The sequence below is a fragment of the Mucilaginibacter sp. P4_C11 genome, assembly GCF_056402115.1.
Genome location: NZ_JBFUIA010000014.1, coordinates 1 through 57,671, shown reverse-complemented (window position 1 = coordinate 57,671; position 57,671 = coordinate 1). Strand labels below are relative to the sequence as shown.

General features: G+C 42.1%; 50 protein-coding genes and 3 tRNA genes (1 of these 53 running past the window's edge). 18 read left to right on the top strand and 35 right to left on the bottom strand.

The window, feature by feature from the left end; all coding sequences use genetic code 11:
• Together der and era are read right to left on the bottom strand one after the other, a co-directional pair.
• Nucleotides 1–769, bottom strand: the 5' portion of a protein-coding gene (der, locus tag AC1DU2_RS14470; protein WP_477354696.1) for a ribosome biogenesis GTPase Der. 533 nt of this gene lie to the left of the window's left edge; 769 of the gene's 1,302 nt are visible here — the first part of the coding sequence; the start codon lies at nt 767–769; the stop codon falls past the left edge of the window.
• A 146-nt stretch (nt 770–915) separates the two neighbouring features.
• On the bottom strand, nt 916–1,794 hold the full coding sequence (gene era / locus AC1DU2_RS14465) for a GTPase Era (protein WP_477385066.1): 879 nt from the start codon (nt 1,792–1,794) through the stop codon (nt 916–918).
• A 144-nt stretch (nt 1,795–1,938) separates the two neighbouring features.
• Here era and AC1DU2_RS14460 point away from each other — a divergent pair.
• Nucleotides 1,939–2,011, top strand: a tRNA-Met gene (locus AC1DU2_RS14460).
• A 214-nt stretch (nt 2,012–2,225) separates the two neighbouring features.
• Here the strand turns inward: AC1DU2_RS14460 and AC1DU2_RS14455 are convergent.
• A tRNA-Val gene (locus tag AC1DU2_RS14455) sits at nt 2,226–2,303 on the bottom strand.
• Nucleotides 2,304–2,389: 86 nt separating this feature from the next.
• Here AC1DU2_RS14455 and AC1DU2_RS14450 point away from each other — a divergent pair.
• The gene (locus tag AC1DU2_RS14450) at nt 2,390–3,670 is read left to right on the top strand and encodes a phage integrase SAM-like domain-containing protein (RefSeq protein ID WP_477385065.1); all 1,281 of its coding nucleotides are present in this window, start codon (nt 2,390–2,392) and stop codon (nt 3,668–3,670) included.
• A 104-nt stretch (nt 3,671–3,774) separates the two neighbouring features.
• On the opposite strand, the gene AC1DU2_RS14445 is transcribed toward AC1DU2_RS14450, so the two are convergent.
• The 10 genes from AC1DU2_RS14445 to AC1DU2_RS14400 form a co-directional block, all read right to left on the bottom strand.
• Nucleotides 3,775–4,488 carry an endonuclease/exonuclease/phosphatase family protein gene (locus AC1DU2_RS14445; protein WP_477385064.1) on the bottom strand — a complete coding sequence of 238 codons (714 nt, stop codon included), beginning with the start codon at nt 4,486–4,488 and terminating at the stop codon, nt 3,775–3,777.
• A complete protein-coding gene (locus AC1DU2_RS14440; protein ID WP_477385063.1) occupies nt 4,478–5,374 on the bottom strand; it encodes a GIY-YIG nuclease family protein in 897 nt (298 codons plus the stop codon). Before AC1DU2_RS14440 ends, AC1DU2_RS14445 begins: the two co-directional genes overlap by 11 nt.
• A gap of 11 nt (nt 5,375–5,385) precedes the next feature.
• Nucleotides 5,386–6,114, bottom strand: a complete 729-nt coding sequence (locus AC1DU2_RS14435; RefSeq protein ID WP_477385062.1) for a class I SAM-dependent methyltransferase — start codon at nt 6,112–6,114, stop codon at nt 5,386–5,388.
• The gene (locus AC1DU2_RS14430) at nt 6,098–6,682 is read right to left on the bottom strand and encodes a hypothetical protein (protein ID WP_477385061.1); all 585 of its coding nucleotides are present in this window, start codon (nt 6,680–6,682) and stop codon (nt 6,098–6,100) included. The genes AC1DU2_RS14435 and AC1DU2_RS14430 overlap by 17 nt, the downstream gene beginning before the upstream one ends.
• Complete coding sequence (locus AC1DU2_RS14425) at nt 6,669–7,013, bottom strand: nucleotide pyrophosphohydrolase (RefSeq protein WP_477385060.1); 345 nt, start codon at nt 7,011–7,013, stop codon at nt 6,669–6,671. Before AC1DU2_RS14425 ends, AC1DU2_RS14430 begins: the two co-directional genes overlap by 14 nt.
• Before the next feature lie 96 nt (nt 7,014–7,109).
• Complete coding sequence (locus tag AC1DU2_RS14420) at nt 7,110–8,006, bottom strand: STM4504/CBY_0614 family protein (RefSeq protein WP_477385059.1); 897 nt, start codon at nt 8,004–8,006, stop codon at nt 7,110–7,112.
• Nucleotides 8,007–8,183: 177 nt separating this feature from the next.
• Nucleotides 8,184–8,972, bottom strand: coding sequence for an HNH endonuclease (locus AC1DU2_RS14415; protein ID WP_477385058.1), 789 nt, complete (start codon nt 8,970–8,972; stop codon nt 8,184–8,186).
• Nucleotides 8,973–9,302: 330 nt separating this feature from the next.
• Entirely contained in the window at nt 9,303–10,058 is a 756-nt protein-coding gene (locus tag AC1DU2_RS14410) for an N-formylglutamate amidohydrolase (protein ID WP_477385057.1), read from the bottom strand.
• A gap of 271 nt (nt 10,059–10,329) precedes the next feature.
• A complete protein-coding gene (locus tag AC1DU2_RS14405) occupies nt 10,330–10,677 on the bottom strand; it encodes a hypothetical protein (protein WP_477385056.1) in 348 nt (115 codons plus the stop codon).
• Nucleotides 10,677–11,276, bottom strand: a complete 600-nt coding sequence (locus AC1DU2_RS14400) for a hypothetical protein (protein WP_477385055.1) — start codon at nt 11,274–11,276, stop codon at nt 10,677–10,679. Before AC1DU2_RS14400 ends, AC1DU2_RS14405 begins: the two co-directional genes overlap by 1 nt.
• Before the next feature lie 580 nt (nt 11,277–11,856).
• Between AC1DU2_RS14400 and AC1DU2_RS14395 the strand changes: the two genes are divergently transcribed.
• Complete coding sequence (locus AC1DU2_RS14395) at nt 11,857–12,084, top strand: helix-turn-helix domain-containing protein (protein ID WP_477385054.1); 228 nt, start codon at nt 11,857–11,859, stop codon at nt 12,082–12,084.
• On the opposite strand, the gene AC1DU2_RS14390 is transcribed toward AC1DU2_RS14395, so the two are convergent.
• From AC1DU2_RS14390 to AC1DU2_RS14365, 6 genes are all read right to left on the bottom strand, one after another.
• Nucleotides 12,071–12,607, bottom strand: coding sequence for a hypothetical protein (locus tag AC1DU2_RS14390; RefSeq protein ID WP_477385053.1), 537 nt, complete (start codon nt 12,605–12,607; stop codon nt 12,071–12,073). The two genes, AC1DU2_RS14395 and AC1DU2_RS14390, sit on opposite strands and share 14 nt — an antisense overlap.
• Nucleotides 12,604–13,266: a PDDEXK-like family protein gene (locus tag AC1DU2_RS14385; protein ID WP_477385052.1), complete on the bottom strand. Its 663-nt coding sequence runs from the start codon at nt 13,264–13,266 to the stop codon at nt 12,604–12,606. The genes AC1DU2_RS14390 and AC1DU2_RS14385 overlap by 4 nt, the downstream gene beginning before the upstream one ends.
• A 129-nt stretch (nt 13,267–13,395) precedes the next feature.
• Nucleotides 13,396–13,875: a hypothetical protein gene (locus AC1DU2_RS14380; RefSeq protein ID WP_477385051.1), complete on the bottom strand. Its 480-nt coding sequence runs from the start codon at nt 13,873–13,875 to the stop codon at nt 13,396–13,398.
• On the bottom strand, nt 13,875–16,889 hold the full coding sequence (locus tag AC1DU2_RS14375; RefSeq protein ID WP_477385050.1) for a type I restriction endonuclease subunit R: 3,015 nt from the start codon (nt 16,887–16,889) through the stop codon (nt 13,875–13,877). Before AC1DU2_RS14375 ends, AC1DU2_RS14380 begins: the two co-directional genes overlap by 1 nt.
• A 1-nt stretch (nt 16,890) precedes the next feature.
• A complete protein-coding gene (locus AC1DU2_RS14370; protein ID WP_477385049.1) occupies nt 16,891–18,162 on the bottom strand; it encodes a restriction endonuclease subunit S in 1,272 nt (423 codons plus the stop codon).
• On the bottom strand, nt 18,162–19,880 hold the full coding sequence (locus AC1DU2_RS14365) for a type I restriction-modification system subunit M (RefSeq protein ID WP_477385048.1): 1,719 nt from the start codon (nt 19,878–19,880) through the stop codon (nt 18,162–18,164). Before AC1DU2_RS14365 ends, AC1DU2_RS14370 begins: the two co-directional genes overlap by 1 nt.
• Nucleotides 19,881–20,249: 369 nt before the next feature.
• Between AC1DU2_RS14365 and AC1DU2_RS14360 the strand changes: the two genes are divergently transcribed.
• Nucleotides 20,250–21,500 (top strand): hypothetical protein, encoded by a 1,251-nt coding sequence (locus tag AC1DU2_RS14360; RefSeq protein ID WP_477385047.1) that lies wholly within the window; start codon nt 20,250–20,252, stop codon nt 21,498–21,500.
• A gap of 620 nt (nt 21,501–22,120) precedes the next feature.
• Here the strand turns inward: AC1DU2_RS14360 and AC1DU2_RS14355 are convergent.
• Nucleotides 22,121–22,198, bottom strand: a tRNA-Val gene (locus AC1DU2_RS14355).
• Between the two features lie 140 nt (nt 22,199–22,338).
• Entirely contained in the window at nt 22,339–22,662 is a 324-nt protein-coding gene (locus AC1DU2_RS14350; RefSeq protein ID WP_477354690.1) for a hypothetical protein, read from the bottom strand.
• 533 nt (nt 22,663–23,195) lie between these two features.
• On the opposite strand from AC1DU2_RS14350, the gene AC1DU2_RS14345 reads away from it, so the two are divergent.
• Together AC1DU2_RS14345 and AC1DU2_RS14340 are read left to right on the top strand one after the other, a co-directional pair.
• Entirely contained in the window at nt 23,196–23,894 is a 699-nt protein-coding gene (locus tag AC1DU2_RS14345) for a ferritin-like domain-containing protein (RefSeq protein WP_147053918.1), read from the top strand.
• 13 nt (nt 23,895–23,907) lie between these two features.
• Nucleotides 23,908–24,789, top strand: coding sequence for a ferritin-like domain-containing protein (locus tag AC1DU2_RS14340; protein WP_477385046.1), 882 nt, complete (start codon nt 23,908–23,910; stop codon nt 24,787–24,789).
• Nucleotides 24,790–24,854: 65 nt separating this feature from the next.
• Here the strand turns inward: AC1DU2_RS14340 and AC1DU2_RS14335 are convergent, their stop codons facing one another.
• Together AC1DU2_RS14335 and AC1DU2_RS14330 are read right to left on the bottom strand one after the other, a co-directional pair.
• On the bottom strand, nt 24,855–25,304 hold the full coding sequence (locus AC1DU2_RS14335; RefSeq protein ID WP_477385045.1) for a thioredoxin family protein: 450 nt from the start codon (nt 25,302–25,304) through the stop codon (nt 24,855–24,857).
• 95 nt (nt 25,305–25,399) lie between these two features.
• Nucleotides 25,400–27,274, bottom strand: coding sequence for a DUF6600 domain-containing protein (locus tag AC1DU2_RS14330; protein WP_477385044.1), 1,875 nt, complete (start codon nt 27,272–27,274; stop codon nt 25,400–25,402).
• A 485-nt stretch (nt 27,275–27,759) separates the two neighbouring features.
• Between AC1DU2_RS14330 and AC1DU2_RS14325 the strand changes: the two genes are divergently transcribed.
• Together AC1DU2_RS14325 and AC1DU2_RS14320 are read left to right on the top strand one after the other, a co-directional pair.
• Nucleotides 27,760–28,722, top strand: coding sequence for an isopenicillin N synthase family dioxygenase (locus AC1DU2_RS14325; protein WP_477385043.1), 963 nt, complete (start codon nt 27,760–27,762; stop codon nt 28,720–28,722).
• A 63-nt stretch (nt 28,723–28,785) separates the two neighbouring features.
• Nucleotides 28,786–29,163, top strand: coding sequence for a hypothetical protein (locus AC1DU2_RS14320; RefSeq protein ID WP_477385042.1), 378 nt, complete (start codon nt 28,786–28,788; stop codon nt 29,161–29,163).
• Here the strand turns inward: AC1DU2_RS14320 and AC1DU2_RS14315 are convergent, their stop codons facing one another.
• A complete protein-coding gene (locus tag AC1DU2_RS14315; RefSeq protein ID WP_477385041.1) occupies nt 29,164–30,402 on the bottom strand; it encodes an MFS transporter in 1,239 nt (412 codons plus the stop codon).
• A gap of 143 nt (nt 30,403–30,545) precedes the next feature.
• Here AC1DU2_RS14315 and AC1DU2_RS14310 point away from each other — a divergent pair, with 143 nt between their 5' ends.
• Both AC1DU2_RS14310 and AC1DU2_RS14305 read left to right on the top strand, forming a co-directional pair.
• The gene (locus AC1DU2_RS14310; RefSeq protein WP_477385040.1) at nt 30,546–31,430 is read left to right on the top strand and encodes a LysR substrate-binding domain-containing protein; all 885 of its coding nucleotides are present in this window, start codon (nt 30,546–30,548) and stop codon (nt 31,428–31,430) included.
• A gap of 107 nt (nt 31,431–31,537) precedes the next feature.
• On the top strand, nt 31,538–32,227 hold the full coding sequence (locus AC1DU2_RS14305; protein ID WP_477385039.1) for a CPBP family intramembrane glutamic endopeptidase: 690 nt from the start codon (nt 31,538–31,540) through the stop codon (nt 32,225–32,227).
• A 77-nt stretch (nt 32,228–32,304) separates the two neighbouring features.
• Here AC1DU2_RS14305 and AC1DU2_RS14300 read toward each other — a convergent pair whose 3' ends face one another.
• Both AC1DU2_RS14300 and tilS read right to left on the bottom strand, forming a co-directional pair.
• Nucleotides 32,305–32,787: a hypothetical protein gene (locus AC1DU2_RS14300; protein ID WP_477354663.1), complete on the bottom strand. Its 483-nt coding sequence runs from the start codon at nt 32,785–32,787 to the stop codon at nt 32,305–32,307.
• Nucleotides 32,784–34,121, bottom strand: a complete 1,338-nt coding sequence (gene tilS, locus AC1DU2_RS14295; protein WP_477385038.1) for a tRNA lysidine(34) synthetase TilS — start codon at nt 34,119–34,121, stop codon at nt 32,784–32,786. Before tilS ends, AC1DU2_RS14300 begins: the two co-directional genes overlap by 4 nt.
• A gap of 51 nt (nt 34,122–34,172) precedes the next feature.
• On the opposite strand from tilS, the gene AC1DU2_RS14290 reads away from it, so the two are divergent.
• The 4 genes from AC1DU2_RS14290 (at nt 34,173) to AC1DU2_RS14275 (ending at nt 43,923) form a co-directional block, all read left to right on the top strand.
• On the top strand, nt 34,173–36,755 hold the full coding sequence (locus AC1DU2_RS14290) for an OstA-like protein (RefSeq protein WP_477385037.1): 2,583 nt from the start codon (nt 34,173–34,175) through the stop codon (nt 36,753–36,755).
• A gap of 448 nt (nt 36,756–37,203) precedes the next feature.
• Nucleotides 37,204–39,588 carry a beta-glucosidase gene (locus tag AC1DU2_RS14285; RefSeq protein WP_477385036.1) on the top strand — a complete coding sequence of 795 codons (2,385 nt, stop codon included), beginning with the start codon at nt 37,204–37,206 and terminating at the stop codon, nt 39,586–39,588.
• Nucleotides 39,589–39,760: 172 nt separating this feature from the next.
• Nucleotides 39,761–42,097: a glycoside hydrolase family 3 protein gene (locus tag AC1DU2_RS14280; protein ID WP_477385035.1), complete on the top strand. Its 2,337-nt coding sequence runs from the start codon at nt 39,761–39,763 to the stop codon at nt 42,095–42,097.
• A 281-nt stretch (nt 42,098–42,378) separates the two neighbouring features.
• Nucleotides 42,379–43,923 (top strand): carboxylesterase/lipase family protein, encoded by a 1,545-nt coding sequence (locus AC1DU2_RS14275; protein WP_477385034.1) that lies wholly within the window; start codon nt 42,379–42,381, stop codon nt 43,921–43,923.
• Between the two features lie 42 nt (nt 43,924–43,965).
• Here AC1DU2_RS14275 and AC1DU2_RS14270 read toward each other — a convergent pair whose 3' ends face one another.
• The 6 genes from AC1DU2_RS14270 to pdxA form a co-directional block, all read right to left on the bottom strand.
• Nucleotides 43,966–45,243 (bottom strand): outer membrane beta-barrel protein, encoded by a 1,278-nt coding sequence (locus tag AC1DU2_RS14270; RefSeq protein WP_477385033.1) that lies wholly within the window; start codon nt 45,241–45,243, stop codon nt 43,966–43,968.
• Between the two features lie 80 nt (nt 45,244–45,323).
• Nucleotides 45,324–45,938 carry a peptide chain release factor H gene (gene prfH / locus AC1DU2_RS14265; protein WP_477385032.1) on the bottom strand — a complete coding sequence of 205 codons (615 nt, stop codon included), beginning with the start codon at nt 45,936–45,938 and terminating at the stop codon, nt 45,324–45,326.
• 4 nt (nt 45,939–45,942) lie between these two features.
• Nucleotides 45,943–47,343 carry an RtcB family protein gene (locus AC1DU2_RS14260; protein ID WP_477385031.1) on the bottom strand — a complete coding sequence of 467 codons (1,401 nt, stop codon included), beginning with the start codon at nt 47,341–47,343 and terminating at the stop codon, nt 45,943–45,945.
• Nucleotides 47,344–47,354: 11 nt separating this feature from the next.
• Entirely contained in the window at nt 47,355–48,083 is a 729-nt protein-coding gene (locus tag AC1DU2_RS14255) for a hypothetical protein (protein WP_477354632.1), read from the bottom strand.
• A gap of 561 nt (nt 48,084–48,644) precedes the next feature.
• Nucleotides 48,645–49,829 carry a DUF5009 domain-containing protein gene (locus AC1DU2_RS14250; protein WP_477354629.1) on the bottom strand — a complete coding sequence of 395 codons (1,185 nt, stop codon included), beginning with the start codon at nt 49,827–49,829 and terminating at the stop codon, nt 48,645–48,647.
• Between the two features lie 83 nt (nt 49,830–49,912).
• A complete protein-coding gene (gene pdxA / locus AC1DU2_RS14245; RefSeq protein WP_477385030.1) occupies nt 49,913–50,968 on the bottom strand; it encodes a 4-hydroxythreonine-4-phosphate dehydrogenase PdxA in 1,056 nt (351 codons plus the stop codon).
• 495 nt (nt 50,969–51,463) lie between these two features.
• Between pdxA and rsmA the strand changes: the two genes are divergently transcribed.
• The 3 genes from rsmA to AC1DU2_RS14230 are packed head-to-tail and all read left to right on the top strand — an operon-like array spanning nt 51,464 to nt 53,419.
• On the top strand, nt 51,464–52,243 hold the full coding sequence (gene rsmA, locus AC1DU2_RS14240; RefSeq protein ID WP_477385029.1) for a 16S rRNA (adenine(1518)-N(6)/adenine(1519)-N(6))-dimethyltransferase RsmA: 780 nt from the start codon (nt 51,464–51,466) through the stop codon (nt 52,241–52,243).
• On the top strand, nt 52,244–52,975 hold the full coding sequence (locus AC1DU2_RS14235; protein WP_477385028.1) for a hypothetical protein: 732 nt from the start codon (nt 52,244–52,246) through the stop codon (nt 52,973–52,975).
• A gap of 45 nt (nt 52,976–53,020) precedes the next feature.
• Nucleotides 53,021–53,419, top strand: coding sequence for a hypothetical protein (locus AC1DU2_RS14230; protein WP_477385027.1), 399 nt, complete (start codon nt 53,021–53,023; stop codon nt 53,417–53,419).
• A 14-nt stretch (nt 53,420–53,433) separates the two neighbouring features.
• Here the strand turns inward: AC1DU2_RS14230 and AC1DU2_RS14225 are convergent, their stop codons facing one another.
• Genes AC1DU2_RS14225 through AC1DU2_RS14215 form a run of 3 tightly spaced genes read right to left on the bottom strand, consistent with a single transcriptional unit; the run spans nt 53,434 to nt 56,252 of the window.
• A complete protein-coding gene (locus tag AC1DU2_RS14225; RefSeq protein ID WP_477385026.1) occupies nt 53,434–53,835 on the bottom strand; it encodes a hypothetical protein in 402 nt (133 codons plus the stop codon).
• A 23-nt stretch (nt 53,836–53,858) separates the two neighbouring features.
• Nucleotides 53,859–54,674: a capsular polysaccharide synthesis protein gene (locus AC1DU2_RS14220; protein WP_477385025.1), complete on the bottom strand. Its 816-nt coding sequence runs from the start codon at nt 54,672–54,674 to the stop codon at nt 53,859–53,861.
• A gap of 57 nt (nt 54,675–54,731) precedes the next feature.
• Nucleotides 54,732–56,252 (bottom strand): M20/M25/M40 family metallo-hydrolase, encoded by a 1,521-nt coding sequence (locus tag AC1DU2_RS14215; protein WP_477385024.1) that lies wholly within the window; start codon nt 56,250–56,252, stop codon nt 54,732–54,734.
• Between the two features lie 127 nt (nt 56,253–56,379).
• Here AC1DU2_RS14215 and AC1DU2_RS14210 point away from each other — a divergent pair, with 127 nt between their 5' ends.
• Nucleotides 56,380–57,426 (top strand): hypothetical protein, encoded by a 1,047-nt coding sequence (locus AC1DU2_RS14210; protein WP_477385023.1) that lies wholly within the window; start codon nt 56,380–56,382, stop codon nt 57,424–57,426.
• Nucleotides 57,427–57,671: the final 245 nt, after the last annotated feature.

The following is a 57,671-nucleotide window of genomic DNA, read 5'->3' as shown; positions in this document are numbered from 1 at the left end:
CGGCTTCTTCTAAAGCCTTTATAGTACGCATTACCGAGTAAAACTCGATGTTTTCTTTAACCTTGGTTTTTTTACGCATCCCGGCAGTATCAATCAGCATAAAATCATGCCCATACTGGTTGTAATGGATGTGGATAGAATCGCGGGTGGTACCGGCAATCGGGGTAACTATGTTGCGGTCTTTTCCTATTAATGAATTGATGATAGATGATTTACCAACATTCGGGCGGCCTACGATGGCGTATTTAGGGCGGGTGTTTTCTTCAAGTACTTCGTCGTCAAAATGCTTTACAACTTCGTCAAGCAGCTCACCTGTGCCAGAACCAGTCATGGATGAGATGCTGTAGATCTCGCCCAGGCCCAGGCTATAAAACTCGGTAGCATCAGATAATAGCGCGTTGTTATCCAGTTTGTTTACTACCACAAAAACCGGTTTTTTGCTTTTGCGCAGCATGGTGGCAATTTCATCGTCAAGGTCGGTAATGCCTGTGGTAACATCAACCATAAACAAAATAACCGATGCTTCTTCAATGGCAATTTCTACCTGCTCACGAATGGCAGCCTCAAAAATATCAGCAGAGTTGGCTACATAGCCGCCTGTATCAATTACGGTAAACTGGTGGTCGGTCCATTCAGATACACCGTAGTGCCTGTCGCGGGTTACGCCGCTAAAATCGTCAACAATGGCTTTGCGGGTTTCGGTTAAGCGATTATATAAAGTTGATTTGCCTACGTTAGGGCGGCCAACTATGGCTACTATGTTACTCATGCTTTTAAATTAGAGTCAAGAATCAAGAACCAAGAGTCAAGATTTATGCAAATCTATCTATCTTAAAATTCCTGTTCTATATATAAATGAAATTTTATTAAAGGGTCAAGACAAAATCTTGATTCTTGACTCTTGATTCTTTCGGTCTATGATTCGTATCCGAATTTTTTAAGGTAATTTTTTTTGCTGCGCCAGTCGGGAATCACTTTTACAAACATCTCCAGKAAAATTTTCTTCTGAAAAAACTCTTCCATATCGCGGCGGGCATAGGTGCCTACTATTTTTAGCATGCTGCCCCCCTGGCCTATAATGATATTTTTTTGCGAATCGCGCTCTACAATAATTTCAGCGCTGATGCGGTGCAGCTTTTCTCCTTCAACAAAAGCGGTTACAATTACTTCGGCGCTGTAAGGGATCTCTTTCTTGTATTGTTTAAGCAATTGTGCGCGGATCATCTCTGAAGCAAAGAAGCGGTCGTTCCTGTCCGTAAGCTGGTCCTTTTCATAATAGGCCGGGTGCTCGGGCAAATTGCCGATCACAAAATCCATAATGGCTTTAATATTATGACCCAGCAACGCCGATATAGCGAAAATGGCTTTAGGGTTTAACTTCTCCTGCCAAAACTCCACTTTCTTTTTTACGGTTTCCTCGTCGCTTTGGTCAATCTTGTTAATAAGCACAGCAATTGGCGCCAGCGAACCTTCCAGTTTTTTTAAAACGTCGGTTTCGTCAAACTCCTCGTAAATATCGGTAACCAGCAAAATCAGGTCGGCATCAACAATTGATCCGTCTACCTGGTGCATCATACTTTCGTGCAATGCGTAATGTGGCTTGATAACCCCGGGCGTATCCGAAAATACAATCTGGTAGTTATCATCGTTAACAATTCCCAAAATACGGTGCCTGGTGGTTTGCGCTTTTGGGGTGATAATTGACATTTTTTCGCCAACAAGGGCGTTCATAAGGGTTGATTTCCCGGCATTGGGCTTACCAATTATACTTACAAAACCTGCCTGGTGACTCATATAAAAATAATTAAAAATATATTTGGACTGCAAAGAAACGAATTATATCTTTGCAGTCCAATTAAAACGGAGTGCAAAATTGCATTTTGACAATTGGAAGCATCTTTCCGAGGTTATGACGGAATGCAATATATACCAATACAGTGCGGGATGGAGCAGTTGGTAGCTCGTCGGGCTCATAACCCGAAGGTCGTAGGTTCGAGTCCTGCTCCCGCTACATCGAAAATGAAAGCCTCAAGTTGAAAAATTTGAGGCTTTTTTCGTTTGTGGCGTGCTGTTGAAGTTGTCGAGGTGGTTTGGTTTCTATGGCAAAACAAATACTTTTTTTATTCCTCACAAAAGTTCTGCTTGATCCCTCATTTGCACGCACATTAACAGGATAGTTAGAGGCAACAAAAAACCCCTTAGATTATCTCTAAGAGGCTTTTAAATGGTGGGAGTTACTGGGTTCGAACCAGTGACCCTCTGCTTGTAAGGCAGATGCTCTGAACCAGCTGAGCTAAACTCCCTTTGGCTTAAAGGGACTGGTTTATAGGTAATTGCATAGACAATTAGACTAATCACCACTGACCCTCTCAATGTGTTATTGTAAAATTTGCAAGCATTTGCAAGCAATCGAACCATAAAACTCATTTTTATGGTTTTTCCACACTTAGTTTTAGACGACCGCAGAGCAAAATCAAACGGTACTTATCCTATTGTAATCCGAGTAACCCATAACCGCAGAACCGCTGCATTTCCAGTAGGCGTGTCTATTAGAAAAGAACATTGGGACGAGCATAACTCCACGCTGCTCAAATCACACCCTAATTTTAAAAGCCTTCATTCGGCCATTACCAACGCTTACCATAAAGTACAGAAATCTACAGAGGGATTATTAGACAATCAGCAGTTTACTTTAAAGGCCTTAAAAGAAAAAATAAGGGTACAGCCAGTAATTGAAGCTGAAGCTGCAAAGCCATTAACCTTCAATGAGTATTCTAACCGTCTGATAAACGACTTATACCAAAACAATAAGGTAGGGAACGCCATTGTGTACCAAACAGCAGTAAATCGCCTTATCTCATTTGCAAACTTCGCCGAGCTGACGTTTGAACAAATAAACTACCGCTTTCTTGAAAACTTTAAAAACAGGTTAATAAGTGATGGAGTGAAGCCAAATACAGTGAGCAACTACTTTCGTACCATCCGGGCAATCTTTAATAAGGCCATAAAAGAAAGATTAGTAAGCAAAGATGCCTATTACTTTACCGATATTTCATTTAAACCAGAGCGGACAGCTAAGCGTGCAATTACTAAGGATGAGATTACAAAACTAATCAGCTATCCCGCTGCGGAGGGCACACCGGAGCGTAGTGCAAAAAACTATTTTATTTTGAGTTTTTGCCTAATAGGCATATCCTTTACCGACCTTGCTTATTTAAAACCATCAAATATAAAAGCGGGTCGATTACAATATAAAAGGCGTAAAACGGGCAAATCTTATGATATTAAACTAACCAACGAAGCCGCCAATCTCTTAAAGCTCTATCAACATCCTAACAGTAAATACTTATTACCTATCCTGCCAAACACAATAAAAGAAGACGGTGTAGAAGCTAAGTGTTTAATATTGCAATGGATAAAAACCACTAATAAGTACTTAAAAAGAATATCTTCCAATCTTGAAATCTCTGAGATTACGACATACGTTGCCCGCCATACTTGGGCTACGTTGGCTAAACGTATGGGCTATTCCAATGAGTTGATTGCTGAGGCAATGGGGCATCAATACGGCAACAGGACTACTGCAATTTACTTGGATGATTTTGAGCAAGAAGTTATTGATAACTTGAATTGTGCGGTGCAGAGCTGCTTTATGGCTATTCAAGAGTAGAAACCAAGATTATTGCAAAAACCTTTAATAACATCGCTAAGGGGCTTGGTTACCTGTATAGATGCAGGAAATCAGGCTCTTTTACGTTTAGGCTATGTATGGAGTTAAAGGTTGAAGTTTACGATTAATGGGGCATGGTCACTATGTGTTTTCCACTTATCGTAAGCGCCAACTTCTACCGCTGAAAGCCGTTCCATGAAATAGCGGGATACAAAACAGTAGTCGATGTGATAAGGCTTGTTTTCATGACGATACAGGTGGAATGTTGGGTGAACTTCTTTGCCCTGAATCTGTGAAAAGTATTTATGGTACACACTATGAATTTGCTTTTTGGCTAAATTGGTAACAGTCATTGAATGGCTTGCGTGACGATGGTTCCTATCCCAAATTACGTTACTGTTGAAATCTCCCGCAATAATTACCTTAGCATCGGTCAATATATTGTCGTAATGGTACACAGCTTTCCAAACTTGTCCAATATGACGATAATCCCAATTATTAGTTTGCTGCGCCCATACCGCAAGTAAAGTGAAATTAATTTGTTTGCCCGTTACAGCTATAGGGCAAATAATTTCTATAGCTTCATTATGGACATCCATTAAACTTAAATGGTAATCACCAAATGAGAATACTGCAAGGCCTTTACTCTTATTTTTACCATACCACAAAGTGCTTGTTGCGTTTAGGTTCAGTTTAAGTAATTTGTCAGGATGTTCACACTCTGGTACAATTAGAATATCCGGCTTTTCAACTTTAATCAGGTGTGCTTTATTTCTAAAGGTCATCTGACAGTTCCATGTAATCAGCTTAAATATCATCCTGCGCTGCTGGCAATAACAGTAGAGCAGTAGGTTCGTCAGCGGATTCATAACCTTTAAGGGTTTGACCATTTGCCAGCTTCCATTCCGTTAACCCGTTTGCGTTTCTACCCATAACGATACATGCTGCCGTTGATGGACTTCCGAAAATATAATCTTCGCTAAGTTCTAAATCATTACCAGATACCTTTATCTTTCCTGTATCTATCAGATTTTGCCGTAGCTTTATCATCGAGGGCGTGTAGGATGCAACTGTTGATGTCGCAACTTTTGAACCTTTGAATACAACAAAGCCTTCCGATGTTGGCGCACCCTGCGCATTCGCTCCCCGTGGCGCAGAAATCAAAAAAACATCTTGTTGCTTAATCTTTGTTTTAAACTCTCGCCTTTCTTCAAAAATTTTGTGCCCTAATGCATTGACAAGGATTTTTATATTCTCTAAAAACTCCTCCATTTCAGCCTTATCAGACTCTGAGATTGATGATTTTGTGGGTATAGAACTATTCTGTAACTGATACCGATTCGTTATTACAGCTAAGTCATGAAGTCGATGCTCCAAGTATTTTATATGGGCTTTATTTAAATTTTCATCTTTACTAATGAAAACAATGACCTCGTTCCAAAAGTCTTTTTCGTTCAAGTGCTGGTTAATTCTTTTTAAGGTATTCTCTGCTTCACCAACATAAGCCTGCTCGGTACCATAATCATCTTTACCAAGAAGTAAATATACCCCTGTATTCGAAAGGTCAGCTCTGTCACTACAGTCTCTTACTTTAATTCTTGGTATTTTATATGCTTTCCCCGTCCAGTTGGATAACTCACATGACATTCTCCCATTTGGGTCGCCATCTATTAGGAACGTTTTTATCGTTTTGCCGAACTTCATAAAAGGCTTTACTATAAAATATTAGTGTTATCCATTACAAAGTCGAATAAAAGAAATCTCGGATACCATTTATCAGGCATATTTTCTTCCAACTCGGCGAACTCAGACAACGAATATCCTGCTTCTAAAAACTTATTTAAATAATAGTTTATAGGTCGATGATAATGGTGAGTGTCAAATCCCGGATAATTTTTGAATCGAGTTTTAAATTCTGTTTTAATCTCAGTTTCCTTTAAATATGAAAAGGCTGGTTGAGTATAATACTCCCAATAAATTGGCCAGTAAGCAGGATGAGTGATTGTTATTAAAATGTGACACTTGTTCTCTGCTATTTTTTTCAGGTTATTGATAGCCGTATCTATTTCTGGCATATCCATGAAAACCATATTCGCATATATGGTAGTAAATGGTTTGGATGCCTTTAAGTTACCGATAGCGCCAGTTAAATAATTTACGTTGCCTGCACCATTTGCTTGTTGTGCAATTTTTATTGATTCACCACTTATATCTATTCCCGTTACCGCCTTTGCATACTTTGCTATTTCTTTAGTTAACGTACCGACACCGCATCCAACATCTAAGACGTTTTCTAAATTGTATTTTAAAAGTCGCTTTATCAGATTCGGTTTTAAAATATTCTCATAAGACTGGTCTTGGGCATCGTTTAATTGTTTAAATCGCTCAACAGCAATGGCATCCCATTCTTTAGCTATTTCTTTCAACTTATTGTCTATTTTCATGGAGTTTCATTAAAATATTTACCATGTCCGCTGCTAAATGGTATTCAGGATGCGTACCTGACTCAAATTCTGATATATAATGTTTTCCTGTGCCGTATGTTTTCCCAATCGCTATCTTAGAGTCACCACGACCATATCGAATTATCGTAAAACGAGCGTTGGGTGTATAATTTAATTCATGGTAGGTAATTATTTTCGCTCCCCGAGCTTCTAACTCATTCATGAGTTCATTCCTCTGCGGTGCACAAATGATTAGTTCGTCATTCATCGCTTTATTGCACAATTTGTTCTTAATTGTTTGGTCGCCGCCCCAACTTAAATCCCTTGTAAAAATCACAATTCGGCCAATGTTAGAAATCCAGTCCAACATGAAAGAGTTAATTTCCTTCTCGTTTTTATAATTTTTTCGATGATTGACGATAAGGATAATGATTTGTACGACAGAAGCGACCCCAAAAACGGCAAGTAGTATATATTGCAGAGTCGTCGGTTTTGAATCTACTGATATATAAAAAATAAGGAAACTGATAATTGAGGCAAAAGAGGAAATGTTACTAACGGCTTTCATTTTTAAGATAAGGATATTTGGTTGTTTTATTTTTAGATGCTTTTTTAGGATAATGTGATTCGTGTATCTGTAATTTAGTTTCTGTCGCATTTTCCAAGTCAATGTCCAACTTATCACTTAGATAAATTAAAAATATATAGATATCGGCAAGTTCGCCTTGTACCGATAATCTCTCCGACTCAGTTAAGGCTTCATCATGTTTCCAGAGAAATAATTCCTGTAGCTCTCCAACTTCAATATTAAGTCCAAGTAATAAATCCTTCACATTGTGAAATTGCTTCCAATTTCTTTCATCCCTAAACTGTAAAATTTTCTTTACTATCTCTTTCATATACCCTGCTTTAACAAAGTTAATATATTAAACCAGTATAATATTACAGCTGAAAGCATCCAACAGTCAAATTTTTTGTGAGGTACTAATTATGTTTTACTGATTGTTGGCGGTTTGCATCTCTACTAGAAATTTAATCGCTGCCCCGGTGATATTAAGCATATAGCTGGCCAAGTTGTTATCAACTATAACCTTAACCACACCTTGGCCGTGTGCACCATTTTTGTTTCTAATAGTTGGGGCACCGCTTTCAAGCACCTGTTTAATCGCATTCAATTGTGTACCGTGGTAATCGGGAAAGAAGTTGTGTAATGTCAGATTATTAATAAGTTTACTGGCAGTATCTCTTTCATCAAATGGCCATTGGTTTTTGGTGCAGATGATTTTCATGGTGGTTTCAAAAGCTTTTAGACAATCATTAAGACAATCTTTATTTCTATTATGCCTAAAATGGGCATGGGCATTTAAGTACTCTTCATTTGCATTTTCAAAAGCTTTGTCAGTCAGCAAATGTAATACTGGTTTGATAACCTCTTCATGAAGTAGGTTATTATCAATCTTAATAATATTTTCTTGAATGAACTGGAAGCCAACGCCATTTTCCAGAAACCTTTTGTTTAAGTCTATTTCACATTCATTGCTAATAGAATTTAGATGAAAGTGTGCCCCCGCTCTCTTAATCATTCTAAAGACAATTTCAATTACGTCCAAGCACTTTTCAATATCCTCGTTATTAACTAAGTAATGCTCTACTTTGTAGCTTTCTCGATATCGCATGAGACCGCCTTCCAAGAGGGTTGTTTCACCATGAGCTTCTGCGATTTTATTTTCCATAATTTCCCATAGCTTATCCTTATCGTCATCATTTAGTTTATTAAAAAACCTTGACCATATATGTACAATTTGATTTTTAAGCTTTAGAGGTAATTCAGTATAATTAAAAACATCAGGTATGGGTTTGTTTCTTGTTGAATATAAGTCTTCTATTGCCATTGTATTTTCTTTTAATAAAATTACAATTTATTTGTGGTTATCTCCGATACAACCAGTTTCTGAAAAGATATGCTTAGGGGATTAAGATTTCGAAACTCAAAGTAACGTTCAATGGCGGACAGTCTGGCTGTTTCAGGATTATATTAAATTAGGTCTAAATGGCATGCCAAACAACTTTCACACTAGCTTTAAATTAACTTCATAACGTTTGTCATTCATTATAAACATTACCAAATCTTTACTTGAAAAAATTATCTCGTTATTTCCCAAGTCAAATTCTTTATGATGATTAGGGCAAAGGAGTATAATATTATCCGGTGTTTCCCTTCCTTTTTTGTGCTTTGCAATAATATGTGCAGCTTCAACATAATAACTTCCATCTCGCTTTAAAATCCTCGTGTTGCAAATTTGACATTTATATTCACGAAGAAACTTGATTTGTGCTATAGTTCTATTATCCCTTTTGTAGGCTATGTGGTTTATTATAACGATTTCCGGGTCTGTGACCTTTAGACTTTTCAGTTCATTCAATACTTCTTCTCTGGATTTCGTTGTTAATATGTGTTTATTTATTTCATTCTGTTCAATATCATCTATCGAGATGTTCGGAAATAATCTCGAATACTTCGTAAATATCTTTCGCATGCTATGTGCAATGGATTTTTGAGCATTTTCAAAATATTCTATATGTAATTCCAGAGCAATTAAAGCATTATTTAACGTCCGCAGACCAAAATCTTTATAAATATTATCCATGAAAAACTCCATTGATGCTGCGTTAAGAGTTCGTGTAAATAGCTTTCCTTCAATCAATGCCTTAAACCCATAGATATAATCTGTTGCTGAGTTTTTATTGAGACCTTTATCATTCATTAGTCTAACTCCTTCTACACTTCGAAGAACGCCTGCATTTACTTGCTTTGATACATTATATATATCTGGTATTAGGTTTAAGGGAATTTTCATTATTAATGTTGCTATTATGTTAAAGTTGCTAAAAGGACAAAAATAATAGCGTTCGTCCAACTAAACTTATGCACTGTTTAATTCACTTTCATTTGTATTAAGAAATAGTGTACTCTGATAGATTAAGTGTATGCCAATTTAGTGCCTTAACGAATCGCAGATGTGCACTTCGATTTAGTGCAGTAAACCCTTATCGATTAAATAGCAATTGAATGAGAGATAAGGCTGAACCTCCGAGAGCGGCAATTGATATTGCATCGATGGAGCTTTGTTAAACCCTCTCGTATGTCTTTGTCTGGCTTAGAAAAGCTTTCGTCAAATAGTTGATAATTATAGTTTATCGTCCCAAGTGACTATTCTATGTAAATAGTTTCCTATCACTGACTTAATTTTATTATAACCGTCACTTTTTTGATTGTAGCCGCTTTTCAAATACAAGTCTCGGTTTACTTCAATCATAATAGAGTGCACTTTTTTATCTTTCTGGTAATATTCCACTGGCACTATTGTCCCTGAGTAGGGACTGTTTACTTTCACCGAATAGCCGTGCCATTTAAAATAAACCGCAGAACGCTTATATAACCCACGTGGTGTATGGAAACTATCTGTACCAATACAAATATCAGGGCGAGGCGTTTCTTGGTTTAAATCTCTTCTAAACGGTTTGCTGGTGAAAGAATGGCAATCAACTATTAATGCCCGGCCATTGCTTGATAACTGTTCGGCGACTGCGGCACTTAGCTTTTGATGGTGGGGATGGTAGTACTTATCCAATATGTTGTTTTTTAATTCATCTGACACGTTGCGGAGTTTACTACCATCATCAGAGTGCGAGTAGGTCAGCCCCATACCAACGGTAGACATGACTTCTTTGTCATCGTCAGCGAATCGTTCAACATCACAAAATACCCTATTGAAATTGGCTACGACACGCACTGAATCAGAGGTAGAAAACAGGTCGTCGGTAAACCAATCTGTGAGCAATAATATCTCGTCATTTAAAACGGCATCACTCACAACGTAGCCAGTTTTATCGGGGATACCATCGGCAGAGTGAGGAATATGTAATATTAATTTCTTAGTCATACTTTAAGTATTTTGAAAAGTTTTCAAATCTGAAATAGTATCATTTGTCGCTTCAACCCCAATTTTTAGCGAATATTAAATTATCAGCCTAAATACAGGGCAATTATTCAGAAATTTATATCTAATTGAGAATAATGTAAGCCCTGGCGGGCAGCCTCTTGGAACAATAGGGAGAGTTTAAGCCCCATAAAGTGCATATAAATTGGGTTATGGTACACGTCATTTTAAGCTTATATCTCCTGTGTTATAGCGGCTCTGATAAGATGCGCTATCAAAAATAGTCTTTGAGGATATACCAGATGCAGTAAAACACAAAACCTACAAACGAAGCGCAAAGCAAGATAAACAACCACAATAACAACTTCAACCAGAGCAGGTAAATAAAGTTCCCAAATTGTCGGAAGGTAAGCATGAGTACTATTAATAATAGCGCACCTATACCCACCGTGGCTTTGATTCCTGTGCTGTAGTGGTTAGTTTTCAAACAAAAGTAAGTCACCACCCCGGCCAATGTAAATATCAATAGAAACAATCCAACCCCGGCAAACAAACCGTATGCTGCGCCACGGATGTCATTCTTGACCCCAGTTTTGAAATTGTTATATTGGTTATCACTCATTAATTTGAAGGTTGGTATTCTGAGAGTTGTAGAAACTTGTTGAAAAAATCAAACTTGCTTTTTACCTTGTCTAATAGCTCCATGTTATTACTGTGGTACTGCATTTGTGCCATAGACGCACTGTCCCACATCAATGGGCTGCCGCTCTCGTCCATCTTCTCTAATTTCAATTGAAGTATAGCCCTTTTGGCTACCTTAATATTTTCGATAAGCAAACCATAACTCAATATTTGCTTAGGGGGTGAACTGATTGATAAGATACGTGACTGCTCAGTCCAATTGGCTGAAACATCCTCCGACCAGTACGCCATGCCGAAAAGCAAATCAACGTAAGGTGGATATGGATTGCCACTCTCGTCCAGTTTAATCGTAGTGTCCGTGTGTACCCCCGGCAGATATTCAAGTTTTAAAAATCCTTTCTGCTTTTTGCTCCATAGAGATTTTTTATAAAAATGTATTTCAAGGCCGTCCTTCGTAAATACCTCTTCAAACAACGGATAGAGGAGGATTAGTGTACTTATGGTATCTACAGTTTGTTGATAAGGTTGATAAGTAATAATAGACGGCTTAATACCGTCGTAATCTGAGATTAAAGCCATGTGTAGTTTAAAGGAAGCGTTATCTAAAACTTAGGTTGTAAACGTCGCTCAGAGACGTAGCCTCGCTGAACGGTCTTTGTATGGGGTCAATAACCAGCTTAGTCTCCCAAGTTTGCGTTCTGTTATTGAAGCGCACCCAATGGGACTGGTTTTGAAATACCCCCTCACCGTTTGGCAGTGCGGTCACTAAAGGTGTGGTGTCCCTATGATGCTCCCACTCTGTGAATTCAGGTTTAGATTTGCTCGCTAAGGCTTTAAACGCCACTAAGAGCGCAGCAACTGAAATAATAATAAATGCCAACATTTAACTTATTGGATTTTTAGGTTAAATCTCTCTGGTTGATGCTATTGACTTGAACTTACTGCCGTATTGTGCCTTGACTATGCGCTCCGCCTCGCCGCTGTTTTTTGCCTGAATTACTACTTCCAACGCACCGCTCGGAACAAGGTAGAATCTTACTAAAAATGATTTCATGGATAAGAATAGTGGTTTATCTAAAATCTAAGGTAGGAAAAAAAATCCAAATACAACGAATCCGTTGTGCGATAAACTTGGAGGTAGTGCTACCATTATACTCCAATGGAGAAAGAAGAATTCCTTAAAAACCTTGGTGAGCGCATCCGTCAAATCCGGGAGACAAAAGGCATTACTCAGAAAGAGCTTGCTCATTCAATTGATAAAGACCAGCAATCTATTCAGAGGTTAGAGATGGGCAAAATAAACCCCTCTATATATTATTTATACGAAATAGCGAAAGGATTAGAGGTAAATGTCGAATTTCTTTTATTGACAATTAAGAAGGATTAAGATATTCATTGATATACGTAGCAAGTTCAGATAATTTACTAATACAGTAATCAACAAATTGCTCTGATTGGTAAACAGCCATAATACCTTCGATAGTTGAATCCCAAGTGTTGTAAGGCATTAAAGTTTTTTGATACCAAATATCTAAATTGGTTTTGCCATTTATTTTATCAGCAACGTATTGGTACAGCTCCATTCTATTTTCTGCTTCACTTTTGATAAAGAAATGTACTCTATCACCATCGTAATCCCCGATACCAAAAATTATATTTTTCCAGTCAGAATTAGATAAATGAATATTCATGGCCGTTTTCATATTCGCAGGCTCGTTAAGCTCAATAATCCATCCTCCACCGAAGCTTGGCAATGTCGATAACAACCGCATATTTAATTCTTTAAAAAAAACAGACACAAGCCGATTAAGAATGTCCTGCCATAATTGGTGGGTTTTAAAAGCAACCTCTAAATTTCCATTGTTTTTTACAGCCTGAGTAATTACAAGCTCATCAAAGTCCTCGTTCATAAATTGTATTTAATATAATTAATAAGGTCACGTAAGAACCATCTGTACTTATCAGACTGGCAAAGACTATGGCAGGTTTGCAGCCAGTTACTTAGTCCATGCGAAAACAGGATGTTTAGATACTGGCCTTGCTCCATTAATTTATTTAAGTCGGCAGCCGATATACTATGCTCTTGGGGAGTGGCGCTCGTTTTAGATAAGTAAATTATTAAAAAATTATCATGATAGCGTTGGTACATATAATCTCTATAATCAGATATCTGCTCGGTTTGGTCAGATGCCCATGGTTTATTTTCGATAACGATACCATACTTATTCAAATCAATTAAAATATCTATACGCTTTTGGGTATGCTTTATTAAGGAAGTACTTGCTTCACGGTAAATGAATGGGGTAATAATATTTAGCTTTTCCGTATTAGTTATCTCTATAAATTTAAGAAATTCCAGTAAGAAGATGTTTCCCTGACCATGATTGCCGCTCGGTTTTAATAGGTCAGCAATTATGTCAGATAAAGTATTTTCATCTGGCCGGATGTAATCAAATACATTGAAGTCTGTTGATAGATAGAGCTGGCTCTGGGAATTATATTTCTTTAATAATGTAAGCTGCTGGTTTACGTCACTGTAATAGGACTCCACTTGTTGAGTTAAGTTCATCTGTTTTTATTGTGTTTTGTCCCGTGATAAGATAAGACAAAACCTAATCTACTATTTATCACGGGTCAAAAAGTAAAATTAATTACAAAACAAATTGCCGTTGTAATAACTGGTTCTTACGAATCTGCTTTAATCTAAGCCTTTTAATCTCAGTCTTTCAGACTTAATCCAATCCTTATTTGCGTCAGTTGTCACTGGTCGGACTTCGCCATTTTCGTTTTCCATTAAAATAGTCAATACATACAATGGCGTAGTCGGAAGCTTCTGCTTGAAGAGATGGTTTGTTTTAGATTGGTTCCCAAAAGCAACAATATCTGGCAAGTCATTTTCTAATTCAACACAAAACCAATTGGCATCACTATCAAAATAATCATCAATAAAAGAGGCTGGAAGTTTGCCTGTCATAGTTTCACCGTTAACGTTGATGGACAATTTCTCGGATAGATTTCTGCGTTTCACGGTCTTATAATCGCTCTCAGATAGGGCAACCAAAAGCTTTAATTTTTCATCATCTGTACCAATGGTACAATACATTTTGCCCGACCAATTGTATGCTGTATCTGTGCCTATATCAACGTAAATCCAAAAGTTAACTATGATTTCTTCCATCAAACATTTTGATTTAAGCTATTGTAAACCTTCTTCAACATATAATTCTTTACCAGTCCCCCGAATTCTTTATCATCCATCATCTTGGAAAATATATCCTGATTTTGCTCCATCCGGGAGATGAGCTTATCCATAAAGATGTCATCAAAGCCAAATTTAAAGTTCTCTATGGTGTTACTTTTAGCTTGCTGGCTGAGCTTCGCATCAGCGACTAACTCAGCTTCAATCTGGTCAAAAAAGAGCTTGTCAGCGTCGTTAAATTCGGTGGAAAAGCGTTTGTTGAGTACCTCTATAATTTCCGATAGCGCAGCCCGCTCTTCTTTGTTCATGCGGATACCTGCCTCGTTCTGGCCATCTAAACCATACTCGCCCTGAGGCTCCATCAAAATATTGGTTTCGCTTATTTTTTGCAGTCGATAGTACTCTAATGAAACCTCGTCACCTAACTGGAAGCGGTCATTGGCGTTACGTGGTAACTTCCTCAGCAAGAATTTACCATAAGTGTATAGCTTCTCTAAATTCACATCTGAAAACGGCATGATTTGAGTAAGAAATGAATATAGCCGAACGAAAGACTGTAATGAATTTTTGAATCCCTCCTGTGTTGATTCGGTATTGATTACATCATCTTTTGTATTCTCTATAGGGAGCTGTTTATAGCGGTCTACAGCGGGGTCAATGTATGCGTTTAGCTTTCCCTGCTCGGATACAGATAATGCCTTAGCGGACTTAAAAAACACATTACAGAAGTTGTCAATCTCAGTATCCCATATTATCCGGGCTTTCCTAATTTCAGTTTCTAAATCGTACAAATGATTAGGGTCTGTTGTGGTTTCAACGGTGGTCAACTCATAGTACGGCTGGAACGAATTTAAAATATCTTCGGTCTCATTGGCAAAATCCAGTACAAAAGTATCGTCTTTGCCTGCGCACATCCTGTTTAGCCGGGAGAGCGTCTGCACTGCCTTAACGCCTGATAACTTCTTATCCACGTACATAGTATGCAACAAAGGCTGGTCAAATCCAGTTTGATATTTATCAGCAACCAAAAGTAGTTGGTACTCATCGGTATTGAATTTCTTTGGCAACTCTTTTTCTTTAAAGCCGTTAAGCTCTACCTCAGTAACACCTTCTGGATATAAGTCATAAATCACTTTACCAGAGAACGCCACAATAGTTTTTATATCCTTATACCCTTGCTTAATAATGTACTTATCAAACTCTTCTTTGTAGCGAACTGCGTGGAGGCGGGAACTGGTGACAACCATTGCCTTCGCTTTACCTCCAATTTTCTTAGATACCACCTGCCGGAAATGCTCAACCATTACCTCTGTCTTTTGAGCAAGGTTGTGTGGGTGTAACGACAGAAAACGTGCGATGGCTCTCGCTGCTTGCTTCTTGTTTACATCCGGGTCATCTTCAATTTCTTTAGATAGCTTAAAGAAGGTTTTGTAAGTGGTGTAGTTGCTCAGTACATCTAAAATAAAGCCTTCTTCAATTGCCTGACGCATTGAATACAGATGAAATGGCTTTGGCTTCCCGTTGACATCAGGAGTACCAAATACCTCTACAGTTTTTGCTTTTGGCGTAGCAGTAAAGGCAAAGAAACTTAAATTTGTCTGCTTGCCCCTTGCTTGCATGGACTTCCTGATTTCATCTTCTGCATCTTCATCTAAACCTGAAAAATTTTCATCCTGCTCTGCTTCCTCCAATGACTTAGCTGCCAAAACCTCCTTCATTTTCTTAGTTGCTTCGCCGCCCTGAGAGGAGTGCGCTTCATCAATTATTACGGCATATTTCTTATTAGCCAGTTCGCCCACCTTGTCTAAAATGAAAGGGAATTTTTGCAGTGTGGTGATAATGATGTTTGACCCTGCGGTAATAGCATCCGCCAATTGCTGCGAGTCTTTATCGATTTTCTGGACCACCCCCTGTTTATGTTCAAACTGGTAAATGGTATTTTGTAACTGGTTATCCAAAACGGTTCTGTCAGTAATAACAATAACCGAATCGAAAATACGATTGTTACCGGCATCGTGTAAACTCGATAAGCGGTAGGCCAACCAAGCTATCGAGTTAGATTTACCAGACCCGGCACTATGTTGAATCAAATAGTTATGTCCTGCGCCAACAGCACGGGCGTTTTTGCTGACCTCTCGCACCACATCCATTTGATGGTATCGGGGGAACACAATTGTTTCCTTTATTTTAGTGATTCCGTTGAACTCAAACTCCTCTGAACTCAGGTGGAGAAACTTGCCTATAATATCCATGAAGCTATCCTTAGCCCAAACATACTCCCATAAGTAAGCGGTACGATACCCATTAAAGTTGGCCGGGTTTCCTGCTCCGTTGTTACAGCCTAAATTAAATGGCAGGTACCGGGTGTGTTTGCCATCCAACTTAGTGGTCATGTAACATTCATCAGTATCAACAGCAAAGTGTACCAATGAACGCTTTTTAAACTGAAATATCGGCTCAGAAGGCTCACGGTCATAAACATACTGCTTCTTAGCATGATTAATATCCTGCCCGGTAAACTGATTTTTAAGCTCTATGGTGGCGATTGGCAATCCATTAAGAGATAATACCAAGTCAATGGAATTATTACTTTTGCGCTCATAAAAAAGCTGCCGTGTAACAGATAGATGATTGGTCTGATAAAGTATATCTGCGGTTGGGTTTAAAGATGATTCAGGCTTGAAATACCCCATCTTGAACTTTACACCATAATCAGTAAAGCCGTTGCGAACAACGTCAAGCGTACCTCGCAAATCCAATTCTTTTAAGAGACGCTGTATGACCTTCTTTTCAACTTCTGACTTATGAATAGATTCAATTTTAAGCCATTCTTTAGGCTGAGAGGCTTTTAAAAAATCTGAAACATAGTCAGGGAACAAACCTAAATTTGTGTCAAAATCTTCGGAACGACCTTTTATGTACCCTCCATCTGTAAGTAACGATTGCTCAATTGCCGCCTCAAAGGTTTGTTCTGTATGTATCCCGTTTGCCATATTACGCCGTTGCTAATGATTCTGATATCACCTCGTCCCGTACATCAATCTTCCCCGTTACTACTTCTGATATTAATGCAATTTTGTATTCTCTTAAATATTCAATTTCTTTATGGACAGTTTCTATAGTCGATTGAATCTTAAATATTTCTGCATTAACCACGTTAAGAATTTGCCGCTGTTCATCTGGCGCAGGGATAGCTATTTTCAGTTGGTTGTATTTGTCTGCGCCGATATTTTGAATAGTAGCCTGTTGGAAGATAGAATCTTTCCAATTTTCGTAATTTCCTGATTTTGTAAAAAGGTACAAAAAATCTGAAAGAATAACATCTTCGTTTGCTTCTGCTTTGATTAAATATCCCGCAAAGCAGGCTGTACCTTCGTAATCTTTAAATTGAAAAGTTTTACCGACAGTTGCGCCACTTCTTGCAAAAAGAATATCACCATCTTTTAACAAATATTCTTTTGCAATATCGTTTGGCAAAGACTTGAAGGTGTCATTCCTTAATTTCCCATCGTTCCCGAAGTCGGTAATTCTGATATATCTCGGGTTTTCTGGATTGTCTCCGTCTGCGGGCTCATTGGCTCCATACTTTAGGGGTTCTTTAACTAAGTATTTCAATTTTTTCACTTCCCAATGTGTTGGTATTTCGCCCAACCAATCGACACCGCTATCAACTACTGGTAAATCAGGATTTAATCCCTTTGTTACAGATTGATTTATTAAAGCTGTGCGTTCTTCACTTAAAAGGTGAATAAGCTTTTCTTTATCGATAATGAGTTTATCAATTTGGGAGGTTTTGTTATCGAGGTAATCCGCCAATGCGGTTTGTTCTGTAAGACTTGGACACACAAAAGAAATTTGATTGAGGGTTTCTCTCGACATGCTTGGTACTGCCGACCCATATTTATATAATTCAAAGTTTATTGTTGTGCATAAATAATAGAAGTATCTCGGATTAGTGTCTGGAAAAATATCAGTATAAAATGCGGTATCAACTGACCAAAACGGGGTGTGTACATATTGGGGTTTGTCAATAGTTCCTTTTCGACCCAATAGCACCGAAGGACCAGAATGTAAAAATTTATTGGCTTTTCCAAATATACCACCGCTGCCGTAGATAGGAAAAATACCGTCATCATCAACTACGTCTTTTTGGTCTTCTCCGCCGCATATTTTGGCAAGTCTTTTTAACTTCTTAACTTGCCAATGAGTTGGTATTTTCCCCAATTGCTCTATACCTGACTCTTTATAATTTTTGTACACGGTCATTAGGAAATTACCTCCTTTATTAATCCCATAGTCTCCTGCTCTAAGGCAAGTATATCTTTCCTTATATCATTCAGAGAACGTAAAGGTTTATATTTATAGAAATATTTGGTAAAGTTTATTTCATACCCAATCCGTGTTTTGCTTTCATCAACCCAAGCATCTGGAACATGAGGCAATACCTCTTTAGCTATGTAGTTAGCTATATTATCTTTTAGCGGTACACTTTCTGTATCCCGTAAGCTGCTATCGGCTTTGGGTTTACCGTTTTTGTCTGTTTTAATATTGCCCTTTGCGTCCCGCTCAGGCCGTTCTACCGTAACTTTTGCATAACCAAAATCCCGATTATCGAAAATCTTACTAATTTCAGACGAGGAAAACTCGCCGTACGCTCTGGTGATTTCGGCGATATGGTCAGCGCTTAATTCATTACGTTTATCACCAAGTGACTTACTCATTTTCTTATAGAAGTCTACCGCATTAATAAGCTGAACCTTGCCCCTTCTAATAACTGGCTTGTGGTTGGATAATATCCAGATATAAGTACTTATGCCAGTATTGTAAAATAATTGATTAGGCAACGCTATAATAGCCTCTAAGAGGTCATTTTCTATTATCCACTGCCTAATGCTGGATTCATTTTTAGTGCCGCTTGGGCTACCTGAGAATAACGGCGAACCATTGAATACTATCGCCAGTCGGGAACCCTCTGCCTTCATTTTAGATATAAGTGACATCAGGAATAGAAAAGAACCATCACCCGTTGATGGTAGCCCGGCACCGAACCTACCGCCAAATCCTTTTTCGTCATGCTCCGCTTTTACCTTCTTACCTATCTTCTCCCACTTCACACCAAACGGTGGGTTGGTAATCAGGTAATCAAATTTCTCGTTGGGCAAGTGGTCTTCTGAGATACTATTTCCCTTTTTAATATTTACTGGATTTTGACCCTTAATCAGCATATCCGATTTACAGATGGCATACGATTCCGGGTTAAGTTCCTGACCAAATACCTCTAATCGTGCGTCAGGATTTAATTCATGCAAGTACTCTTCCGCTACGCTTAACATACCGCCTGTCCCGGCGCAGCAATCATATATGGTCTTAACTATACCTTTTTGAGTAAGGATGTCCCGGTCATTTAAAAAGAGCAGATTTATCATTAATCTGATTACCTCACGAGGGGTAAAGTGCTCCCCTGCGGTCTCGTTGGAGATTTCCGCAAATTTGCGTATCAGCTCTTCAAACAAGTAACCCATTTCCATGCTGCTTACCTTATTGGGATGCAGGTCAATCTCTTGAAACCGCTTAACCACCATAAACAGTAGGTTATTGTTATCCATCCGGGTTATCTGATTCTCAAACTCAAACTGCTCTATAATCTCACGGGCATCAGCAGAGAAGCCGTTGATGTACTCTATCAGGTTGGCAGCAACGTTGTTGGGGTCAGCTATCAGTTTATCAAATGTAAATTGGCTGCGGTTGTGAAAATTGTACCCGGCAACCTTATTGAGAATTGGGTCAATGTTCTGGATGTTCATGGTTTTGGCCTGCTCGTGCTTTTTAAGTACATCTACCTTTGTAGTCTCTAAAACGCAATCTAACCGCCTCAGCACCGTGAGCGGCAGTATAACTTTACCGTAATCGCTCTGCTTATAATCGCCCCGCAGTAGGTCTGCAATTGACCAGATAAAGTTTGCGGTTTCTCTAAAATTCTTCATGTAGTTCGTTGAAAAGGCTAAGTTCTTTTAAAAGTACAGAATAATTGCAAAATAAGGGATTTATTTAACGTTAGGACTTGCATTTTGGACGAACTGGACTATGTTTGCTTAGTAGTAAAACCAGTGTAAATAGCAAAAATAGTGAGTATAAAAAATGATTACAATAACAGTAATCTTAAAATAAAACTTGCATTCTTTCAAACCTGCACTATGTTTGCACAAGTGGTTTACTTTTAAAATAAACCATAAACAATGAATTTTCGACTATGCGCAGAGTAATGAAAAATCAGGTTAAATTAAAAATTCGGTTGTAGATAGCCCATGATTCTACCTCACGAATAATGTAGTCGTGGGGCAAGAAAAGTGAAAATGAATTTTATACTACAAAACGAGGTTTATTTTAAAATCCTCAACGAAGTCCGCACACCAACCGGGCGTATCTCTGAACCGCTGTACCAAAAGTACTTCTATGTATTACATTACATCAATCGCTGTAAGCTTTTTGATGCTGACGATTATGATTTAGGTGTACCTATGTACTATCCTGTGCTTGAAGAGATTTTGATGTTAAAACCTTCAAAAGTTAGTCGGATATTAAGATGGTTTGTGACCAGAAAAGTTATAGTTAAAGTAAAGAATTACTCCAATGGCCGAAGTAGTTCACTTTACAAGCTTCACCCTGATATGGAGGATAAGCAGATTGATTTTAATCGCATTACTGACAGTGAGTCAAGACTGGTTAAGAAGATAAATCTATTTCATAAAAGACGAAACTTTAAGTGTGGAATCACCACAATTCAAGAAGGTATAATATATGACAAGTTAACGGTCAGCAGACAAGGCAAGAAATACTTAGCAGGCAAATACCCCGACCTTCCTATTATACGAGAAGTCAACTATTCCGCTATCAACCCTAAAGACTTTTATTTAGCATCATTATATGTTGGTGATAGATATTGCCGCAGAGCTGAAAGCACCAGACGCATTTACTCCACTATTACCAGTATGCCGAGTCATTTGAGAAAGTATCTTTTGTTAGAAGGCAGGCCGTTGGTACAAATTGATTTGAAAAACGCTCAAATATTACTGAGTGTACCACTCATCATTAAAGAGTATCAAAGGAAACATGGGGAGCTCTGCATTATTCCTGATGATATACTAATGTTTAAAGAATTGGCGGAAACAGGTTGCTTCTATGAACACGTCGCTTTTAATGCAGGCATTGAAGATTTAGGACACATAAAGCGTGAAGCTTTTAAAGAGCAATTCTTCAAACAAATATGGTACTCAAAAAAAAGGTCTTGGAATTCTAAGCTTAAAACAAGCTTCATAGATGACTTCCCTAATGTATGGGATGCAATAAACAGTCTTAAATGCGAGGACTACAGATTATTTGCAATCAACTTACAAAAGTTTGAGGCTCAAATTTTCATTGACGAGGTATTGGCAGAACTTTATAAACGCAAGATAACTGCGCTCTCTATACACGATTCAATTGTCATATCAAATGTTGATGACTTGTATCTTGCGGAAGAGCTCCTAAGAACAGCGCTTTTAAAACATGGATTAAATCCAACCTTTAAAATTGAAGGAGTTGAGGAGTATAAAATAGCATCTTAATATTGCCGCCTTCGATAAATCTATAACCATCGATTAAAGGGACTTCAAAAATTCCAAAAAAATTCCAAAAAAAATTTTGACACCATCCCGCTAACACTCCCCCCCGGCCCGGATAGAGGGGGGAGTAGGGGGATACGGTGGGGGGGCTCCCCCATGACTTAAAACATACATCATGAAAAAAACACTATTTAATACAACATTGAAAGAGTTACAGCAAAGTACGATGTCGTACATACTATATAAGGATGACACCTTAATTAAGGTCTTTACAGAGTACTTAAACCCTCTTAGAGGCGATGGGTATGTAAACGTGTTTATTACCGTGGATGAATTACATTATAATAGATGCTTCGAAAAGAAAGTGTCAGACCTACACCTTGTTAATTTTATCAACAAATTTGTCAATAATTTAAGTTACCGGCAGCAGTACATTAAAAATAAATAATCCACCTAAAAAGTTGATAATCCCTTTAATTTTTTGTATATTGTAGGTAATTAAACAAATCATTAACCGGTTTGGTTGCTTGCAAAATTTGCAAGCGATTTGCAAACACATTGATAGGGAAGGAAAGTTAAAGGCAATAAAAAAGGCCTAAATCTTGCGAAAAAGGCCTTTTAAATGGTGGGAGTTACTGGGTTCGAACCAGTGACCCTCTGCTTGTAAGGCAGATGCTCTGAACCAGCTGAGCTAAACTCCCTTTTTTGCTTTGGTTGATCTTTTAATCAACCCCCTTGCGTTTGGGTCTGCAAATATAGAATCTTTGATCTATTCTTCAAAAAATATTTTACAATTTATTTTAAGACGCTATAAAATAGGGTGTTGTGTTTTCGCAGTCACTTAATTCGACTTTACATCGCTATAAGTTGCCCCCGGTCGGGGGTCCTCGGGGAATATTTCCATCCCGGGATCTTCAACGTATTCGGCATACCATTGTATGGCATCTACCAGGTCAAGTGCATCGTCTGCGGCTATATTTATGGTTTCAAAAGCATATAGTTTACCGTTGGCATAGCCGTATAACTGAATTTCATTGTCATCAGGACTAAAGCTTTCTTCATCAAGGCAAAATACCCTTACCTTCAAACGGGTATCCCGTGAATGAATAATATCCCGGCAAGGATTTTTAGGGTCGGTTGCCAATAAATAAACGTTATGGTCCATAAAAAGCTTAACAATGTTTAAGGTTTATGGTTTCTGCAATGTTCATTTATATTAAAAATAGCAAGCCTTATAGTATGGTGTTAAAAAGAGTATACCGGCTTATTTGCCAGTGCATTGAGTAAAACGTCTACATATTTAGGGGAAGTATTTCTACAAAGCGCGAAAGTTGTAAAATAAAAGGGGGCAATTTAGGTGTTTTAAGCCCTTTTTATGTTTGGCATTGGATTTGAACTCAGTATTATACCCTTCTCAAAGGGTTGTTTTTCATAGGTAGATGTAGGGCTAAAAAAACTGCGAGAGTTTTTTTAGCCTTTTTTAATAAAACGGCTTTCCATCCATATATGACAGCAATAAACACCCGATTGCTCGCTACATTATCAGATTCGATTTAATCTCAACAATTAACCAATAGTAAAATACTCTAATTCAGAGTAGATTATTGTCAATGTTTTACAATCCACTGAGTTTCTATCAGCGTATGTCCTCTTATAAACGGATTGTAAACTTATCGAATCATTTTAAACATTTACTTTATGAAAACAGAATCACAAGAAAGCATATCAGGAGCAAATATCGCCCGGCGGTCGTTCCTGCGTTATGCGGGTGTGGGTATTGCTGCGGCAGGTTTGTTGGCTACCGCCTCATGTACCAAAGACCATCCTATTATTACAACCAACAAGGGAATTGACATTGGCGCTACCGGAGATTTAGCTATCCTGAACTATGCTTACGCGCTGGAGCAACTGGAAGCTGCATTCTACACCCAGGTTGTTTTAACACCGTATTCGGGCATTCCTGCAAACGAACTGGCACTGCTAACATCAATCCGCGACCATGAAATTTTGCATCGCGAATTTTTTAAAGCCGCCCTGGGCGCAAATGCTATCCCTGCTTTGACGGTTGATTTTAGCAGTATCAATTTTAAAGACAGGGCCGCAACACTTGGCGCTGCAAAAGCTTTTGAAGATACAGGCGTAACCGCTTACGACGGGGCCGGCTACTTAATAGGCGGCGGTGCGTATCTTACCTTGGCAGGAAAAATTGTTTCTGTTGAGGCAAGGCACGCTGCATTAATAAGCAATTTACTGGTACGCGGCTCATTTGCGGCTTCAGACCAGGTTGATGCCAATGGGCTAAACAAATCGGCATCAATTGCCGAGGTATTGAAAATTGCCAATACTTACCTGAAAACAAAAGTGAGTGCATCAAATTACAATTACGTAGCAGCTTAAACCAACGAACGCCATGAATTTATTCAATATAGTAGAGGAAATAGAAAAAATAGATCCGGATTTTAGTGATAAGGTAAACCCTCGTCGCGCTGCGATCAAAAACATAACCAGTTTTGGTTCAAAAGTAGCTATGGCTGCGGTACCTTTTGCTTTTGGTACCATGATTAAAAGGGCGGTGGCTCAAACAGCAGTACCATCAGTTGTTGACATTTTGAACTACGCGTTAACACTGGAATACCTGGAGTCTGGCTTTTATAATGCAGGTGTTGCCGCGCCAGGATTGATTCCGGCAGCAGACCTGGCTTATATTAAAGATATTCAGGATGATGAAAACAATCACGTAACGTTTTTAACAAATGTGATCAAATCTGTAGGTGGTACGCCTGCAACTGCTCCTACGGTAGATTTTACAGCCGGTAACGGATCGGGCAATGGGCCGTTTAAGGGCTTGTTTACTGCTGGTAACTACACCTCGCTTTTTCTTAAAGTAGCACTTGCTTTTGAAGATACCGGTGTACGCGCCTATAAAGGGCAGGCCGAAAATATATTAGGTAACAAATCAAAAGTAACGGCCGATTTGTACAAAACAGTTTTAACTTCTGCATTGTCTATCCATGCTGTTGAAGCCCGTCACGCGTCTGCTATACGCTCTCTTTTAGGCGTTACGCCGTGGATTACCAGCACAGCATCAAAAGGTAATGATACCGGAGTTTCGTTGGTTGATGGCAACTACGATGGCGAACAAAATGTTACCCAGGGTGGTGTTGATGTAACTACATTGAAAAACGCTTCGGGCGGCAGCACCTCTGTAGCTGTTGCAACCGCATCATTTGATGAGCCGTTAAGTATGAGCCAGGTGCTTGCGCTGTTGGTGGGCTCGTTTATTGTAAAATAAAGTTGATAAATAAGGGTGTAAAATGCCGGGCAGTTTTCGTAATTGTCCGGCTTTTTTGTGTCTCGTTATTTATTAAGGCCTTGTGCACCAAATTTAATCAGTTCATCGGGCTTTATAAAGCCAACCGTACCATAAACGGCCTTGCCTTTTGAGTTGAGTATAATTAGGGTTGGGTAGGCTCGCAGGCCCCAGGCGGCGGCGAGTTGCGGGCCATCGCCTTTCTCCATATCAATGGCAACGTTTATAAAGTTGCTGTTAAAAAACTCGGCCACCTTACTGTTTTTAAAAGTGGTTGCCTTTAACATTTTGCAGGGGCCGCACCAACTGGCGTAGGCATCAACAAAAATATATTTGTTTTTGGCACTGGCCTGTTTAATAGCCTCGCCGAGCGAGTTTTCGATAAAATTTATCTGGCCCCCGGTTTTCACGTCCTGTGCAGTGGCACGCCCGGCCCCTAAAAATGCAAGCACAAATATTGATATAATAAAACGAGGCAGATTGTGTACTTGTTTCATAATGTTTAACTAATTATAGCGCCAATAAAAATAGCACATATAAACCTTAAAAAGCTGTTTATACGTGCTATTAAAAAAATGGTTAAAGCCAACGCTTAATTGGTGGGCTTTTTCTCACGTTGTTGTTGCTCTCGCTGCTGCTGTTGGCGTTGTTGAGCAGCCTGTTGCTGACGTTGTTGTTGCGCCTGCTGTTGCTGCGCCTGCTGTTGTTGTTGGCGCTGTTGCGCAGCCTGTTGCTGGCGCTGCTGCTGCTGAGCCTGTTGTTGCTGCTGACGCTGTTGCTCTGCCTGTTGCTGACGTTGTTGTTGCTGCTGCGCCTGTTGTTGCTGCTGACGCTGTTGCTCTGCCTGCTGCTGACGTTGTTGCTGCTGAGCCTGTTGTTGTTGTTGACGCTGTTGTTCTGCCTGCTGTTGGCGCTGTTGAACAGCCTGCTGCTGTTTAGCCTGCTGTGCCTGTTGCTGCTGAGCTGCCTGCTGTTGGCGCTGTTGCTCTGCCTGCTGTTGTTTAGCCTGCTGGGCAGCCTGGTTTTGTTGCTGGCCGCGTTGTTGCCTTGCCTGCTCGGCTTGTTGTTGTTTAGCCTGCTGATCGCGCTGAGCAGCCTGGTTTTGTTGCTGATCGCGTTGTTGCTTTGCTTGCTCAGCTTGTTGTTGCTTAGCCTGCTGATCGCGCTGGGCGGCCTGGTTTTGTTGCTGGCCGCGTTGTTGCTTTGCTTGCTCAGCTTGTTGTTGCTTAGCCTGCTGATCGCGCTGGGCGGCCTGGTTTTGTTGCTGACCGCGTTGTTGCTTTGCTTGCTCAGCTTGTTGTTGTTTAACCTGCTGATCGCGCTGAGCGGCCTGGTTTTGTTGCTGACCGCGTTGTTGCTTTGCTTGCTCGGCTTGTTGTTGTTTAACCTGCTGATCGCGTTGTTGGGCGGCCTGGTTTTGTTGCTGATCGCGTTGTTGCCTTGCCTGCCCGGCAGCCTGTTGTTTGTTTTGCTGGTCGTTTGGCCTTGCGTTTGGCTGCGCAGGCCTGTTATTGGGCTGTTGTCCTGGTGCTGCGCCGGGGCGGTTGTTGTTAACCTTTACAAACTTATTATCATTGCTTTTGGCTACCTGGGCCAATCTTGCGGCGTTGTTGCGGTTTACAGTAGCCTGGCCGCCAGCGCGGTTGGCAATGCCCTGGTTAGGGTTTGCTTTGCGGTACTCGGCTGCGTTCACAACCCTTGCCGGCCTGGCATCAGGTGCTTTTTTTATCTGGGGCCTGTAAATATTAACGGTATTATTTACAATCCGGCCGCCGCCATTTGGCCGGCTATCGTTGCCCACCCTGTATACCGGCACATTGTTATTGTGGGTAACACGCCTTATTTCGGTAACCCTTGGGCCGGTTACGTAAGTACGGTTGTTATATACGTAGGTATTGTTAATAACCGTGGTACGGTTTATAATATTTACTACCCGGGCGTGGGGTGCGTAATAATTGTAAATATTGGGGCTGTTAATATAGTTTTGCGGCGCACAAACCCAATAAGAATCGGGTACGCGGTAACTGCTGCCAAATGATATATTAATACTGATGCCCGGTGTTAGCGGTGCCCAGCCGTAATAGCCGCCGCCCCTGCGCCAGCTTACCCATGCCGGTGCCCATTCGTGGCCCGGAATCCATTCCCAGCCGTAATAATCATCGTAGCGCCAGCGGCCGTAGTGAAACGTTGCCCAGCCCCATGGATAGTCGGATACCCAGGTGTTTCCATAATCGGTAACCACCCAGTGCCCGCGTGTTGCGTAGGGCCTAAAACCATCTTCGGCATCGGGTACCCATACGTTGCCGTACTGCGGGTCATCAACCCAGGTTCCGTAGGGGTCAAGATTGTCGTAAAACTCCTGGTCAGATACATAGCCCCCCTCCTGGGCCTTGCTTATATTTGGTGCGGCAAGCATTATCAGAAATGCTATTAAGCTTATACCGCATATTCTATTGATATATTTCATTTTCATCAGGTTTTGATAGTCAATTTATAATTGATGCACATATGTATGACAATGCAGAATATAAAACGTTTAAATCAAAAATTGTTTTAAGCAGTTTACATTGTTTAACACTAATTGTTTTGGGGTTAAACAAATAATAGGTTGAACGCAGGCTAAGACTCACCCGGCCAACGCTGCGCTGGGCCACCCTCTCTTCACCTGCGGTGGAAAGAGGGGCTTGAACACTGAATATCAAAATCTTATAAAAAAACCAATAATAAATTTTCAAGCCCCTCTTTCCGGCGAAGCCGAAGAGAGGGTGGCGGGCGTAGCCTCGCCGGGTGAGTCTTCGCCACCATGCGATATACGTCATTCCCCTTCAAAATTTCGCAAAAATTTGCGACTATGCCTACTTGCCAGTGGGCAAGCAACTTTTTATCAACACTTTGCAAATGCTCTCTTAAAAATTAAATAGTTTTACCTTTTATTACCATTACGCTACAGCTATGAGCACAGTAAACATTCCACGACTTGATCTTAACGATTATATAAACGGCACGGCTGCCGACCGCAAACAATTTTCGGACAGTATTGGTGCGGCCTTTAACCAAACGGGCTTTGTTACCATCACCAACCATGGCTTAAGCAAGCAATTGATAGATGAGCTTTATGCGCAGGTTAAGGCCCTTTTTGCACTACCCGATGATGTAAAACAAAAATATGAGATACCCGGCCTGGCAGGCCAGCGCGGCTATACCGGCAAGGGTAAAGAAACCGCTAAAGGTTTTAAAACTCCCGATTTAAAGGAGTTTTGGCAGATAGGCCAAACCGTGACAGACGGCGACCCAATCAAAGATATTTACCCGGACAACGTAGCGGTTGATGAGCTACCCTCGTTTAACATTACCACCCTGGAGGTATATAAAAAGCTGGAAGATGCCGGCAAGCACTTGCTACAGGCTATTGCGGTGTATTTAAACCTGCCCGAAAATTATTTTGACGATAAGGTACACAACGGTAACTCGATATTGCGTACCCTGCATTATTTCCCGATTACTGACCCCGATTCTGTTCCTGACGACGCGGTACGCGCGGGGGCACACGAGGATATTAACCTGATTACACTTTTGATAGGCGCCAGTGCCGATGGCCTTGAACTGCTTACTCGCGAAGGTGCCTGGTTCCCGGTTAAGGCCCATGGCGAGGATTTGGTGGTAAACGTAGGCGATATGCTGCAGCGCCTAACCAATAACAAATTGAAATCGACCACGCATAGGGTAGTAAACCCGCCGCGCGAACTGATGAAGTATTCCCGGTTTTCGGTACCCTTTTTCCTGCATCCAAAATCGGGTATGGATTTAACCAGCCTGGAATCGTGTATTGATGCCGATCATCCCAAACTATATACCGATATCACCGCCGGCGAGTACCTGGACGAACGCTTGAGAGAAATTGGTTTGAAGATGTAAAATATGAGAGCCCTTTCCTGATTGGAGAGGGCTTTTTTTTGACACCAAAACTGATATATCACAATGAAGACATCTAACAGATCTGAGGACGAACCTTTCAATGATGATTTTTGTTTGTCGCTCGAATATCATCTGAGCCGAGCGTTTAACAATTCGGGTGATAGTAAACTACGTTGGTTTTGGTGCGATGGTGTCAAGCGCCCATCGGACGAATGGGAACTTGCCTGGGAACGTATCAATCAAAGCAAAAAAATTGAAACAAAGGCCTGGATAGGGGCTACGGGACAGGACGTTTATAATATAACGATAAACCTTGGCCCCGAGTCACTTTCCAGGTACGCCGAAGGTCAAAGCTTAAAAGAATGCTTGCCCGATGAGCATTCTTTTGAATGGGTTACCATCGATGTTGATTTGATGACTGTCCAGCTGCAATTGAAATAGTTACTTCGCCAGCATAGCCTTTCCGCCAATATTCCCTTCAATCCCCTGCCTTCTTTTGTACAAAACAAAAACACCTGTTGCCAACAGGCCAATTGCACCTTCAATAAAAACGGCTTGCCTTGGGCCAAGTTCATTGGCCAGCCAGCCCACCATCAGGCTGCCTACGGGGATCATTCCCTGGTATGCCATTACATAATAGCTGATAGCCCTGGCACGCATGGCAGGTATGGCATGTGTTTGGATGTAAGTGTTAATGGCCGATGTTTGTGCCATCATCCCCAAACCGGTAAAGCTCATAAATATTAATGCGAAGGGCAATTTGCCGGCATAGGCCACCATCAGCACGCTTGCGCCAAAAATAAGGCCGGCCACTATAATTATCCTGACCAGGTTTTTATCTGTTTTTAAATTGGCCAGGTAAACAGCGCTGATAACCGACCCAATACCCGCGGCGCTCTCAAACCAGCTAAACGTTTTAGCATCACCGTTAAAAATATCTTTAGCAAAAATAGGCATCAGCGTATTAAAGGGTATCACAAACAGGCTGCTTACAGTAAGCATCAATATCAGGCTGCTCAGGTCGCGGTCGCCGGATACGTATTTGAAACCATCCTGCAACTCCTGCCAGATGCCTTTTTGCGGTTTGCCAATGACGGCGGTGTTCAGCTTCATCATAAACAAACAGGCCAGCACCGGTATATAACTTAAAAAGTTGCCGAAGAAACAAACATCTTCGCCAAAGGTGCTTAAAATGATGCCTGCTACTGCCGGCCCTGCTATACGGGCAAAATTGGTCATGGTGGAGTTTAAGGCGATGGCGTTGGGCAGGTCGGCCTTATTGTCAACCATCTCAACCATGATAGACTGGCGGCAGGTAATATCAAAGGCATTAATAATACCCTGCACCAGGCTTAGGCCAATGATGGCCGGGATATTATAAAACTTAAACAATATTAAAAACGCCAGCGCGCCCGCCTGCAGCATGGATACCACCTGCGTAATAACCAATATGCGATAGCGGTTATGTCTATCTACAATGCTGCCGGCATAAGGTGCCAATATTAATGAAGGGATAAGGCTTACAAAACTAACTATCCCAAGCAATAATGCCGACCCGGTGAGCCGGTAAACCAGCCAGCTAACAGCTGTTTTTTGCATCCAGGTACCAATGAGGGATACAGACTGGCCGTAAAAAAACAACTTGAAATTACGGTATTTTAAGGAGCGGAAAATATTCATTTATTCAATCATAAAACAAAGCAAGTTCAGGTGAGATCTTAATGTAAGACTATTGAAATTGTTTCTGATGCAAATATCGGCCTTAATGATATATTTGTAAAATAGATTGTTTTAATGAATTTGATAGATAAAAACGATTGATTATGGAAATAAGGCAATTGCAGTATTTTGTTAAAGCGGCCGAAACGATGAACTTCACCGAAGCCGCCGCCGCTGTATTTATTACCCAAAGCACGCTATCGCAACAAATAAAGCAATTAGAAGATGAGTTGGGTATGCTGCTGTTTGACAGGATTGGCCGCCATGTGCGCATTACCGAAGCCGGCCATATATTTTTAACCCACGCCAGTAAAATATTAAACGAGGTGCAAAAAGGGAAACAGGCCATTACCGAACTTAATAACGCTGCCACCGGCGAACTTAACCTGGGCGTGTCGTACGCCTTTACATCGTTGCTGCTGCCCGCGCTGGCCCCATTCTCCAACAAATATCCCGGCATCAAAATATTTATAACCTACGGCAGCCCTGAGGAACTGGAAAAGAAGCTGCGGCTGGCCGAGCTGGATATGATCCTGGCATTCCACAACCAATCAGACGATGAAGACCTGGAGATGCAGGTGCTTTTTAGCAGCAGTATTGTGATGGTGGTTGCCAAAAACAACCCGCTGGCCAAACTGGAACAAATAAGCCTGGAAGAACTGGCCCGGCAGGAACTGATATTGCCCGGCAAAGGTTTTAGCTCGCGCGACTTTATTAACGCCCTGTTTTATAAAAGCAAGATAGTACCTAATATCAGGATTGAGCTGAACGATGTGCACTCGCTGCTATCGCTGATACAGGACGGCCACTGGGCAACCGTACTTAACGAAAAAGCCTTAATAGGCTGGCATAAAGTGGCCGCAGTACCCATCATCGCCAAAGGCATAAAAAGGCAATCGTACATCCTGTGGCAAAAAGGCGTTTACCGTAAAAAGGCCGCCATATTATTTATTGAGCAATTGGTGGAGGTTATGGGGAATGAGGAATAGCCGCCTCTGGGAAGATACTTGTGAGGACACAAGCATCGGACGGGAATAAGCTCAACTTACTCCCAATTATTTTTAGTATAATTGATAAAACAAGCCTAACGCCCCAAATGACACAGCTCGCTACGAAAAACCCGCGTGTTACCATAATTTATGGTCTTATATTAACGGCTGTTTTATTTCTGTGCTTCTCGGTAGGATCAAAATTTTTTTCAATTTTATCTGGCCCTGGCTTGCCGTTAGATACCCGGTTTGTTATATCCCGCTTATTTTTTTGGCTGTGTTTTGTAATTATCTTAGTATATGTCAGCAAAGCCGAGCGGCAGCGCCTCCTGTTGTGGGACGATGAACGCTACTCGGTTGGCTATTACATTTTATCTGTAATTGTAATCTTACTAATCATCGTATTTGGATCGGCCATTATAGGCCTCACGCTAAAACGGCTCGACCTTTTAAAATTCAGCCCGGCTATTACATTAATGCGAAACATGAGCGCCCCGGTAAAGTTGTTGGGTATTATTACCGCAGGCGTTTTAGAAGAATTGATATTCAGGGGCTATATGATACCCCGGCTAAAGCTGTTTTTTAAAAGCGGGCATTGGCCGGTAATTATATCGTCGGTAATATTTGCCGCGGGTCATTGGGGTTATGGTACTTTAATAAATATATTGGTGCCTTTATTTATAGGTTTGGTTTTTGGCTATCATTATTACAAATACCGCAACATTAAAATACTTATTATTTGCCATTTGCTGATAGATTTGAACGCGATGTTTATAACAAGCCTTATCAAACATTAGCATAGAACGCTAAGCAATCCTGGATCCCGCCTTAAAAAATTCGTGCAATTCGAATAAATTCGCTCCTGTTCGTGTGACTATTTTTTCATCTCTTCCCTTATCGCCCGCAAAAATTCATTCACATGCTGCGATCCTATGATGTATACCATGCCATCCCTGTCGGTTAAATGCACCGCATCGTTGCCGGCGGCGTAAAAGCGAATGGTGCCTTTGGTGTGCAGGTTGTATACCGGGTTATTAAACAGGTAGCGGCTGTATAAGCCCTTTTCGGCCTTTACAATGCTGTTAAGGTCAATTTTTACCACGCGGGCAGTCCACAACCCGGCCAGCCTGATGCTTTTATTTTCGACGGTTGTGCTGTAATGGAGTAAAAACCCCATGATGATGGAGATGATAATGATGGCAAAGCCAACCAGCACCAGCAGGTTGCCGTTATGCTCGCTTTCGTCGGTAAAAAAGTATGCGGCAAAGCAAAACATGGCCAGCACAAGGCGAATAGTAATGGGGATAAACTCCCTGCCCAGGTATTGCTTTTCTACAAATACAGTTTTCTCGTTCATGATAGTTTGTACAATTCGAAGATAGTAACTTTTTTAGTGTTATTGTTTACTTTATACCTTTCATCTAAGCGGTATCCACCCAACCAAATAATGTCGCCATTGCCATTCACCAACAGGGGCACTTCCTGCTTTTGATGCAGCGATAATTTCTGGTTAATGAAATAATCGCTCAGTTTTTTACGGCCTTTCATCCCCATCGGAAAAAAATAATCGCCCTCGTGCCAGTTACGTATAATAAGCGGATACACCAGCAAAGCAGCATCAACCGAGGTAGCCATTTTGTTATTCTTTACAATCAGCGGGCTATCGTCATGCAGCAAATTCAGCTTGTACACGCCAAAATGGGCTTCATGATCGTTTATGTCGATAATTACCTCCTCCGGCCCGCCTGCTTTTTTTTGTTTGATAATCAGCCTGTCGCGGTCAAGCACCAGTAAATATCCTGCTGATTCAAAAACCCGGCCTGAGTGCTTATCCAAAACCGACAGCACATCATCAACGGTAGTTTCGTTAAATCCGTATTGCTGTAATAACTTAAACAGCAGCAAACGGGCGGGGTTTAAGTTTTTAACGTCGGCAACCAGCAAAAATGTTTCATCGGTGCCCTGTTGCAGCATCGTTTCTTTTAACCCGGCAACCTGGTTTTCCAATAGCAATTCCAGGTCGCGAAAATGTTTCAGGTTATTTTCAAACGTTTTTTCGAGCGATGGGTTAAGTTCTTTTAACCGGGGTATCACCTCGATCCTGATTTTGTTACGGGCATATTTTGCCGATGCGTTTGAGCTGTCTTCAACAAAATCAAGCTTATCATCACTTACTGTTTTATTTATTTCATCGCGGGTTAAAAACAATAGCGGGCGTATCAGCATGCCGTTTTTGGGCAGTATGCCATGCAAGCCGGCAATGCCGGTGCCGCGGGTAAGGTTTAACAATATAGTTTCGATAGTATCGTTTTGGTGATGTGCCAACGCAATGGACTGGTAGTCATGTTGCCGGCTTATGGTATCAAACCATTGGTAGCGCAAATCGCGGGCTGCCATCTGGATAGATATTTTGTTGGCGGCAGCATAGGCCGTGGTATCAAAATTGATGGTATGAAATGGTACTCTTAATTTTAGTGCCAGGTTATTGCAAAACTCCTGGTCGCGCAGGGCTTCATCGCCACGTAACCGGAAATTACAATGGGCTATGCCGAAATTTATGCCGGCGGCCTTTAACAGGTGGCTCATTAAAACAGAATCGGTGCCACCGCTTACAGCAGCCAAAACTTTAGTGCCGGGCGCAAACAGGGCATTTTGTTCAATAAAATTAACAAACCGGGCAACTGGTAGCATTCATCAAAATTATTAATTTAATAACCCCAACAAAAAACTAATTTTGCCCCAGTGAGAAAATACGTTTTAAGCTTTTTGTTATTGATGATGGCGGCTACCGTTATGGGCCAAAAAAAATCAATTGTAAACCTGATACAATCAGAAAGCAGCACAGGCACAAAAATAAATGGCCGCGATGTTATTAAGGTTTATAAAGGGGTTTTTAAGCAGGATTACTCTATCTTAAAATCAGATAGCGCCTATTTTTATCCGCAGGATAATGCCTTTGATGCCTTTAGTAATGTTAATATAAACCAGGGCGATACGCTCAATATTTTCTCAGACAAGTTAAATTATAATGGTAACACCAAAACGGCCATCCTAACCAACAATGTTAAAATGGTTGATAAGGACGCTACCCTTACTACCAACTATTTAACCTACAATACCGCTACGCGTATTGGCACGTATACCAACGGCGGTAAACTGATTAATAAGGATAACGTACTTACCAGTAAAAACGGGTATTACTTTGCGCTCTCGCGCGATTCGTACTTCAGGTATGATGTGGTTTTAACTACGGTTGATGCCGTTATTAAAACCGATACTATGAAATATAATACGGGCACCCGTACAGCTTTTTTTTACGGGCCAACCAATATTTACGGTAAAAAAGATAAAGATACTTTGTACACCGAAAACGGTTTGTATAATACCGTTACCGAACAGGCTTTTTTCGGTAAAAAAAATCATTATAAACAGGGTACCAAATCATTAAAGGGCGATAGTTTGTTTTATGATAAGCTAAAAGGCTATGGCCGCGCGGTTAAAAACATCACCTTTACCGATAGGGAACAAAAAATAACCATGAAGGGCGATTTGGCTACCTATTTTAAGGCCGATGAACGTACCATCGTTACCCAAAATGCCTACATGGTTTTGGTTACCGAACAAAAGGATACCACCAAAACAGATTCGGTACCGCCGCCGGCGCCTGTTGCCAAAAACAAAGGCAAGGTAATGAAGGCCCCGCCAAACACCATGAAAATAACCAACATGGAAAACCTGGCCGGCAGTATTAAACCCAATGGCTTGGTTTCAAAAAAAGATTCGGCCCGGTTAGATTCCGCCGGACGCAAAATGGCGGTGCCCAATAAAGCAGTTACGCCAGACCAGATAAAAAATATTGGCAACCTGGTAAACACGGCATCCCAAATAAAGCCAAACCTCACAAATAAAGATTCGCTTAAAATAGATTCGGCGATAAAGAAAGCCTCGGCACAGGTTAAAAATATCAACCCGGGCGATGCCAAAAAACAGCTGAATAACCTGGCGCAGGTAGCCGCTGCCATTAAACCCGGCAGTAAAGCCGTAAAGGGCTTACCGTTGCCTAAAGACACCGCAAAAGCTGGTAAGGTGAAGGTAGATTCGGTTTTCATGACTGCCGATACGCTGGAAACAAAAATATTTACCTATAAAGACCTGAAGCTATACCAGGAAAAACAACGCCTGGCTTATTCCTACGTTCGGGATACATCGGCTGCTGCCCGTAAACAAATCATTGAAAATAAAAAAAATGATAAGAAACTGGTTGCCCGCCGGTTATCAATCCCGCGCGATACTACCTATCGCCATAGCGATTTTTTCGGTCATCCTAAAATAAAGGTCGATTCGGCACAGATAAAAAAAGACAAGCTATCGGCTATCCGCAAAGCAAAGCAGGACAGCGTACACAGGGAGGAATTGAAGAGAGACCCCGTATTTGCCCAGCGCGAAATTAATTTGAAGGATACCGCCCGTGTGAGGATGGTTATTGCCCACCACCACGCCAAATTGTTTAAATCGGATTTACAGGGCAAGGCCGATTCGATTTTTTACAGCAATGCAGATTCAACCATTCGTTGTTATGTACAGCCTATGTTTTGGACGCAAGGTTCGCAACTATCGGGCGATACCATTTACGTGCAGATGCGGAACAAGAAGATGGATAATATGGAACTGTTCCCTTCGGCATTTGTGGTAAACCTGGAGAAAGACGATTCGTTACATTTTAACCAGATGGGCGGCAAAAAAATGCGCGGTTTCTTCAAAAATGATAAGTTGGACAGGCTGTATACCGTGGGCAATGCCGAAAGCATTTACTTTAAGCGGGATAGCGCCACCAACGTGGTGGAGGGGATTGAGCGATCATTAAGCAGCCGGATGGTGATTTCATTTAAAAACAGCAAGCTTACCAACATTCGCCTGCTTATCAAACCCGAGAATAAGTACCTGCCACTGAAAAAGGTGGTTGATGATGATAAGATACTGAAAGGTTTTATCTGGAAACCGAAGGACAGGCCTATATCTAAAGAATCAATCATTCCATCTCGCCGTAAAACAGCAGCGAAAGCGGCCGGAAGCAAGGCAAATACAAAAGGCAAGCCGGCTAATGTAAAAGGAGCGGTGCCAACCAAAAGCGCACCTGCAGATAGCTTAAAAAAGCAATTGACAACCGGGAAGGATAGCTTGCTAAAGACCGATACCTCCAGGGTAAAAGGTATTAAAGCAGGTAAGGATTCGGTTAAAATTCCAGCGGTAGCTAAACCTGCCGTGCCGCTGAAGACGGGTAAGGATTCGGTTAAAAGCCCTGTTAAAAAACCGGTGGCGAATTAATAATTGCATTTAATTATTAATTCGCCACCGTTAAGATATCGTTAAAAAAGATTAATATTTTAATCAAGACGGCTCGAACTCATCCCAATGAGTTTTTCGTTACAAAAGCATCAGTCTGTCTAAATTCAGTTGAAACCCAGAACTATTTGGTTCCACGTTAAGTCCGGTAAGTAGCTTAAATTTTGTGACAGTAATGCCCGTGAGAGTTTATTGGGTGACAAAAATCAAGTTGTTTTTTTACGCGCTAACGGCGAAATCTCTCAATAAACCAACCCTCACACTTTCTCCCTCTTATATAAAAAATCAAAGCTTCAAAAATAATTTGCCAGCCCTTGCTATTACCAAAGATAATATATACTATTGTGTTATGTTGACACAATAGTATTTGTTGCTGTTAATAAACAAGTTATAACCAATTATTACGCACTTTCTTTTTTAACCCTTAATCATGAAAATAAGCTACAGATCTGGTGTTGCTATTGTAATTATGTGGGCGGCCGGGAGTTTAAACTCGTCGGTACAGGCTCAAACCAAAAAACAACCGCTGCAATTGCGGGCAAACAATGTAAAGCAGATAGTAGCTGCAATGACGTTGGAAGAAAAATCAAAACTGGTAGTAGGTATGGGCTTTAAAATGCCCGGAGTGCCGCCGCCGGTAAAAGGCAAAAAGCCTGAAGCCATAGATATTGGCGGGTTTAAACTGCCTCCGTCAGATCCTGACGCTTATAATATTCCCGAAAAAGTTCCGGGAGCTGCAGGCCGTACCCATGCTATCCCGCGTTTGGGAATTCCATCCATAACTGTTTCTGACGGCCCCGCCGGCTTACGTATCGAGCCTATCAGGAATGGTGATAAATCAAAAACTTATTATGCAACAGCTTTCCCGGTGGCAACCTTATTGGCCAGTACCTGGGATACCCAGCTGGTAAACAAAGTAGGCGTTGCCTTTGGTAACGAGGTGCGCGAATATGGTGTAGATATTTTATTAGCACCCGGCATGAACATTCACCGTAACCCGCTGGGTGGCCGTAATTTTGAATATTACTCTGAAGATCCGCTGGTGGCAGGCAACATGACCGCTGCAATTGTAAATGGTATCCAATCTAACGGCGTAGGTACATCTATTAAACATTACGCGGCCAACAACCAGGAAACCAACCGTAATTCTATAAACACCATTGTAAGCGAAAGGGCCATGCGCGAAATTTATCTTAAAGGTTTCGGCATTGCGGTGAAAAAATCACAACCGTGGACAGTAATGTCATCCTACAATAAATTAAATGGAACCTTCACTTCAGAACGGCGTGATCTGTTAACAACCGTTTTAAAAGACGAATGGGGGCTGAAAGGTTTTGTAATGACCGATTGGTTTGGAGGTAAAGATGCCGTAGCGCAAATGAAAGCCGGTAATGATTTGATAATGCCAGGCAGCCCTGATAAATCAGAAGCTATTGTGGCCGCAGTAAAAAACGGCTCGTTAACTATCAAACAACTAAACGCCAACGTAGAGCGGATTTTAAATGTGATTATTAAATCTCCGTCATTCACCAAATACAAATATTCAGATGCACCTGACCTGGCGGCCCATGCTAAAGTAGCACGCGAAGCAGCTGCCCAGGGTATGGTTTTGCTTAAGAATGATGACCACGCTTTGCCATTTTATCCGGCAAAAAGGATAGCTGTATTTGGCAACACCAGTTATGATATTATAGCCGGTGGAACAGGTAGCGGCGATGTTAATAAGGCCTACACCATTTCGCTGATGCAGGGTTTAACAAACGCCGGTTTTAAAGTGCAGGAAAAGTTATCAGGCAGCTACGCCACTTACCTGGCCGATATGAAGCTGAAACAGCCAAAACCTAAAAACTTCTTTGATCACCCTGCCCCAATTCCCGAAATGGATGTAAATGGCATTGTGGCCGACGAAGCTGCAGGTGCCGATGAAGCACTCATCACCATTGGCAGAAATGCCGGCGAAGGGGCCGATAGGAAACTGGAAGGCGATTACTACTTAAATGATGCCGAAAAAGGCCTGATCAAGGGAGTGGGCGATGCTTTCCATGCAAAAGGCAAAAAAGTTGTTGTTGTGTTAAATATTGGCGGCGTTATTGATGTTGCCAGCTGGCGCGATGGGGTTGATGGTGTTTTATTGGCCTGGCAGCCGGGCCTTGAGGCAGGTAATGCTATTGCCGATGTGTTGAGCGGTATGGTTAACCCATCGGGCAAATTGGCTACCACTTTCCCAATGGAATATAAGGATGTACCATCAGCCGGTAATTTCCCGGGCACACCGGCAGTTAAGCCAGAAACCGTTACCTACGAAGAAGGAATTTATGTTGGCTACCGTTATTATGATGCTGCCGGGATAAAACCAGCCTATGAATTTGGTTACGGCCTGTCATATACTAAATTTAAATTTAGCGACTTAAAGCTAAGCGCTCCTAACTTTATGCACAGCATTACCGCTACCATAACGGTTAAAAATACAGGAGATATTGCAGGCAAGGAAGTAGTGCAATTATACCTGGGGGCGCCTAAAAAAGATCTTGATAAACCAGAGCAGGAGTTAAAAGCATTTGCCAAAACCCGCCTGCTTGCAGCCGGCGAATCGCAAACATTAAGCTTTACTATCAAAGCAGCCGACCTGGCATCTTTTTATACCAGCCGCGAAGCCTGGATAGCCGATGCCGGTAAATATGAGGTCAGAATTGGCTCATCATCAAGGCAGATAGAAGAAAAAGCCTCGTTTAAGCTGGCCAAAGATATCACTGTTGAAAAAGTGGTTAAGGCTTTGGTGCCCGAGGTTGCTATCAATGAATTGAAGCTGAAATAAAGAGAGTCAAGAATCGAGATAAAGCAAACACATATATTAACTAAACTATCAAGCCTTTGCGACTACGGTTGCAAAGGCTTTTACAGGTAACGGAGGGATAGTAATAACTTAATAAAGCTTTGCTATCTTGCATTTACACACCAATTATTAACGTACACCAATTACAATCTTCATGGCAAATCAATTCAAATTTATCGCGTTGCTCTCGCTGCTGCCGGCAACCGCCGCTATGGCCCAAACTAAATGGACGGAGAAAAAATCGGGCGATATTGTTTTTGTAAGCAATACGGGCGGGCAACAGCTGGGTTATGCCACTACATCGGGCGTAAAGATATTGACGGTTGATGGCCTGGCCTTTAAAGACCTGAATAAAAACGGCAAGCTGGATAAGTATGAAGATTGGCGCCTGCCTGTTGATGTCCGGGCCAAAGACCTGGCATCGCAAATGAGTGTGGAGCAAATTGCCGGGTTAATGTTATACAGCAGGCACCAGCCTATACCGGCCGCGCCCGCAGGGCCATTTAAAGGCACTTATGGCGGTAAAGTATTTGCCGAAAGCGGTGCCAACCCCTATGATCTATCCGATCAGCAGAAACAGTTTTTAGAAAAAGATAATGTACGCCATGTGCTTATTACATCGGTACAAACCCCCGAGATTGCAGCAAAATGGAATAATAAGGCCCAGGCGTTTGTAGAAGGCCAGGGGCTTGGTATACCCAACAATAACAGTTCCGACCCTCGTCATGGTACAGTTGCCACTGCCGAGTACAACGCCGGTGCGGGTGGGGCTATTTCTATGTGGCCCGGCTCGTTGGGTTTCGCCGCAACATTTGATCCAAGGGTGGTTGAAAACTTTGGCCATATAGCAGCTTTGGAATACAGGGCCCTGGGTATTGCCACCGCGCTATCGCCACAGGTCGACATCGCTACCGAGCCACGCTGGGCCCGTGTAAGCGGTACTTTTGGCGAAGACCCGCAATTGTCTGCCGATATGGCCCGGGGTTACATCGATGGCTTCCAGACATCCACAGGCGATAAAGAAATTAACGGCGGCTGGGGCTATAGCAGCGTAAACGCCATGGTAAAACACTGGCCGGGCGGCGGCGCCGGCGAAGGAGGCCGCGACGCGCATTATGGTTATGGCAAATATGCAGTTTACCCCGGCAACAATTTTAAGCAGCATTTAATCCCTTTTACCGAAGGCGCTTTTAAGCTGAATGGCAAAACGGGGATGGCTGCTTCGGTTATGCCCTACTATACCATATCTTTTAACCAGGATACCAAAAATAAAGAAAACGTTGCCAACAACTATAACTCGTATATTATTAACGACCTGTTGCGCAAGAAATACAAATTTGACGGGGTGGTTTGTACCGATTGGCTGGTTACCGGCGACGAAACCGCTGTAGATGTTTTCTTGTCGGGAAAGTCATGGGGGGTAGAGGGCTTGTCGGTGGCACAGCGCCATTACAAAATATTGATGGCTGGTGTTGACCAGTTTGGCGGTAACAACGAGGTTGCCCCCGTGATTGCGGCTTACCAGATGGGCGTGAAAGACCATGGAGAAACTTTTATGCGCGCAAGGTTTGAGCAATCGGCCGTACGCTTGCTGCGTAATATTTTCAGAACAGGCTTGTTTGAAAACCCGTATTTGGATCCCGAAGCCACCAAAGCTGTGGTAGGCAATCCCGAATTTATGAATGCGGGTTATGCTGCTCAGCTTAAATCAATAGTAATGCTTAAAAACAAAGGGAATGTATTACCCTTGCAATCGGGCAAAACTGTTTACGTACCTAAAAAATTCACGCCGGCCGGGCGTAATTTCCTGGGAATGGAGACTCCCGAGAAATTAGAATACCCGGTTAACATGGAAACCGTGAAAAAATATTTCAAGGTAACCGAAAACCCCGAGGAGGCCGATTATGCCCTGGTATTCATCAGCAGCCCTAATAGCGGTGGTGGCTACAATAGCCAGGATGCCAAAAACGGCGGCACGGGTTATGTGCCAATCAGCCTGCAGTATGGCGGGTACAAAGCGGTTAATGCCCGCGCCACAAGTATAGCCGGCGGCGATCCGTTAGAAAAATTCACCAACCGGACCTATAAAGATAAATCAGCAACAGCCATTAACGTTACCGACCTGGCAATGGTAAATGATACCTATGCAAAAATGAAAGGTAAGCCTGTTATTGTATCGGTAAATATGGCCAACCCAATGGTGTTTTCTGAATTTGAAAAAAATGCGAATGCCATTGTAGTAGATTTTGGCGTGCAGGGCCAGGCCACATTAGATATCCTCACCGGCAAAACCGAACCATCGGCATTATTGCCGCTGCAAATGCCTGTAGATATGAAAACCGTAGAGCAACAGTTTGAAGATGTTCCCCATGATATGAAATGCTATACCGACGACCAGGGCCACGTATATGACTTTGGTTATGGTTTAAACTGGAAAGGTGTTATTAGTGACGCCCGTACTGCAAAATATAAGGGGAGTGTAAAGCCGTGATTGGGGGTATAATTGCGTGAAGCCATCGGGATGATCCTGAAAAACAGGGGTGACTTGTTGGCTTTAGGGCCTCACAACAACCATGTCATTGCGAGCGTAGCGCGGCAATCGCGGACTGTGCAGGTTCACCCTGTATAATTCGCGATTGCTTCGTTCTTCGCAATGACATAAAGCATTAAAAAATAATATTGACGGTCAGTGATTTGCAAATATGTCATTATAAGGGATGAAGCAACAATGATTTTTTTAATCCCGGAATATCATCTATAAATAAAATCTATATGAAAAACTACTTTGCATTGTTTTTATTGATATTGGCAAGTAGCGCCATGTGCTATGCACAAAGCAATAGCCTCAACACGGTAAAAACCAACACCGGGATGGTGTCCGGCAGTGCTAATAGCGATGGCACCGTTCACATATTCAAAGGCATCCCCTTTGCCGCCCCACCGGTTGGCAATTTGCGCTGGAAAGAACCTCAGCCCGTAACACCGTGGGCCGGTGTTAAACAATGTACGGCGTTTTCGGCCAGCCCTATGCAGGCCAGGCCCGATGAGTTTGGTGTTTATACCCGCGAGTTTTTGATTCCCTACCAGCCTATCAGCGAGGATTGCCTGTACCTGAACGTATGGACTAACGCCAAATCATCTGCTGATAAAAAACCGGTGCTGGTATATATTTATGGAGGTGGTTTTGGATCGGGTGGAGCGGCTTGCCCTATTTACGATGGCGAAGCGACAGCCAAAAAAGGAGTTATTTTTGTTGTGATTAATTATAGGGTCGGGATTTTTGGTTTTTTCGCCCATCCCGAACTTAGTAAAGAATCGGGCCACAATGCCTCTGGTAATTATGGTTTGATGGATCAATTGGCTGCGCTTAAGTGGATAAAACAAAACATCAAAAATTTTGGCGGCGATCCCGGCAATGTCACCATAGCCGGTCAGTCGGCGGGAGCCATGAGTGTGAACTGTTTGGTAGCTTCTCCTTTAGCAAAGGGGCTGTTTCAAAAGGCTATCGCCGAAAGTGGGGCCATGTTTATTAGTGGCCAGTTCGGATCGCCAACATTACAGGAGGCCGAAGAAAGCGGATTAAAATTAGCGCAGCAATTAAAAGCAAACACCCTTGCCGATATGCGGAATATTCCCGCCGCCGATTTGCCTAATAAGTGGCAGGCACGCCCCATTATTGATGGCTATGTATTGCCTGGAACCATAGCAGGTACTTTTGGCGCGAACAAAGAAAACCCCGTGGCCTTACTTACCGGCTGGAATGAAGATGATGCCTTTGTAGGCAAATTAAAAACCGCCGAAGAATATAACAAGCAGATAACGGAACAATACGGCGGCAAAGCGGCGGCTTTTTTACAGCATTACCCCGGTGCGACAGATGCTGAAGCTGCGAGGTCGCAGATAAATATCAGCCGCGATCAAATTTTTGGTGTTCAAAATTATACATGGGCAAATGTGCAAAGCGATAAAAAGCAGGCAAAAGTATATGTTTACCGTTTTGCCCGCCGTCTGCCTGCCACGCCCGATTTTGTAAAATACGGCGCGTTCCATACCGGCGAGGTGGCTTATGCTTATGACAACCTTAAATTCCTGAACCGTCCCTGGGAGCCTATCGACCAGCAATTGGCCACAACCATATCCACCTACTGGACAAATTTTGCCAAAACCGGTAATCCAAATGGGGATGGGTTACCACTATGGCCCAGCTATAACGCCACTGATGCTCAAATAATGATATTGGGCGAAACGCCGGAGGCCAAGCCACTGCCTGATAAAGCAGCTTTAGATTATATGGCTGGGTTGATGGGAACAAAGTAATAAAAGGCTCACGATGTATTGCAACTTCGTGAGCCTAAATAGCTATTTGCCGATATAATAGCTCAGCCCTACATCAAACCCTTTCACCTTTAGCTCGGGTGCTACGCTAATATCAGATAAGGTAGTAGGGATAAAATAATTTATAGATAAATCCCATTTGCGGCCGATGTTTAAGCCTGCTCTTGGCACAAACTGGAACCAGAAATTTGTTGTCGACGGATATTTATCCTCCTTGTTATAACTCAATGAAGCAACATCATTTACAACAGCCGTTTTGTTGGCGCTTGCCGGATAACGCGAGTAATTAATATTGATGCCTGCTCCTCCGTAAACCTTTACATTTTCGGCATTGTAAATATTGTAAATCAGTTGCGGCTTTATAGATACCGTTTGCTGTTCGGGTTTATAAGTGCTGGTGGTAACTACCGTGGGGTCAACAGTTTTTCGTGCCATTTTGCCCCTGGTTATGGTAAAGCTAAGCTCTGTCCTAAATAACAACCTGCCCACGTTTGGGTTAAAAGGAGCATCTAAACCAATACTGAATTTGGGGAAATATGAAGTTTTGCTGCTGCCTGTGCTACCAGCGGGCGGTGCTGCTGAGTAATTTAAATTAGTGGCATTAATACCGGTGCCTACAAAAAAACGAATACCTGTTTTTGTACCCATTTCGTCATCCATTTTGCCCGGCGACTCGTTATTTAATTCTGCAATCACCCGTTTCAGTTCCTTTTCGTTATATTTTGTTTTTACAATATGGTCTTGTACATCAAAAGTTTCGGCCCAGTATTTTTTTGCCAGCGTCAAAAATTGCAAGTTGTATACATTTTTTGTTTTCACCGTGAGCGTTTGAGGGTCCATATATGCCTGGTAAAGCAGTTCAGTTGGCCCGTCCGGGCTTTTGTTATCGTTTATATAGAAGCGGGTTTTAACCTGGTCGGAATAGGAGAACAGCGAAACATTGTCGCCCTTTTTTACCAGCTTTAAGAAAACATCTTTGGTTACCGTGGTGGTATCAAACTCATCTTTCATGGTTTGTATATCAATTCTGGCCATGCTTACGGCAACATGGGCGCTTTTGTAGGCCTCCAGTCCGGTCAACTCAAAATAACTCAGGTCGCTTGGGCCAAAAGTTTGCGCCTTATCACTAAGTATTTTTTTGAAGCCAATATTGCCGGGATTATAGTTCCACTCCCTGTAGTTGATATAGCCATTAACGGTTTCGCCTTTAGTGGTCACAATAAAACCTGGTTTATAATTAGTTTGTGCGATAGCGTAAGAACAAGAGAAAAATGCAAATAGCAATAAGTAATAATATTTCATTTTGATACCGTGATAGGGTTTAGTTTTAATATAGCGGCGAAAATACGTTATTAATAGATTGGGAGTTAAGTATTTATTTTTTAAAGAGCTGCCCTGATTACTTTCACGGGGTTGCCGCGTTCCAAGGAGTGGTGTGCCAGCCATTGGCTTTCCATCTGTGCTATTTGCTTTTCGGCCTGTATGGCCATAAGCTTAGCTTCCAGTCGCTCGGCACAAAGCTTTTTATTTTGTAGTTGCGAACGGCTATCCATAGCCAATACTTGCCGCCCTGTGGGTATATGTGTGCCTCGTACTGCTGTTTCTACCTTATTTACATTTTGCCCTCCGGGGCCCGATGCACGCAGGGTTTCAAACTTTACATCGTTAGGATTAAACTTTACCTGCTCACCCACACTAAAAATGCCCACCCCAACAAACCAGTTTTTGCGCTTGTGAAATTTGCGGTATGGGCTTTGCGCTATCCATTGTACAGTGCCGTTCCACTCGTTTATAAATTCATCAGCTTTATCGCCCTGTAGCAGAAGTGTTGATGATAATAACGTGTTGTTTAACTCCGCGCTTTTGTTTTCTATCACCGATAATTCCAGCCCGGCACCGCAGGCTTGTTTCAGCATCAAATCCTGTACTTTGGCCACCACCAGGCAACATTCCAGCGGACCTTTGCCTGCTGTTATTTGTATGATTAATTTTTTCATTTTACTATTCTTTATTCATGCGTACAATGCGCGGCCAAAATTTGCCCTGTATGGCAACCAGTTCGGTTTGCGCCTTCATTACCAATTCAATATCCTTATAGGCTGCAGGGTTCTCTTCAATACTACCATCAATCAATGTTACATCGGCCCCGGCCAGCATTTTTTTCATAGCCGATTTGGTGGTGCTGCCCCTGGCGTCATGCCTGCTCATGGCCCGGCCCGCGCCATGCGATGCCGAGTTTAAGGCATCAGCATTGCCCTTACCCATTACCAAATAAGCAGGAGTGGCCATGCTGCCAGGTACGATGCCTAACTCGCCAACATGTGCGGGCGTTGCCCCTTTACGGTGAATGATGGCTTCGGTGCCATCTGTAAGTTTGTCTTTCCAGGCAAAGTTGTGGTGGTTTTCTATCTTACAAAGCGTTTTTAACCCAAGGTTTTTTAACAGGTTGCAATGTATCCGGTCGTGACAGGCTTTGGCATAATTGCCGGCCAGGGTCATGCTTAACCAATACTCCTGCCCGGCTTCGGTATCCAGATCAAGCCAGGCCAGGGGCTGCGCTTCGCGCGGAAGCTTGCAGGTATTCATGGCCACCTGTGTATAATGGCGGGCAATATTTGCGCCCAGCCCGCGGCTGCCCGAATGGGTAAGCAGCGCCATATAGGTTTTAGCCGGTAAGCCAGTTGCGTTATTCTCGGCCAGTTCTATCACACCAAACTCCACAAAATGGTTACCACCGCCCGATGTACCTAATTGTTGCACGGCCTTGCCGCGCAGTTTTTTAAGCAGCGGTGTTTCATTAAAAAGGGGGCTATCCAATACTTCATGGTACTGGGGTACAGGCAGGCTGCCTTCCATGCCAAAATGTGTCCATTTGCCTATCGCCTGTTTAATTTGGTGCTCATACCTTTTCATGAACTTTTCATCGGCATCAATAATAGTCAAGGCCATACGGCAGCCAATATCCATACCTACTCCATACGGGATCACCGCATTGCTGGTAGCCAGTACGCCTCCAATAGGCAAGCCATAACCACTGTGCGCATCGGGCATTAAGGCGCCGCGGATACTGATGGGTAATGACAGTGCCAGGGTCATTTGCTTTTTGGCTATCTCTTCAATTTCATCGGCCCCATAAATTTTAACAGGGGCGGGCTCGTTCATCAGCTTAAATGTTTTTAATGCCGGTTCTGCCTCGCCGTTAATAAATGCTTCCGCTATTTTTTGTAACCGGTCATCGCCGGTATAGGCAGCCGGCTTATCCCGCACAGCTGTTAATAATGCCATTATATCAGCTTTATTGCTGTGTTTATAGTGCCTGGCTACGGCATTGATGACGAGGCTTTTTAATGCATCGCCTGTGTAGCCTATTTTATCTAATTCTTTTGTTTTTAAATTGCCCATGTGGGTGCTGTTTAATAGCCCATGTATTCCTCTTTTAAGGTATACACGGGTTTGTTTCTTAATTCGTTCTTGTATTTTTTTTGCTCTTCGCGCTCACCTTTCCAGTATTTATACTTACCACCTTTAAGCTTCCACATCCGCGGTTGCAGGTAGTAGCTATTAATATGGCTTTGTATCTCGCCGATTTCTTGTTCAAGCACTTCGTCAATTTGCCATTTGGCATAAACTATGTGTGGTCTTATTATCAGTTCAAACCGCCACGGTTCAGCAAAAACATAGCTTGTTTTCCACTTGCGCAGTCTTGTGCTCCATTCCTCTTTCAGGTAAAAATGTTCTTTTTCGGCTTCAGATAAATTTAGCATGTAGCCGTGAAATTCATAATCTTCAAACTCACGAAGCTTTTGTTGCCTGGCGTCAAAGTATTTGTAGCCTCCTTTACGCATTCTCTTTTTTTTAAATGATCGGTCGTGGTGCCAGCAAAAAGTATTGATCTTATCCAGAAGCGCCTGGTAAAATTCGGCCTTATCGCTCCGGGCGACATCCGAGTGCAAAATAAATGACCGCATCCAGCCACGTTGATAAGGGTGTTCCAATATAACGGGCGGCAGTTTCTGTATCTGATCACTCAACGCGTGCATGCGCCTGTTTAGCTGCATCAACTTTTTATCGAAATCTTTTTTTACGAGCCGTTTCTTTCTCCGGGCCGACTTTTTAATGTACGGCCAATCATGCATGTCCATCGGACTTGTTCGTTTAGTTTTTTGCCAATGTGTTTATGATTTTCAAAAGTTCATCCGCCGTGGCGGATATACCCATTTTGAAATTGCAGCAAACCACGAAACTTAAAAATCCGGCGACATGCAAAACCTTAAGGCGTTAAAAAAACGACAATTACAAAATGCTATTTCAGTAAAAAAGAGTTGCTGCCCACCTGTTTCAGGTAGTGCACTAATGGGATATGGATGAGATACTCTGCGTCATGATTCCTGATTATTATGGGTTAACAATTAAGGAATTGCTGCAAATGTGCAATTAATTTTTGAAAAGAAGAAGGAAATAAATCAACCGCGATGAATGAGTGGGGCAGGTGGTGTGATCATTATTGCTTCGTACCGGGCATCATGTATTGGAATTTACAACACATTCGCTTGAACGCTGGCTAAGTCGTAACCGACATACTAAATAGTTATCCCTTCATTAGAAGCATAAACGCATTAGTAAACCAAATTTAGACAGCTTCTAAATCAAAAATCTTCGACTTATGGCTTCGGGCTCAATACTTAGTACTCAAAACCTTAACACTAAATCTTCAGCCGCACATTTATCTTATCCAACAGCCCGGTAAGCCATACCATTACAAAGGCAAAAACAATGCACTTGATAAGCCCGCCGGTGCCTTGGCTCAGGTACTCGGGGTAGCCAATGTTGCTCATTTCATACAGCGGGTAAAATATAAAGGGCACAATATAGCAGGTAAAGGTGTTGGTGCCTGCCGGTTCAATAATTTTAAACCAGTTGTACTTGTGCTTAAAATCAACCACAAAAATAAATATGGCATAGGCTATCAGGCTGATGCCGGTGCAAATTAAAACCCATGAAGGGGTATCCCTTGTTTTATTAATGCCCCCGCTAAAGTAGCGCACAATAAAGCCCAGGTTAAACAATATAATGGCTATGAGTATAAGTGCTGCCCATAGCATTTTAAGTTCGTTGTTGGCCTTAAGGCGCATGTACAGTACCGATACAAACACCCCTGCCATGGTAAAGGCCTGCATGGCGCCATTGCCTGCTATCCAAACGTATTTTTGTACCGGTTCTAAAAAATTCAGGAAACCAAAGTGCACATCCAGGTTAAACATCATGAAAAATATCCAGGCCGTGGCCTGGATCCATAAATGCCCGCCCGAGTAATAGTAAATAAGCGCGCATACCAGGTAGCTCCAGCCTATTAAGCCCAAAATACCCCACCACGTAAAATGCAACCAGGTATGCCCGGGATCGGATGTACGGTACAGGGCCGACATGGCTATCAGCAACGCTATACCAAAACCCTGGCACAGGTAACGTTTCAGGTTGCTGGTTTCTTTGCCGTAATCTAAAAATATAAAAAAGAAGCTGAAGGTAACCAGGCTTTCCCATACCGGCTTGGGCAGGGCGGTGGCAGCCTCATTATAGGTTTCCATATTGGCGTGGTAAAAACCAATAAACACCAGCGCCAACGACCGGCTGGCTATGCGCCCCAGCAATTTATAGTTACCCGTTTTTAACCTGTTTTGAAATGCGAAGGGAATAGATAAGCCAACGATAAATAAAAACGCCGGAAAAATGGTATCGGCAAGGCCCAGCCCATCCGCGTTTTCGGCAACGTGCTTGAGCCATTGAGGCGTACCCGGAATACCATCAAGATCATTAACAAAAATCATGAGCAGCATCGTAAAGGCACGAAAAGCATCAATGGAACGTATCCGGTCCGGGAAAGTATTCATTAAGGGAGTAAATGCATTAGTAAAGCAAATGTTTTAACTAAACGGCAATTAATTTGAAACATTATGGTTACTCAATGGTTTTTTTAGTCCCTGTCGCGGCTCAGCTTACTAAAGGCCAGTGGATTTTCGTTCAGCTCCAGCGTTTCGCGGCGATGCTTAACTATATGAATAGCAGTAAATAAGGCCTCGCGGAACGATACCTCCGATGCCAGGTTTTTACCGGCAATATCATAAGCTGTACCATGATCTGGCGATGTGCGCACAAATTTTAATCCCGCGGTAAAATTCACCCCCGATTCAAAAGCAATTTGTTTAAAAGGGATAAGACCCTGGTCGTGGTACATAGCCAGCACGGCATCAAACTGCAGGTAAGTGCCATTGGCAAAAAAGCCATCGGCAGGGTAGGGGCCAAAGGCAAGCACATCATTGTCGCGGGCAAGTTCAATCGCCGGTATAATGGTATCCTTCTCTTCGTGGCCAATTAAACCGTTATCGCTGGCATGCGGATTTAGCCCAAGCACGGCAATTTTGGGTTTACGTATCCAGAAGTCGTTTTGCAAACTGTGGTTCATCAACTTAAGCTTGGCCACAATTTTATCAACAGTAATACTTTCAGATATTTTTGATACCGGGATATGGCCGGTAACCACACCAACACGCAACGTATCGCTCACCAAAAACATAAGCGATTCGGCGGCACCATCGCGCTCCTGCAAATACTCGGTATGGCCCGGGAAGTTAAATTTATCGCTCTGTATGTTATCCTTATTAATAGGGGCTGTAACCAGGGCATCAATATAACCCTCTTTCAAATCGTACGTAGCACGCTCCAGCGAAATAAATGCGTATTTACCACCGGCCTCGGTAACCATACCGGGCTCAATTTTTACATCTTCTTCCCAGCAATTAATCATGTTGGGTTTTTTATGCTGCACCTGCGATGGGTCGTTAATTACCTGGAAATTCAACTCGGCAACGCTGGTAGCCCTGCGGTGAAACGATGCCACCTTGGTATGGCCATAAACAATAGGTGTACAATAATCATAAATTTTACTATCGGCCAGGGTTTTAATAATTATCTCTAAACCTATCCCGTTAACGTCGCCTATGCTAATGCCTACTTTTATTTTATCGCTCATGATTTTTTATGATTTCACCGATTATTATATGATTTCACCGATTATTTGGAGGTGATTTCACTGATTAATCCGTGATTGAATTTATATTGGTTGTCCCGAAACTATCTCCAGGATTATTTTTGTTCTTATTTTTAATCTACCGCTCCCGTCTTGATTCCTGACTCTAACCTCTTGATTCTCTTCCCCGGCGTTCCCTGCGGGCCGGGCTTTACGTTCATACTGCACAGGCCTTAGCCACGGGCCGGTATCCACTTCAATCCCTAACGCAACCTGTCTGAACCGGGATTCATCGGATTAAGCGATTTTCAGGATTACAGCTTGTTATCCGGTTCCAATTCCTGCTTCTCACCCTTTGCCTTTCGCCTTTTACCACTTTTCGACTTGAGCCTTTTGCCTTTTACCTTTCGCCTTTCACCTCTTTCCTCCCGCAAATAAAACATTTGTTCCCAATCAATGCGCAAATATCACGTAATTTGCTCAAATATTTGACAGATAATGACATTGGTAAGGGCAAAAAAACATTTAGGGCAACACTTTTTAACCGATAAAAATATTGCAGCCAAAATTGTAGACAGCCTGAAACCCGAAGGCAGGTTTACCAATGTGCTGGAAGTTGGCCCCGGCATGGGCGTACTGACAGACTTTTTATTGCTCAAAACGGAGTACGAAACCTCGGTGATTGATATCGACGATGAATCGGTACAATACCTTAAAAAAAAATACCCCCAGCTGGGTACCCGCCTCATGAATGCCGACTTTTTGGAAATGGATTTTAAAACCGTTACCGATAAGCCCTTTGCCATCATCGGTAATTTTCCTTATAATATTTCGTCGCAAATACTTTTCAAGGTGTTGGATAACCGCAGCCAGGTTATCGAGGTAGTGGGCATGTTCCAGAAAGAAGTGGCCGAACGCTGCGCCGCCAAACCGGGCAGCAAGGAGTACGGCATCCTGAGCGTGTTTTTGCAGGCCTATTATAAGGTAGAATATTTGTTTACCGTAAAGGCAGGCGTATTTAACCCGCCGCCCAAGGTGCTTTCGGCTGTTATCCGTCTTACCCGCAACCAGGCCGAAACCCTGAACTGCGACGAAAAACTGTTCTGGCAAATTGTAAAAGCCGGTTTCAACCAGCGCCGCAAAACCCTGCGCAATGCCATATCATCCCTCATCAACAAAGAAAAGATGACAGAAAACCCAACGCTCGATCTACGCGCCGAGCGCCTGAGCGTGGATGATTTTGTAAAGCTGACGAATGAGGTGATGGCGGCGAGGTAGATGAAAACGAGCAATGCCATATGGTTAATTTTGCTTGGTATAAACATGCTGGTTCCGCGTGTTTACGCGCAGCAAAGACCCCCGGCCATCATATCAACAAAAACAGTGGTGCTTAAGTACCAATCCCAAACCGATACTTTACGGCTACCCGTTGTAAACAATAAATATCCTGCTTTAAAAAAAGCAATGAGCTATCAAAACCTGTTTGATGGCGATGACCTGGATACTGTGGTAGCCAACTATAAAAATTGCGGCTGCGGAATAACCGGGTCGGAATTTGAGGTGACCTACCAGGGTGCCGATATAATATCCCTCACGCTTTTTTTCGAAACCATGGGCGCATATCCCGATAGTTATTGGCGGTGGCACACGCTTGATATACACACCGGCAAAGCATATCCAATTGAAAAGGAATTGAACCCTACAGGCCTCGCCTGGCTGTATAAAAAGTACAAGCACATTGTTAAACAGCGTATAGCAGCCGATAAATTGGCCACGCCCGACGAGGATGAACATACTTTTAATAGCTTAAAAACATCGGTTGATACTCTTCGGAGCCGAACGTTATTTAGTATGTATGTTTTTACAGCCAAGGGCATCATCTTTTCAACCCCGCCAATATTACCACACGCCATACGTTCGCAGGAGCCAAATCGTGATTGGTTTGTACCCTATAGTAAGCTGAAAAAGTTTAAAACCGTTAAGGCTAAAGTTGTTAGATTTGGATTGTAAATATTATTTTAAAGTAAATCATTTAAACCAACCTAAATCGACACGATGAGCAACCAATTTGAACAGGTAATGTCAAAAAGGACGGATGCAGAACTACTGAAAATCATCAATAGCGAACCCGGACATTATCAACCATCAGCCCTTGAAGCAGCGGATATTGAATTTAAAAAGAGAAATCTTTCGAATGAACAGTTGTTAATAGCTGAGGAAGTGATCAATCAAAAACAGGAAGTTGACATAGCCAAATCAAATGCCTCGCTCGGGCCGGCTGCAAAGTTTTTTGCGTTATTATTTCCCGGATTATTAATGGTCCTGTTTTCTGCGAATTTTTATGCAGATGGATATTACAGAAAATCTAAAGAACTGCGTAGATGGACACTCTATGGTTTGTGTGCCTATGGCGGATTAATTTTATTATCGTTGTTGTCATCTTATTTTTCGTAACAACCTGATTCCCCTCACTCCTCAATATTATAAACCGATATCCTGTTATCCGCCTCCAAAAAAGCGCAATGATGCCGTTTAGGAATGGCTATTATACGCTCTATTCTGTTTTCGGTAGCCAGCGTAGCTATCAGGCGGGGGGTATCGTCGCTAATGTCGTAAACCATGGCTTGGTTGCCGCCGGCTAATACCAGCTTGTTGTCGGTTAATAATTTAATATCGGTAGCTTCAGTATTTTGTGCAAAAATTGGAGAGCTGATCTTTAACTCTTTAATTGTTGGCTTAACTATTACACAACCGTCTTCGGTTAGTAGTGCTATTTTTTGGGCGGCATGATAGCTGGTTACATCAAATTTAATGATGTTGCTTTCTACATTTAACAACTCTGTTTCTCCCGCTATGTGTATTCGGAGCAATAAAGAGTCATAGCTTGCTTGTCTTAACGGCTTCTCAATAAATAATCAAGGATAGTTTCATTCGAGCCATCTGAAATCTCGGTTTTCCAAATTAGTTTATATACAGGAGCATGACATTCGTCGATTTCCTTTTTTATCGAAAGGCGAAGTGGCGAAGTTAGTCCTTCAAATTGGAGGCGATGTGGGATATCAGCGCTTATTTTTATCACCTGGTCCCATTGATTTTTAAAATTTTCATCGCTGAAATAACTTTTTCCGAATAAATAATGAAACCAGAAATATGGATAAACCTTAAGTGCTTTTTTGTAAAAGTTATTGAACCATTGCTCTGGATGTTTTGGAATTATTTTTTTTAAAAGCCGCCATCCCGATTTTTCGAACAGCACAAGTTTAGGGTTATGCTTCCAATAAGCGTTAACTTCATTCTTTAAATATTGGGGTATATAAGCGTTTTTTGTGGCCGCAAGAAACCAGCTGGATATCATCCGATCTGGGCCGGGGCGGTCAAAGGCAAAAAAGCCGGCTTTTATATGATCATAAATCCAATTATCCAAAGGCGTGGTACAATAACAAGTGGCATCAACCCATATGCCCCCGTGTTCTGCTAATAAATTAATCCGTATGATATCAGATAATGCCTGTGGAGTGGTTTCAGCATTGGGTAAACTTATATATTCTACAATATTGTTTTTATCCAGCAGTACGATTTTCCAATTTTTATTGTTTGTAACCCAGGATTCGAAACATTTTTGAACGATAGCTGGAGCGGAAGGAAGCCCTTGCAGCCATAGAAACCAAATAATTTTAGGAAAACTCTCTTCGTCTTGTTCATTCTTCATAAAAGTACAATCACATCATGTGGCTATTCTGGTAATTTCAACCACCTTGCCACAATGCTATTTCATTTGCATTACCGCAGCCATAGTTGCTATACCTTGCCAAAGGTAGCTCACCCTTACATTTTCATTTTCGGCGTGTTGGTTATTATCGTAATTAACTAATGGCACAGTAATAACCTTTGCGCCTAATTCCTGTTCAAAAACAAACAGGGGCAGGCTGCCGCCAGAACTTGGCGAAAGCAGCACCGGGTAATCAACCGTACCCTGAACGGCTTTTACAACAGCTTGTGCTATGGGCAAATCAAGCGGTGTACGTTGGGCGTTGTAACCGGCATCGTGGGTTATTTTAATGATCTTTGGGTAGGTAATCCTTTCCTGGTCTGTAGGTTCTTTGTCTATAACATAATAGCCCTGGGCGCGTATATGGTCGGTTACTTTTTGAATTTGCCTGTCCATATCATTGCCGGGTACCAGGCGCAGGTCAAGCACGGCTTCGGCTTTCACCGGGATTACGTTTGATGCCTGTTTGCCAACATTACCACTTGCCATGCCATTAATATTAAGTGTTGGCAGCATAAATGCATTCACCAGGGGGCGTGTGCCGCCTTCGGTGCGGGCAATACCAAGCTCTTTTTTTAAGCCGGGCTCAACCGGCGGTACTTTGGCCAGTGCTTCTTTTTCGCCCTGGCTCAGCGGGGTTACATCGTCGTAAAAACCTTTAATGGTTACCCGGTCGTCATCATCTTTCATCCCTGCCAGTAATTTGGCCATGGCCAGGCCGGGGTTGGGTGCCCAGTTGCCAAAGTTGCCGCTGTGCAAGGGGCGTTTGGGGCCATAAATAGTAAGCCACATGTTAACATCGCCCCTTACACCAAACACTACTATATTTTTGTCCGATGGATGCCTGGCCCCATCGCAAATAATCCAAAGGTTGGATGTTAGTTTAGCTTTATACTTTTTAAAGATTGCCGCAAGTTGTGGCGAGCCTTTTTCTTCTTCGCCCTCAAAAAAGAATTTGATGTTGCATCCCGGCTTTATTTTGCTTTTTATCAGTGCATCATAGGCGTTGATAATGCACATAACACCAGCCTTGTCATCGGCACTGCCACGGCCGCTCAGCCGCCAGCTGGTATCAATGGCATCGCCGCGTTTATAGTTAACAATATGGCCGCCCTGCTCAATTGGCGCGGTAATAAAAACGGGCTCAAATGGTTTTAGGCCGGGCGCCCACTGTTTGGGGTTTACCGGCTGGCCGTCGTAATGGGCATAAAAGGCAATAGTTTTGGTGGCCCCCGGCACTTTTACCTCGCCAAAAACAGCCGGATTGCCATTGGCGGTGGTAAGCAGTTCGGCTTTAACGCCGCGCTTCTCCAGCATGTTTTTAACAAATGCCGCGTTAAGGCGGATGTTAGCCGAATCAACTGTTTCATTGGGGATAGCTACAAAGTTGAGGTATTCGTCAAAAATTGCCTGCTGATTGGTTTTTATAGCCGCATTTATTTTTTGCTGGTTTGTTTGGGCTGATAGTAGCTGGGCACCCAAAAACATCAGGGCGATAAAACAGGTATTTGTTTTCATAAGGATGGTAAATGACCAATATAAGCAAATTATATGTTCAATCATTTGGATATATTTGACATGCTATAACGTTGTTAATACCAGTTACCAACCGCCAAGTTAAACCGTGCTCATTTAAACGTTAACCATGAAAAAAGCATTGCTACCTATCCTCCTGGGGATTATATTATTAGCACCAGCCATTAATGCCCTTGCGGCAGAAAGTACCATATCAACCGGAAGCCAGCCACAGGTTAGCGCCGATAATAAAGGCATCATCAGGATAGTATTTGGCGATAAGGACAATATTTTTTGTGCTACATCTGCTAACCAGGGCGTTTCGTTTTCAAAACCAGCGCTGGTGGGGCATATAACAAACATGCATTTGGGCATGTCGAGAGGGCCGCAGCTGGCCAGTTCGGCCAATTATTCGGTAATTACGGCAATGGATAAATCGGGCAATATCCACTGGTTCCGGTTAAAAAATTCCTCTTCAAAATGGGAAAAGATGGGTGTTATAAATGATATTGACCAATCGGCGCCCGAAGGGCTGATGGGCATAGCTGCAGATAAAAAAGACAACTTTTATGCCGTTTGGCTGGATACCCGGACGGGGCACAGGAACCAGGTTTATTTTTCGGGGTTGGCGGCGAAAAGCACCAGCTGGTCAAAAAATATATTAGCCTACCAATCGCCGGATGGGCATGTTTGCGAGTGCTGCAAGCCCAACATTGCGGTACATGGGCAGGAAGTGGCCATTATGTTCAGAAACTGGTTGAGCGGCTCAAGAGATTTGTATGTAACCAAATCTGTAGATGGCGGCAAGGTTTTTCAACCGGCGCAAAAAATGGGCACCAATACCTGGGCGCTTAATGGCTGCCCTATGGATGGCGGCGGCATTGTTGTTGACGAAGCAAATAGCATCCATACCGCGTGGCAACGTAAAGGCGAAGTTTTTTACGCGCAGCCGGGCGGTTCAGAAAAGTTGATAGGCAAAGGCCGAAATTGCGCCATTACCGCGGCCGGTACTAAAACTATAATTTCATTTCAGGAGAATGATACGCTAAAGGTTGTATCGGCCCCCAATAAAAATGCCGTTATGGTAGGCAAAGGCGGCTTCTTAAAATCTATCCCGCTGGGCAGCAAGCAAATGCTTTGCGTGTGGGAGCAGGATAACGTGATTAATTTAAGGTAATGATGCCAAAAATAGTTGGTGGAATTAGTTAAAAAAAGCAGTATATAGCAAATGCAGATATAAGAGTACCCAGGCTCTGCAGAGGTGCAACCTGCCAGCAATAATATTTGCGAACGATACCATGGCCGGACGAAAGTCCGGCTTTTTTTATTCATGGTAGAGTTCAAATATGGCTAAGAAAACCTATTGCCATTTTGTTTATTCTTGAGGAACAAGTACCATAGAATAAACTCTTTTTTCTATGC

Bases quoted from the DNA above. Each gene is read 5' to 3' on its own strand.
- AC1DU2_RS14445 (WP_477385064.1), bottom strand. From the start codon at position 4,488: ATGATATTTAAGCTGATTACATGGAACTGTCAGATGACCTTTAGAAAT.
- AC1DU2_RS14440 (WP_477385063.1), bottom strand. From the start codon at position 5,374: ATGAAGTTCGGCAAAACGATAAAAACGTTCCTAATAGATGGCGACCCA.
- AC1DU2_RS14435 (WP_477385062.1), bottom strand. From the start codon at position 6,114: ATGAAAATAGACAATAAGTTGAAAGAAATAGCTAAAGAATGGGATGCC.
- AC1DU2_RS14430 (WP_477385061.1), bottom strand. From the start codon at position 6,682: ATGAAAGCCGTTAGTAACATTTCCTCTTTTGCCTCAATTATCAGTTTC.
- AC1DU2_RS14425 (WP_477385060.1), bottom strand. From the start codon at position 7,013: ATGAAAGAGATAGTAAAGAAAATTTTACAGTTTAGGGATGAAAGAAAT.
- AC1DU2_RS14420 (WP_477385059.1), bottom strand. From the start codon at position 8,006: ATGGCAATAGAAGACTTATATTCAACAAGAAACAAACCCATACCTGAT.
- AC1DU2_RS14415 (WP_477385058.1), bottom strand. From the start codon at position 8,972: ATGAAAATTCCCTTAAACCTAATACCAGATATATATAATGTATCAAAG.
- AC1DU2_RS14410 (WP_477385057.1), bottom strand. From the start codon at position 10,058: ATGACTAAGAAATTAATATTACATATTCCTCACTCTGCCGATGGTATC.
- AC1DU2_RS14405 (WP_477385056.1), bottom strand. From the start codon at position 10,677: ATGAGTGATAACCAATATAACAATTTCAAAACTGGGGTCAAGAATGAC.
- AC1DU2_RS14400 (WP_477385055.1), bottom strand. From the start codon at position 11,276: ATGGCTTTAATCTCAGATTACGACGGTATTAAGCCGTCTATTATTACT.
- AC1DU2_RS14395 (WP_477385054.1), top strand. From the start codon at position 11,857: ATGGAGAAAGAAGAATTCCTTAAAAACCTTGGTGAGCGCATCCGTCAA.
- AC1DU2_RS14390 (WP_477385053.1), bottom strand. From the start codon at position 12,607: ATGAACGAGGACTTTGATGAGCTTGTAATTACTCAGGCTGTAAAAAAC.
- AC1DU2_RS14385 (WP_477385052.1), bottom strand. From the start codon at position 13,266: ATGAACTTAACTCAACAAGTGGAGTCCTATTACAGTGACGTAAACCAG.
- AC1DU2_RS14380 (WP_477385051.1), bottom strand. From the start codon at position 13,875: ATGGAAGAAATCATAGTTAACTTTTGGATTTACGTTGATATAGGCACA.
- AC1DU2_RS14375 (WP_477385050.1), bottom strand. From the start codon at position 16,889: ATGGCAAACGGGATACATACAGAACAAACCTTTGAGGCGGCAATTGAG.
- AC1DU2_RS14370 (WP_477385049.1), bottom strand. From the start codon at position 18,162: ATGACCGTGTACAAAAATTATAAAGAGTCAGGTATAGAGCAATTGGGG.
- AC1DU2_RS14365 (WP_477385048.1), bottom strand. From the start codon at position 19,880: ATGAAGAATTTTAGAGAAACCGCAAACTTTATCTGGTCAATTGCAGAC.
- AC1DU2_RS14360 (WP_477385047.1), top strand. From the start codon at position 20,250: ATGAATTTTATACTACAAAACGAGGTTTATTTTAAAATCCTCAACGAA.
- AC1DU2_RS14350 (WP_477354690.1), bottom strand. From the start codon at position 22,662: ATGGACCATAACGTTTATTTATTGGCAACCGACCCTAAAAATCCTTGC.
- AC1DU2_RS14345 (WP_147053918.1), top strand. From the start codon at position 23,196: ATGAAAACAGAATCACAAGAAAGCATATCAGGAGCAAATATCGCCCGG.
- AC1DU2_RS14340 (WP_477385046.1), top strand. From the start codon at position 23,908: ATGAATTTATTCAATATAGTAGAGGAAATAGAAAAAATAGATCCGGAT.
- AC1DU2_RS14335 (WP_477385045.1), bottom strand. From the start codon at position 25,304: ATGAAACAAGTACACAATCTGCCTCGTTTTATTATATCAATATTTGTG.
- AC1DU2_RS14330 (WP_477385044.1), bottom strand. From the start codon at position 27,274: ATGAAATATATCAATAGAATATGCGGTATAAGCTTAATAGCATTTCTG.
- AC1DU2_RS14325 (WP_477385043.1), top strand. From the start codon at position 27,760: ATGAGCACAGTAAACATTCCACGACTTGATCTTAACGATTATATAAAC.
- AC1DU2_RS14320 (WP_477385042.1), top strand. From the start codon at position 28,786: ATGAAGACATCTAACAGATCTGAGGACGAACCTTTCAATGATGATTTT.
- AC1DU2_RS14315 (WP_477385041.1), bottom strand. From the start codon at position 30,402: ATGAATATTTTCCGCTCCTTAAAATACCGTAATTTCAAGTTGTTTTTT.
- AC1DU2_RS14310 (WP_477385040.1), top strand. From the start codon at position 30,546: ATGGAAATAAGGCAATTGCAGTATTTTGTTAAAGCGGCCGAAACGATG.
- AC1DU2_RS14305 (WP_477385039.1), top strand. From the start codon at position 31,538: ATGACACAGCTCGCTACGAAAAACCCGCGTGTTACCATAATTTATGGT.
- AC1DU2_RS14300 (WP_477354663.1), bottom strand. From the start codon at position 32,787: ATGAACGAGAAAACTGTATTTGTAGAAAAGCAATACCTGGGCAGGGAG.
- tilS (WP_477385038.1), bottom strand. From the start codon at position 34,121: ATGCTACCAGTTGCCCGGTTTGTTAATTTTATTGAACAAAATGCCCTG.
- AC1DU2_RS14285 (WP_477385036.1), top strand. From the start codon at position 37,204: ATGAAAATAAGCTACAGATCTGGTGTTGCTATTGTAATTATGTGGGCG.
- AC1DU2_RS14280 (WP_477385035.1), top strand. From the start codon at position 39,761: ATGGCAAATCAATTCAAATTTATCGCGTTGCTCTCGCTGCTGCCGGCA.
- AC1DU2_RS14275 (WP_477385034.1), top strand. From the start codon at position 42,379: ATGAAAAACTACTTTGCATTGTTTTTATTGATATTGGCAAGTAGCGCC.
- AC1DU2_RS14270 (WP_477385033.1), bottom strand. From the start codon at position 45,243: ATGAAATATTATTACTTATTGCTATTTGCATTTTTCTCTTGTTCTTAC.
- prfH (WP_477385032.1), bottom strand. From the start codon at position 45,938: ATGAAAAAATTAATCATACAAATAACAGCAGGCAAAGGTCCGCTGGAA.
- AC1DU2_RS14260 (WP_477385031.1), bottom strand. From the start codon at position 47,343: ATGGGCAATTTAAAAACAAAAGAATTAGATAAAATAGGCTACACAGGC.
- AC1DU2_RS14255 (WP_477354632.1), bottom strand. From the start codon at position 48,083: ATGGACATGCATGATTGGCCGTACATTAAAAAGTCGGCCCGGAGAAAG.
- AC1DU2_RS14250 (WP_477354629.1), bottom strand. From the start codon at position 49,829: ATGAATACTTTCCCGGACCGGATACGTTCCATTGATGCTTTTCGTGCC.
- pdxA (WP_477385030.1), bottom strand. From the start codon at position 50,968: ATGAGCGATAAAATAAAAGTAGGCATTAGCATAGGCGACGTTAACGGG.
- rsmA (WP_477385029.1), top strand. From the start codon at position 51,464: ATGACATTGGTAAGGGCAAAAAAACATTTAGGGCAACACTTTTTAACC.
- AC1DU2_RS14235 (WP_477385028.1), top strand. From the start codon at position 52,244: ATGAAAACGAGCAATGCCATATGGTTAATTTTGCTTGGTATAAACATG.
- AC1DU2_RS14230 (WP_477385027.1), top strand. From the start codon at position 53,021: ATGAGCAACCAATTTGAACAGGTAATGTCAAAAAGGACGGATGCAGAA.
- AC1DU2_RS14220 (WP_477385025.1), bottom strand. From the start codon at position 54,674: ATGAAGAATGAACAAGACGAAGAGAGTTTTCCTAAAATTATTTGGTTT.
- AC1DU2_RS14215 (WP_477385024.1), bottom strand. From the start codon at position 56,252: ATGAAAACAAATACCTGTTTTATCGCCCTGATGTTTTTGGGTGCCCAG.
- AC1DU2_RS14210 (WP_477385023.1), top strand. From the start codon at position 56,380: ATGAAAAAAGCATTGCTACCTATCCTCCTGGGGATTATATTATTAGCA.